At 72.0% G+C, this 56,293-nt stretch carries 53 protein-coding genes and 4 tRNA genes (2 of these 57 only partly in view); 42 read left to right on the forward strand and 15 right to left on the reverse strand.

The window, feature by feature from the left end:
- Together ASG49_RS19020 and ASG49_RS01375 are read right to left on the reverse strand one after the other, a co-directional pair.
- Positions 1-560, reverse strand: the 5' portion of a protein-coding gene (locus ASG49_RS19020) for a DEAD/DEAH box helicase family protein (RefSeq protein ID WP_082533697.1). It extends 2,290 nt beyond the left edge of the window; the window shows 560 of its 2,850 coding nt (coding positions 1-560); its start codon is at positions 558-560; its stop codon lies beyond the left edge, outside the window.
- 42 nt (positions 561-602) lie between these two features.
- Entirely contained in the window at positions 603-1,094 is a 492-nt protein-coding gene (locus tag ASG49_RS01375; protein WP_056536100.1) for a YajQ family cyclic di-GMP-binding protein, read from the reverse strand.
- A 93-nt stretch (positions 1,095-1,187) separates the two neighbouring features.
- Between ASG49_RS01375 and ASG49_RS01380 the strand changes: the two genes are divergently transcribed.
- Positions 1,188-1,273 (forward strand) — tRNA-Tyr (locus ASG49_RS01380).
- A gap of 239 nt (positions 1,274-1,512) precedes the next feature.
- Here ASG49_RS01380 and ASG49_RS01385 read toward each other — a convergent pair.
- A complete protein-coding gene (locus tag ASG49_RS01385; RefSeq protein WP_056536103.1) occupies positions 1,513-2,016 on the reverse strand; it encodes a DUF4188 domain-containing protein in 504 nt (167 codons plus the stop codon).
- Positions 2,017-2,096: 80 nt separating this feature from the next.
- Here ASG49_RS01385 and ASG49_RS01390 point away from each other — a divergent pair, with 80 nt between their 5' ends.
- A complete protein-coding gene (locus ASG49_RS01390) occupies positions 2,097-2,705 on the forward strand; it encodes a MerR family transcriptional regulator (RefSeq protein WP_056536107.1) in 609 nt (202 codons plus the stop codon).
- A 16-nt stretch (positions 2,706-2,721) separates the two neighbouring features.
- On the opposite strand, the gene ASG49_RS01395 is transcribed toward ASG49_RS01390, so the two are convergent.
- The gene (locus ASG49_RS01395) at positions 2,722-3,366 is read right to left on the reverse strand and encodes a dihydrofolate reductase family protein (protein ID WP_056536110.1); all 645 of its coding nucleotides are present in this window, start codon (positions 3,364-3,366) and stop codon (positions 2,722-2,724) included.
- Positions 3,367-3,427: 61 nt separating this feature from the next.
- Between ASG49_RS01395 and ASG49_RS01400 the strand changes: the two genes are divergently transcribed.
- Positions 3,428-3,979 (forward strand): dihydrofolate reductase family protein, encoded by a 552-nt coding sequence (locus ASG49_RS01400; RefSeq protein WP_056536114.1) that lies wholly within the window; start codon positions 3,428-3,430, stop codon positions 3,977-3,979.
- Positions 3,980-3,988: 9 nt separating this feature from the next.
- Here the strand turns inward: ASG49_RS01400 and ASG49_RS01405 are convergent, their stop codons facing one another.
- Together ASG49_RS01405 and ASG49_RS01410 are read right to left on the reverse strand one after the other, a co-directional pair.
- The gene (locus tag ASG49_RS01405) at positions 3,989-4,369 is read right to left on the reverse strand and encodes a VOC family protein (RefSeq protein WP_056536117.1); all 381 of its coding nucleotides are present in this window, start codon (positions 4,367-4,369) and stop codon (positions 3,989-3,991) included.
- A gap of 9 nt (positions 4,370-4,378) precedes the next feature.
- Complete coding sequence (locus tag ASG49_RS01410) at positions 4,379-4,999, reverse strand: class I SAM-dependent methyltransferase (protein ID WP_056539526.1); 621 nt, start codon at positions 4,997-4,999, stop codon at positions 4,379-4,381.
- Between the two features lie 115 nt (positions 5,000-5,114).
- Between ASG49_RS01410 and ASG49_RS01415 the strand changes: the two genes are divergently transcribed.
- Positions 5,115-5,477: a TfoX/Sxy family protein gene (locus tag ASG49_RS01415; protein ID WP_056536119.1), complete on the forward strand. Its 363-nt coding sequence runs from the start codon at positions 5,115-5,117 to the stop codon at positions 5,475-5,477.
- Between the two features lie 14 nt (positions 5,478-5,491).
- On the opposite strand, the gene ASG49_RS01420 is transcribed toward ASG49_RS01415, so the two are convergent.
- Both ASG49_RS01420 and ASG49_RS01425 read right to left on the reverse strand, forming a co-directional pair.
- Complete coding sequence (locus ASG49_RS01420; RefSeq protein WP_056536122.1) at positions 5,492-6,250, reverse strand: sulfite exporter TauE/SafE family protein; 759 nt, start codon at positions 6,248-6,250, stop codon at positions 5,492-5,494.
- Positions 6,247-6,960: a FadR/GntR family transcriptional regulator gene (locus tag ASG49_RS01425; protein WP_056536125.1), complete on the reverse strand. Its 714-nt coding sequence runs from the start codon at positions 6,958-6,960 to the stop codon at positions 6,247-6,249. The genes ASG49_RS01420 and ASG49_RS01425 overlap by 4 nt, the downstream gene beginning before the upstream one ends.
- 108 nt (positions 6,961-7,068) lie before the next feature.
- On the opposite strand from ASG49_RS01425, the gene ASG49_RS01430 reads away from it, so the two are divergent.
- The 5 genes from ASG49_RS01430 to ASG49_RS01450 all read left to right on the forward strand — a co-directional run bounded on the left by ASG49_RS01430 (position 7,069) and on the right by ASG49_RS01450 (position 13,334).
- The gene (locus tag ASG49_RS01430; protein WP_056536128.1) at positions 7,069-8,394 is read left to right on the forward strand and encodes an SLC13 family permease; all 1,326 of its coding nucleotides are present in this window, start codon (positions 7,069-7,071) and stop codon (positions 8,392-8,394) included.
- 4 nt (positions 8,395-8,398) lie between these two features.
- Positions 8,399-9,586 (forward strand): CaiB/BaiF CoA-transferase family protein, encoded by a 1,188-nt coding sequence (locus tag ASG49_RS01435; protein ID WP_056536131.1) that lies wholly within the window; start codon positions 8,399-8,401, stop codon positions 9,584-9,586.
- The gene (locus ASG49_RS01440) at positions 9,583-10,998 is read left to right on the forward strand and encodes a carboxyl transferase domain-containing protein (RefSeq protein ID WP_056536134.1); all 1,416 of its coding nucleotides are present in this window, start codon (positions 9,583-9,585) and stop codon (positions 10,996-10,998) included. Before ASG49_RS01435 ends, ASG49_RS01440 begins: the two co-directional genes overlap by 4 nt.
- 262 nt (positions 10,999-11,260) lie before the next feature.
- On the forward strand, positions 11,261-12,748 hold the full coding sequence (locus tag ASG49_RS01445) for a DEAD/DEAH box helicase (protein WP_056536137.1): 1,488 nt from the start codon (positions 11,261-11,263) through the stop codon (positions 12,746-12,748).
- Between the two features lie 130 nt (positions 12,749-12,878).
- Entirely contained in the window at positions 12,879-13,334 is a 456-nt protein-coding gene (locus ASG49_RS01450; protein ID WP_056536140.1) for a hypothetical protein, read from the forward strand.
- Here the strand turns inward: ASG49_RS01450 and ASG49_RS01455 are convergent.
- Positions 13,331-15,364, reverse strand: a complete 2,034-nt coding sequence (locus ASG49_RS01455; RefSeq protein WP_056536143.1) for a prolyl oligopeptidase family serine peptidase — start codon at positions 15,362-15,364, stop codon at positions 13,331-13,333. The two genes, ASG49_RS01450 and ASG49_RS01455, sit on opposite strands and share 4 nt — an antisense overlap.
- A gap of 92 nt (positions 15,365-15,456) precedes the next feature.
- On the opposite strand from ASG49_RS01455, the gene ASG49_RS01460 reads away from it, so the two are divergent.
- The 3 genes from ASG49_RS01460 to ASG49_RS01470 all read left to right on the forward strand — a co-directional run bounded on the left by ASG49_RS01460 (position 15,457) and on the right by ASG49_RS01470 (position 17,966).
- Positions 15,457-16,362, forward strand: coding sequence for a pirin family protein (locus tag ASG49_RS01460; protein ID WP_082533699.1), 906 nt, complete (start codon positions 15,457-15,459; stop codon positions 16,360-16,362).
- Between the two features lie 42 nt (positions 16,363-16,404).
- Positions 16,405-17,307, forward strand: coding sequence for a homocysteine S-methyltransferase family protein (locus ASG49_RS01465; RefSeq protein ID WP_200936174.1), 903 nt, complete (start codon positions 16,405-16,407; stop codon positions 17,305-17,307).
- Between the two features lie 89 nt (positions 17,308-17,396).
- Complete coding sequence (locus ASG49_RS01470; protein WP_056539535.1) at positions 17,397-17,966, forward strand: DNA-3-methyladenine glycosylase I; 570 nt, start codon at positions 17,397-17,399, stop codon at positions 17,964-17,966.
- 343 nt (positions 17,967-18,309) lie between these two features.
- Here the strand turns inward: ASG49_RS01470 and ASG49_RS01475 are convergent, their stop codons facing one another.
- Positions 18,310-20,085 carry an MDR family MFS transporter gene (locus ASG49_RS01475; RefSeq protein ID WP_235561856.1) on the reverse strand — a complete coding sequence of 592 codons (1,776 nt, stop codon included), beginning with the start codon at positions 20,083-20,085 and terminating at the stop codon, positions 18,310-18,312.
- A 154-nt stretch (positions 20,086-20,239) separates the two neighbouring features.
- Between ASG49_RS01475 and ASG49_RS01480 the strand changes: the two genes are divergently transcribed.
- Positions 20,240-21,676 (forward strand): amidase, encoded by a 1,437-nt coding sequence (locus tag ASG49_RS01480; protein ID WP_056536149.1) that lies wholly within the window; start codon positions 20,240-20,242, stop codon positions 21,674-21,676.
- A gap of 6 nt (positions 21,677-21,682) precedes the next feature.
- Here ASG49_RS01480 and ASG49_RS01485 read toward each other — a convergent pair whose 3' ends face one another.
- Entirely contained in the window at positions 21,683-22,408 is a 726-nt protein-coding gene (locus tag ASG49_RS01485; RefSeq protein WP_056536152.1) for a 2-phosphosulfolactate phosphatase, read from the reverse strand.
- 113 nt (positions 22,409-22,521) lie between these two features.
- On the opposite strand from ASG49_RS01485, the gene ASG49_RS01490 reads away from it, so the two are divergent.
- The 4 genes from ASG49_RS01490 to ASG49_RS01505 all read left to right on the forward strand — a co-directional run bounded on the left by ASG49_RS01490 (position 22,522) and on the right by ASG49_RS01505 (position 24,095).
- Positions 22,522-22,594 (forward strand) — tRNA-Thr (locus ASG49_RS01490).
- Between the two features lie 35 nt (positions 22,595-22,629).
- A tRNA-Met gene (locus ASG49_RS01495) sits at positions 22,630-22,703 on the forward strand.
- A 44-nt stretch (positions 22,704-22,747) separates the two neighbouring features.
- Positions 22,748-22,918 (forward strand): 50S ribosomal protein L33, encoded by a 171-nt coding sequence (gene rpmG / locus ASG49_RS01500; RefSeq protein WP_056536155.1) that lies wholly within the window; start codon positions 22,748-22,750, stop codon positions 22,916-22,918.
- 118 nt (positions 22,919-23,036) lie between these two features.
- A complete protein-coding gene (locus ASG49_RS01505; RefSeq protein ID WP_056536158.1) occupies positions 23,037-24,095 on the forward strand; it encodes a UDP-N-acetylmuramate dehydrogenase in 1,059 nt (352 codons plus the stop codon).
- Between the two features lie 15 nt (positions 24,096-24,110).
- On the opposite strand, the gene ASG49_RS19025 is transcribed toward ASG49_RS01505, so the two are convergent.
- The 3 genes from ASG49_RS19025 to ASG49_RS01520 all read right to left on the reverse strand — a co-directional run bounded on the left by ASG49_RS19025 (position 24,111) and on the right by ASG49_RS01520 (position 27,134).
- Positions 24,111-24,761, reverse strand: coding sequence for a DUF4190 domain-containing protein (locus tag ASG49_RS19025; RefSeq protein ID WP_200936175.1), 651 nt, complete (start codon positions 24,759-24,761; stop codon positions 24,111-24,113).
- A gap of 4 nt (positions 24,762-24,765) precedes the next feature.
- Positions 24,766-25,719 (reverse strand): adenosine deaminase, encoded by a 954-nt coding sequence (locus ASG49_RS01515; protein WP_235561857.1) that lies wholly within the window; start codon positions 25,717-25,719, stop codon positions 24,766-24,768.
- 113 nt (positions 25,720-25,832) lie between these two features.
- Complete coding sequence (locus tag ASG49_RS01520; RefSeq protein WP_056536162.1) at positions 25,833-27,134, reverse strand: aminotransferase class I/II-fold pyridoxal phosphate-dependent enzyme; 1,302 nt, start codon at positions 27,132-27,134, stop codon at positions 25,833-25,835.
- Positions 27,135-27,296: 162 nt separating this feature from the next.
- On the opposite strand from ASG49_RS01520, the gene ASG49_RS01525 reads away from it, so the two are divergent.
- The 24 genes from ASG49_RS01525 to ASG49_RS01640 all read left to right on the forward strand — a co-directional run bounded on the left by ASG49_RS01525 (position 27,297) and on the right by ASG49_RS01640 (position 54,761).
- A tRNA-Trp gene (locus ASG49_RS01525) sits at positions 27,297-27,369 on the forward strand.
- A gap of 68 nt (positions 27,370-27,437) precedes the next feature.
- Positions 27,438-27,665 carry a preprotein translocase subunit SecE gene (gene secE, locus ASG49_RS01530; RefSeq protein ID WP_162244487.1) on the forward strand — a complete coding sequence of 76 codons (228 nt, stop codon included), beginning with the start codon at positions 27,438-27,440 and terminating at the stop codon, positions 27,663-27,665.
- 94 nt (positions 27,666-27,759) lie between these two features.
- Positions 27,760-28,608 (forward strand): transcription termination/antitermination protein NusG, encoded by an 849-nt coding sequence (gene nusG, locus ASG49_RS01535; protein WP_082533881.1) that lies wholly within the window; start codon positions 27,760-27,762, stop codon positions 28,606-28,608.
- 108 nt (positions 28,609-28,716) lie between these two features.
- Entirely contained in the window at positions 28,717-29,145 is a 429-nt protein-coding gene (gene rplK / locus ASG49_RS01540; RefSeq protein ID WP_056536169.1) for a 50S ribosomal protein L11, read from the forward strand.
- A gap of 109 nt (positions 29,146-29,254) precedes the next feature.
- On the forward strand, positions 29,255-29,968 hold the full coding sequence (gene rplA / locus ASG49_RS01545; protein WP_056536172.1) for a 50S ribosomal protein L1: 714 nt from the start codon (positions 29,255-29,257) through the stop codon (positions 29,966-29,968).
- A gap of 113 nt (positions 29,969-30,081) precedes the next feature.
- Positions 30,082-30,918, forward strand: a complete 837-nt coding sequence (locus tag ASG49_RS01550; RefSeq protein WP_056536175.1) for a hypothetical protein — start codon at positions 30,082-30,084, stop codon at positions 30,916-30,918.
- 306 nt (positions 30,919-31,224) lie between these two features.
- A complete protein-coding gene (gene rplJ, locus ASG49_RS01555) occupies positions 31,225-31,890 on the forward strand; it encodes a 50S ribosomal protein L10 (RefSeq protein ID WP_056536179.1) in 666 nt (221 codons plus the stop codon).
- A gap of 48 nt (positions 31,891-31,938) precedes the next feature.
- Positions 31,939-32,328 carry a 50S ribosomal protein L7/L12 gene (gene rplL / locus ASG49_RS01560; RefSeq protein WP_056536182.1) on the forward strand — a complete coding sequence of 130 codons (390 nt, stop codon included), beginning with the start codon at positions 31,939-31,941 and terminating at the stop codon, positions 32,326-32,328.
- Between the two features lie 351 nt (positions 32,329-32,679).
- Positions 32,680-33,633 (forward strand): ABC transporter ATP-binding protein, encoded by a 954-nt coding sequence (locus tag ASG49_RS01565; RefSeq protein WP_056536185.1) that lies wholly within the window; start codon positions 32,680-32,682, stop codon positions 33,631-33,633.
- 7 nt (positions 33,634-33,640) lie between these two features.
- Complete coding sequence (locus ASG49_RS01570; protein ID WP_056536188.1) at positions 33,641-34,426, forward strand: ABC transporter permease; 786 nt, start codon at positions 33,641-33,643, stop codon at positions 34,424-34,426.
- A gap of 4 nt (positions 34,427-34,430) precedes the next feature.
- Positions 34,431-35,258: an ABC transporter permease gene (locus ASG49_RS01575; protein ID WP_056536191.1), complete on the forward strand. Its 828-nt coding sequence runs from the start codon at positions 34,431-34,433 to the stop codon at positions 35,256-35,258.
- A 4-nt stretch (positions 35,259-35,262) separates the two neighbouring features.
- The gene (locus ASG49_RS01580) at positions 35,263-36,588 is read left to right on the forward strand and encodes an MCE family protein (protein WP_056536196.1); all 1,326 of its coding nucleotides are present in this window, start codon (positions 35,263-35,265) and stop codon (positions 36,586-36,588) included.
- Entirely contained in the window at positions 36,585-37,622 is a 1,038-nt protein-coding gene (locus tag ASG49_RS01585) for an MCE family protein (RefSeq protein WP_056536199.1), read from the forward strand. The genes ASG49_RS01580 and ASG49_RS01585 overlap by 4 nt, the downstream gene beginning before the upstream one ends.
- Positions 37,619-38,599 carry an MCE family protein gene (locus ASG49_RS01590; RefSeq protein WP_056536202.1) on the forward strand — a complete coding sequence of 327 codons (981 nt, stop codon included), beginning with the start codon at positions 37,619-37,621 and terminating at the stop codon, positions 38,597-38,599. Before ASG49_RS01585 ends, ASG49_RS01590 begins: the two co-directional genes overlap by 4 nt.
- Complete coding sequence (locus ASG49_RS01595) at positions 38,596-39,801, forward strand: MCE family protein (protein ID WP_082533703.1); 1,206 nt, start codon at positions 38,596-38,598, stop codon at positions 39,799-39,801. Before ASG49_RS01590 ends, ASG49_RS01595 begins: the two co-directional genes overlap by 4 nt.
- Entirely contained in the window at positions 39,798-41,381 is a 1,584-nt protein-coding gene (locus tag ASG49_RS01600; protein WP_056536206.1) for an MCE family protein, read from the forward strand. The genes ASG49_RS01595 and ASG49_RS01600 overlap by 4 nt, the downstream gene beginning before the upstream one ends.
- Complete coding sequence (locus ASG49_RS01605; protein WP_056536209.1) at positions 41,378-42,652, forward strand: MCE family protein; 1,275 nt, start codon at positions 41,378-41,380, stop codon at positions 42,650-42,652. Before ASG49_RS01600 ends, ASG49_RS01605 begins: the two co-directional genes overlap by 4 nt.
- Positions 42,653-42,655: 3 nt before the next feature.
- Positions 42,656-43,231 carry a hypothetical protein gene (locus ASG49_RS01610; RefSeq protein WP_056536212.1) on the forward strand — a complete coding sequence of 192 codons (576 nt, stop codon included), beginning with the start codon at positions 42,656-42,658 and terminating at the stop codon, positions 43,229-43,231.
- Between the two features lie 8 nt (positions 43,232-43,239).
- Positions 43,240-44,148 (forward strand): J domain-containing protein, encoded by a 909-nt coding sequence (locus ASG49_RS01615; protein WP_056536215.1) that lies wholly within the window; start codon positions 43,240-43,242, stop codon positions 44,146-44,148.
- Positions 44,149-44,397: 249 nt separating this feature from the next.
- Positions 44,398-47,898: a DNA-directed RNA polymerase subunit beta gene (locus ASG49_RS01620; RefSeq protein WP_211332383.1), complete on the forward strand. Its 3,501-nt coding sequence runs from the start codon at positions 44,398-44,400 to the stop codon at positions 47,896-47,898.
- Positions 47,899-47,995: 97 nt separating this feature from the next.
- On the forward strand, positions 47,996-51,880 hold the full coding sequence (locus tag ASG49_RS01625) for a DNA-directed RNA polymerase subunit beta' (RefSeq protein WP_056536222.1): 3,885 nt from the start codon (positions 47,996-47,998) through the stop codon (positions 51,878-51,880).
- Positions 51,881-51,981: 101 nt separating this feature from the next.
- Positions 51,982-52,596 carry a GrpB family protein gene (locus ASG49_RS01630; RefSeq protein WP_056536225.1) on the forward strand — a complete coding sequence of 205 codons (615 nt, stop codon included), beginning with the start codon at positions 51,982-51,984 and terminating at the stop codon, positions 52,594-52,596.
- 67 nt (positions 52,597-52,663) lie between these two features.
- On the forward strand, positions 52,664-53,926 hold the full coding sequence (locus tag ASG49_RS01635) for a geranylgeranyl reductase family protein (RefSeq protein ID WP_056536228.1): 1,263 nt from the start codon (positions 52,664-52,666) through the stop codon (positions 53,924-53,926).
- 10 nt (positions 53,927-53,936) lie between these two features.
- Complete coding sequence (locus tag ASG49_RS01640; RefSeq protein WP_056536230.1) at positions 53,937-54,761, forward strand: 1-acyl-sn-glycerol-3-phosphate acyltransferase; 825 nt, start codon at positions 53,937-53,939, stop codon at positions 54,759-54,761.
- Here ASG49_RS01640 and ASG49_RS01645 read toward each other — a convergent pair.
- Positions 54,682-55,782 (reverse strand): acyltransferase family protein, encoded by a 1,101-nt coding sequence (locus ASG49_RS01645; protein ID WP_056536233.1) that lies wholly within the window; start codon positions 55,780-55,782, stop codon positions 54,682-54,684. The two genes, ASG49_RS01640 and ASG49_RS01645, sit on opposite strands and share 80 nt — an antisense overlap.
- A gap of 54 nt (positions 55,783-55,836) precedes the next feature.
- Here ASG49_RS01645 and ASG49_RS01650 point away from each other — a divergent pair, with 54 nt between their 5' ends.
- Positions 55,837-56,293, forward strand: partial view of an NUDIX domain-containing protein gene (locus tag ASG49_RS01650; protein ID WP_200936176.1) — the 5' portion only. It continues 443 nt past the right edge of the window; 457 of the gene's 900 nt are visible here — the first part of the coding sequence; it begins with the start codon at positions 55,837-55,839; the stop codon falls past the right edge of the window.

Below are 56,293 nucleotides of genomic sequence, written 5' to 3' on the forward strand. Positions count from 1 at the left end.
GTGAGGCCGAGCACGACGGCCTCGGGGAGCTGGTCGAGCACCTCGCGCAGCAGCTCGCCCCAGACCTCGAGCAGGTGGTGGCACTCGTCGAGCACGACCAGCAGCGGGCCGGCCTCGCGCATCGTCTCGACCAGCTCGCGGCCGTGGGGGTGCAGCCGGTCGAGGTGGCTCGGGGCGGCGGCGTCCTCGTCGTCGTCGGAGGTCGCCCCGGCCTCGCGGTCGGCGTCGTCGAAGACGGCCAGCGACTGGTAGGTCAGCGAGGTGAAGCTGCTGCGCAGGTCGCGCCGGTTGCCGGCGGGCGGTCCGTCGTAGGACTCCCAGGTGTGGGCCCACTGCGCCGTGATCGCGGTGTTGGGCGAGAGCACCAGGGTGCGCAGCCCCAGCAGCCGGGCGACCTCGGTGCCGACCAGCGTCTTGCCGGCGCCGGGGGGCATGGTGACCCACCAGCGTCGGCTGCCGGCCTCGGAGGCGCGGCGTACGGCCTCGAGGGCCTCGTGCTGGTGCGGGCGGAGCGGGACGGGCGAGCTGAGTCCGTCGTACGACGGGACGGGGGGTAGCAGTGGAGCTCCTTCGACGGGCCGGCGCGCGGCCGGGGGAGTCGGCTAGCGGTAGTTGGTGAACTGCACCGGGAAGTCGTAGTCCTGCGACTTCACCAGCTGCTGGACCGCCTGGAGGTCGTCGCGCTTCTTGCTGCTGACGCGCAGCTCGTCGCCCTGCACCTGCACCTTGACGCCCTTGGGTCCCTCGTCGCGGATCAGCTTGCCGACCTTCTTGGCGTCCTCGGAGGTGATCCCCTCCTTGAGGGCCACCGAGATCTTGGACTCGCGGCCGGACTGGCGGGGCTCCTCGGCGTCGAGGATCTTCAGCGACTGCTGACGCTTGACGAGCTTGTCGCGGAAGACGTCGAGGACCGCGGACGCGCGGTCGTCGGCGTTGGCCGAGATCTCCACGCCGTTGTCGCCGGCGCGCTTGATCGTGGCGCCGGTGCCCTTGAAGTCGAAACGCTGCGAGATCTCGCGCTCCGCCTGGTTGATCGCGTTGTCGATCTCCTGCTGGTCGAGCTTGCTGACGATGTCGAACGACGAGTCGGCCATGTCCGGGTGGTCCTCCTGGGCGATTTAAGTTCTGGGTCGAGGCTGCGCTATCGTCTCTTCCGCTGCGGGCCACCCTACGTGGTCCAGAAGCCTGGCAGGTTGTCCGAGCGGCCAATGGAAACGGACTGTAAATCCGTCGACTTATGTCTACGCAGGTTCGAATCCTGCACCTGCCACCAGCACCGAACGCGAAGCCCGCAGGTCTCTGACCTGCGGGCTCGTGCATGCCCCGGCATGGTGAGGCCCGTGTCGAGGTGTCTCACCCCGAGACAGCACCTGAGACCGCTGGTGCCCGACCGGTCTCGCGCAGCACGCGTCGGAGCCCGTGGGACCGGTGTCACCGACGCGCGCCGAGGAGCCACAGCGCCGGGCACAGCCTGGCAGGGGTTCCGGGGCCTCGCTCGCGAGCGGCGGGTCCTCACCCCACGGCCAGCCGCTCGCGGGCGCGCTCGCCTCGACGGGCCACCGGCACGGTGCCTGCCAGCGAGGCGAGGCCGAAGGTGGACGGGCCGGCGTAGATCGACTCGAGACCGCCGGCGGGGACCGCGTAGGTCTCGTGCCAGATGGTGACCGCCCGCGGCGCCGAGGCGGCGTACCCGTGGAAGGCCTTCCAGGCCGGGCGGTGCTCGAGCCCCGGGGCGGCGGCGTAGCGGTAGAGCTGCTCGGTGCTCCGCCAGTACTGCAGGACCGTGGGGTGGCCGCCGTCGAGCAGGGTCCGCGCCCCGAGGTACCCGAGGTCCTCGGCTTCGCCGCACGCGGCCTGCTCGCGGTTGCGCTCGAGCTCGGCGATCATCCGCGGCATCGCGGCCAGGACCCGACCGACGACGCCGAGCCGCCACGGCTGGTGGAGGCGTACACCGATCAGGAACAGGACGAGGTCGCCGTCGTAGGCGTGGGTGACGCGGGGTGCGGGTGCGGGCATCGTGGGGCTCCGGTTGGATAGTGTCGCTATCTGGAACTCCCACGATGGGTAGTCGCACTATCCGATGTCAAGGAGGACGCGTGCGCATCTCCGAGCTGGCCGAGGCGTCGGGCGTCAGCCTGCCGACGCTGAAGTACTACCTGCGCGAGGGCCTGCTGATGCCTGGGGCGGCCACGGCGCGCACCCGGGCGGAGTACGACGGGACCCACCTGGAGCGGCTGCGCCTGGTCCGGGCGCTGGTCGAGTCGGGCGGGCTGGGCATCGCCGCCGTGCGAGCCGTGATCGCAGCGCTCGACGACCCTCCGGCGTCGCCGCACGAGCTCCTGGGTGTCGCCCACCACGCGCTGCCGCTGCCGGTGGAGCCCATCGCTCGCAGCGAGGAGGTGGTCGGCTGGATGCACGACCTCGGCTGGGAGTCGTGCCTGCGCAGCCCGCTGCTCGGGGCGCTCACCCGCGCCGTCGCCGACGTCCGGGCCGCCGGTGTGCCGCTGCCCGACACCGCGGTCCGGGCGTACGCCGAGGCGGCGCTGCGGCTCGCGGCGGTCGACGTCGCCATCGCGGCCCGCGCCACCTCGCCCGCGGCCGCGCTGCACACCGTCGTGGTCGGCACGGTGATGATCGACCCGCTGATCGCGATCCTGCGACGGCTCGCCCAGGAGGTCGAGAGCACCCGGGTGCTGGGCGCATGAGGAGCGCGGCCCCGGCTCAGTCACGCCAGAACAGGTGGTGCACGACGCCGCCGCTGCCGGGGACGACGTCGCGGTGGTAGCGGTCGAGCAGCTCCTCCGGCGAGGTCCACAGCCGCGATCCCGCGCCGAGCTCGACCGGCGCGACCGCCACGTGCAGGGTGTCGACGAGGCCCGCGTCGAGGAACTGGCGGATGCTCTCGGCACCGCCGCCCAGGCGTACGTCGCGCCCGTCGGCCGCCTCGAGCGCGTGCTCGAGCACGTCCGCCGGCTCGCCACCGACGAAGTGGAACGTCGTGTCGCCCAGCGTGAAGGACGGCCGCGGGTGGTGGGTCATCACGAAGACCGGGGTGTGGAACGGCGGGTCGTCGCCCCACCAGCCCTGCCAGTCGTGGTCGGTCCAGGGGCCGCGCTGCGGGCCGAACTTGTTGCGACCCATGATCTCGGCGCCGACGTTGCGGTGGAAGTCGCGCACGAGGTAGTCCTCCAGGCCGCGGCTCCCGCCCGGGTCGGTGCGGTTGGGCCAGCTCGCCGTCGCCCCGGCCCAGGACATCAGCGCCATCGGGTCGGCGTGCCCGAACGGTCGCTCCAGGCTCTGGCCCTCGCCCGCGGCGTACCCGTCGCTCGACACCCCGACGTTGTGCACCCGCACCAGCTGCGTCATCGGAGCACCGTAGTCCTCCGACGGGGTTCCCGACCCGGCGTGGAGCGGCCATGCTGACCGGGTGCGCCCGCTCCGCTACTCGCTCAACGTCAGCCTCGACGGCTGCGTCGACCACGCGGCCTTCGGTGGGACCGAGGCGGTGCAGGCCGTGCTGCACCGGCACGCCACCGACAACCTGGCCCGCGTCGACGGACTGCTCTTCGGTCGGGTGACCTACCAGCTGATGGAGGCCGGATTCCGGGCCGAGGCCGAGTCGGGCACGTCGACCGACCCGTTCGTGGCGGGCATCCACGCGGCACGCAAGCACGTCGTCTCCCGCACCCTGGAGCACGTCGACTGGAACGCCGAGCTGGTGCGCGGCGACCTCGCCGAGGGAGTCGCCCGGCTCAAGCAGCAGCCGGGCCGCGGCCTGCTCGTGGGTGGCGTGGAGGTCCCGCTCGTCCTGGCCGGCGCGGGACTGGTCGACGAGTACGAGCTGGTCGTCCACCCGGTGGTGGTCGGCCGCGGCCCCACCCTGCTCGCCGGGCTGCCCGCCGCCCTCGACCTGCGACTGGTCGGGACCGAGGACCTCGGCGAGGGCGTCGTGGCGCACCGCTACGAGCCCCGCCGCTGAGCCACGGCCTCAGTCGAGGCAGAACTCGTTGCCCTCGACGTCCTGCATCACCAGGCACGACTCGTTCTCCTCGTCGGCGGGCATCAGCCGCACCTGCGTCGCGCCGATCGCCTCCAGCCGGGCGGCCTCGGCGCGGAGCGCGGCCAGGCGTTCGTCGCCGACCAGCCCGGGGCCGACGCGCACGTCGAGGTGCAGGCGGTTCTTGACCGTCTTGCCCTCGGGCACGCGCTGGAAGTAGAGCCGCGGGCCGACGCCGGCCGGGTCCGAGCAGGCCGCCCAGTGCGGCTCGGCGTCCGGCGCCTCGTCGTACGCCAGGACCTGGGCCCAGAAGTGCGCCACCCGCCCGGGATCCGCGCAGTCGAAGGTGACCTGGACCTGCTTGACCGTCATCGGGCCACCCTAGGAGCGCGCGGTCGCCGTGCCCAGGTAGCCGAACGTCCAGGGCGTCCGCGGACCCGGGAGGTACGCCGCCCGCACCGGACCGGGCTCCAGGCCGGACGCCGCGACCAGCGCCGGCACGTCACGGCTCAGGTGGCAGCCGCCGGCCACGCGTCGCTGCAGCGGGTCGAGCCGCCGCTGCCACCGGGCGACGCCCGGGGTGGGAGCGAGGCCGTGCTCGAGGAAGGCCAGGGTGCCGCCGGGCCGCAGCACGCGGCGTACCTCCCGGAGCGCGAGCGCCGGGTCCGGGATGGTGCACAGCGTGAACGTGCACAGCACGTGGTCGTAGGAGGCGTCGGCGGCGTCGAGCCGCTGCCCGTCGAGACCGACCCGCCGCACCGGCAGGTCGTGACGGGCCCGCCGTCGCTGCGAGAGCGCCCAGCCCCGGTCGGCCGGCTCGACCGCGTCCAGCCGGGTGACCGCCGCGGGCAGGTGGCGCAGGTTGAGCCCGCCGCCGAAGCCGAGCTCGAGCACCGTCCCGGCGAGCCCGGCGCACGCCTCGGCGCGCAGCTCGCCCAGCTCACGGCCCTTCAGCGCCCGGTCCACCAGCCCGGGGACGACGCGCTCCTCCCACCAGCCCATGCGGTCCATCATGCGCCCGCGGGCTCGCGTCGCGGCCGGACGGCCACGTCCACGAGCTGGGGTGGGACGAGCCGTGGGTCTTCCGGCGCCGGCCGTGCTGGGACACCCTGCTCCCATGGCGTACGACGTGGAGCTGGCCGACCGGATCCGGGACGTGCTCGAGACGACCGACGACCTCGACGTGCCGTCCGAGGTGGTCGAGAAGCAGATGTTCGGCGGGCTGGGGTTCCTCGTCGGCGGTCACATGGCGGTGGCGGCCGGGTCGCGCGGCGATCTGATGGTGCGCGTGGACCCCGACCGGGCGCCCGAGCTGCTGGCGCTGGCCCACGTCGAGCCCATGGTGATGAGCGGTCGTCCGGCCGAGGGGTGGCTGCGGGTGGCGGCCGAGGGTTGCCTCGAGGTCGACGACCTGCGCCGGTGGGTCGAGGTCGGCCTGGAGCGGGTCCGGCAGCTGCCTCCGAAGCCCGGGAAGGGGTAGGGCGGCCCCCGCCCTCACAGCAGCGCGACGAACGCCACCAGCCCGGCGAGGACGACGAGGGTGCGCAGCACCCGGTCGGGGAGGCGGCGGCCGACGAAGGAGCCGGCGTACCCGCCCACCACCGACCCGACCGCCAGCAGCGCGATCACGCGCCAGTCCAGCGGGGCGAGGACCAGGAAGACCAGGGTGGCGACCAGGTTGCCGGCCATCACGGCGAGGGTCTTGAGCGCGTTGACGACCCGCAGCTCGATGTCGAGCCCGAAGCCGAGGACGGCCATCATCATCACGCCGGAGCCAGCGCCGAAGTAGCCCCCGTAGACGCCCGTGAGCGTCGCGAACGTCGTGGTAAGCGGCGACATCGCGACCCGGTCGGCCGCCCCCTCGCCGCGGCGGGCGCGGACCCGGGCCGAGACCCACGGCTGCACCCCCACCAGGACCGCGGTCATCAGCACCAGCCACGGGACGACGGCCTCGAAGACGCCCGGCGGCAGCGAGAGGAGCAGGAACGCGCCCGCGACCGCGCCGACCGCGCAGGTGGCCAGGACGGCGACCGCGACGCGGGGGTGGACGCGCAGCTCGCGGCGGTAGCCGAAGGACCCGCTGAGCGCCCCGGGCAGCAGCCCCACGGTGTTGGAGGCGTTGGCGGTGACCGGCGGCACGCCGAGCGCGACGAGCACCGGGAAGCTGGCCAGGGAGGCGACCCCCACGGTCGAGGTCAGCACGCCCGCGGCCAGGCCGGCCCCGAGGACGGCGAGGACCTCCAGGGGGCTCACCCGGCGGCGGGTCCGCGCAGCAGCGCGACGTCGCTGACCATCGCGACGTGGTCGTGCATCGCGGCCGCGGCAGCGGCGGGGTCACCGGCGCGGATGGCCTCGGCGACCGCCCGGTGGCCGGCGAGGGAGGCCCGCGGACGGCCGGGCTGCGAGAGCGACTCCAGCCGGGTCTCGCGGATCAGCTCGGAGATCTCCTCCATCAGCCGGGCCAGCAGCAGCGAGTGCGCGGCCGCGGTGACGGCGCCGTGGAACTGCTCGTCGCCCTGGACGCCCCGGCCCCCGGCCTCGACGTCCTCGGCCATGCCCGCCAGGGCCGCGTCGATGCGCGCCAGGTCCTCGTCGGTACGCCGCTGCGCCGCCAGCGCCGCGAGCTTGGTCTCCAGGGCGTCCCGGGTGTCGATGATCTCGGGCAGCCGGTCGGCGTGGGCGCGGATCGCCTCGACGATGCGGGCCGCGCCGGCGCGGGTCACGACCGTGCCGTCGCCGTGCCGCACCGCCACCACGCCGATCACCTCGAGCGCCACCAGCGCCTGGCTCAGGGTGGCCCGGCTGACCCCCAGCCGGGTGGCGAGCTCGCGCTCCGGCGGGATCCGGTCGCCGGCCCGCAGACCGTTCTCGGCGATCCACGCGGTGATCTGCTCGGCGACCTGCTCGTAGAGCCGGCTGCGGTTCAACCGGCCGGGGAAGGCAGCGGGGGAGCGCTCGGTCATGGCCCCAGTCTATTGACAACTGGCTCATTGGGCTATTGGCTAGGCCACTGATCCAGTACGTGACCCCGCTCACAGGGGCACGACGGCACAAGCAAAGGTGGTCGGTCGATGGGACCGGAATGGGTGGCGATCCTCGCCCTGGTAGCACTGTTCGTGATCGGCACGCTGCTGCCGATCAACATGGGGGCCCTGGCGTACGTCGCGGCCTGGCTGGTCGGCATGTACGCCCTCGACCTCGACGAGAAGACGATCCTCGGCGGCGTCAGCGGTGACCTGATCCTGACGCTGATCGGCGTGACGTACCTCTTCGCGATCGCGAGGAACAACGGCACCGTGGACCTGATCGTGCGCAGCGCGGTCCGGGCGGTGGGCGGACGCGTCGCGCTGATCCCCTGGGTGATGTTCTTCGTGACCGCGCTGCTCACCGCGATCGGCGCCGCCAGCCCGGCCGCCTGCGCGATCATCGGCCCGATCGCCCTCGGCTTCGCCGGCCGCTACCGGATCAGCCCGCTGATGATGGGCATGATGGTCGTCCACGGCGCCCAGGCCGGCGGCTTCTCGCCGATCAGCATCTACGGCACCATCACCAACTCGGTGATGGAGGGAGCGGGGCTGCCCTCCAGCGAGATCGCGGTCTTCCTGGCCAGCCTGGTCGTCAACTTCATCCTCGCGCTGGTCCTCTTCCTGGCCCTCGGTGGCCGCTCGCTGGTGAGCCAGCGGCTCGACCCCGCGGACCCCGACACCCTGTCCGACGACCTGCACCGCGGCGGGGCGGCGATCCCGCAGCGCGGCTACGGCACCTCGACCGCGACCGGCACCAAGACCGCCAACCCCGGCGTGCGCCACGACCAGGTGCTCACCCTCGTCGCCTTCGTCGCGGTCGCCGTCATCGCGCTCGCCTTCGACAAGAACATCGGCTTCGTGGCCATCACCGCCGCGGTCCTGCTCAACATGCTCGCCCCCCACCAGCACAAGGACGCCGTCAAGCAGATCGCCTGGCCGACCGTGCTGCTGGTGGCCGGCGTCAGCACCTACGCCACCGTGCTCACCACCGCCGAGGCGCCGGAGTTCGTCGGCACCTGGGCCGCCGGCCTGGGCGCGGCCGCCATCGGCGCGCTGATCCTCTGCTACGTCGGCGGCGTGGTCTCGGCCTTCGCCTCCTCGACGGCGCTGCTGCCCGTGATCATCCCGATCGCGGTGCCGCTGATCGCCGACGGCGGCATCAACGCGGCCCTGTTCGTCGCCGCGTTGGCGGTGTCGTCCACCATCGTGGACGTGAGCCCCTTCTCGACCAACGGTGCGCTGATGCTGGCCAACCGGCCCGACACCGTCGAGGAGCCGGTCTACTACAAGCAGATCCTGACCTACGGCGTGCTCGTCACCCTGGTCGGACCCCTCCTCGTGTGGGCGGCCCTCGTGCTGCCGGGATGGTGAACGCATGACCGACAACCCTTCCGCCGGACCCCTCTCCGACGTCCTCGTCGTCGACCTGTCCCGCGCCCTGGCCGGCCCGCAGGCCTCGATGATGCTGGGCGACCTCGGTGCCCGCGTCATCAAGGTCGAGGCGCCGGGCCACGGCGACGACACCCGTGGCTGGGGGCCGCCCTTCGTCGGCCCCGAGGACGACCGGCAGTCGACGTACTTCCTCTCGGCCAACCGCAACAAGGAGTCGATCACCCTCGACCTCAAGGCCGAGGCCGACCGCGAGGTGCTGCTGCAGCTCGTCGACCGGGCCGACGTGCTGGTGGAGAACTTCCGCACCGGCGTGCTCGACCGGCTCGGCCTGGGCTTCGAGCTGCTCCAGCAGCGCAACCCGCGGCTGGTGGTGCTCTCGGTGACCGGCTTCGGCCACGACGGTCCCGAGGGCGGTCGCGCCGGCTACGACCAGATCGCGCAGGGCGAGGCCGGGCTGATGTCCTTCACCGGCTCCGGGCCGGACGACCCGCAGCGCGTGGGCGTCCCGATCTCCGACCTGCTGGCCGGCATGTACGGCGCGTACGGCGTCCTCGCCGCCCTCCACGAGCGGAGCCGCACCGGCGTCGGCACGGTCGTGCGCACCTCGCTGCTGGCCGCGACCGTCGGGGTCCACGCCTTCCAGGGCACCCGGTGGACCGTGGCCGGCGAGGTCGGCCGCGCGCAGGGCAACCACCACCCCTCGATCACGCCCTACGGCCTGTTCCACTGCCGCGACGGGGCGGTGCAGATCTCGGTCGGCAGCGAGGGGCTGTGGAAGCGGTTCTGCGCCGGCTTCGACGTCGACCCCGCCACCCCGGGCCTGGCCAGCAACCCCGAGCGGGTCGCGGCCAAGGACCGCGTGGTCGAGCTGGTCGAGGGCGTCTTCGCCGACTGGGACGCCGAGCCGCTGCTGGCCCGGCTGGCCGAGATCGGCGTGCCCGCCGGCAAGGTCCGCACCGTGGACGAGGTCTACGGCTGGGACCAGGCGCTGAGCCAGGGCCTGCTGGTCGACGTCGAGCACGCCGTGCTCGGCAGGGTCCAGCTGCCCGGACCGCCGCTGCGGTTCTTCGCCGGCGACGGCACCGAGGTCACCCGCACCCAGCACCAGGCCCCGCCCACGCTCGACGAGCACGGCGCCTCGGTCCGGCGGTGGCTGGAGGAGGACGCGTGACCAAGCGCTGGGGGGTGCGCGACCTGGTCGCGCTGGTGCTGGACCCCGACTCCTTCGAGTGCTGGGACTCCCCGGTCGACGTCTCGGGCCACCCCGAGGCCTACCGCGCCGAGCTCGAGGCGGCGGCGGAGAAGGCCGGCACCGACGAGTCGGTGGTCACCGGCCGTGGCCTGGTCCGCGGCCGGCCGGTCGCCGTGGTGGTCAACGAGTTCCGGTTCCTCGGCGGCTCCATCGGCCTGGCCTCGGCGCGCCGGATCGTGGCCGCCGTACGTCGCGCCACCGCCGAGGGCCTGCCGCTGCTGGCCACCACCGCCTCGGGCGGCACCCGGATGCAGGAGGGCACGCCCGCCTTCTGGCAGATGGCCGAGATCTCCCGCGCCGTGATGGCCCACCGGGCCGCCGGGCTGCCCTACCTCGTGCACCTGCGCCACCCCACGACCGGCGGCGTCTTCGCCTCGTGGGGCTCGCTCGGCCACGTCACCGTCGCCGAGCCCGGCGCGCTGGTGGGCTTCCTCGGGCCCAAGGTCTACGAGGCGCTCAACGGCAGCACCTTTCCCGACGGCGTGCAGCGCGCGGAGAACCTCGCCGCCCACGGGGTGATCGACGCGGTCGTGGCGACCGAGGACCTGCCCGAGCTGGTCGACCGCACCCTCGCGGTGCTCGTCGACCCGCCGGTCGCCCCGGCCCTGGAGCCGCGCCGGGACGTCGCCGACCCCGTCGCGGTGTGGGACTCGGTGCTGCTCACGCGGTCCGACGAGCGGCTCGGCGTACGCGAGCTGACGCGGCACGCCGCCACCGACACGATCGCCCTCGGCGGGACCCAGATGGGGGAGCGCGACGCCTCGGTGATCGTGGCGCTGACCCGGCTCGACGGGCGCCCGTGCGTGCTGGTCGGGCAGGACCGGCTGCGGCAGACCGCCACCACGCCGCTCGGCCCGGCCGCGCTGCGCGAGGCCCGTCGCGGCATGGCGCTCGCCGAGGAGCTGCGGCTGCCGCTCGTCACGGTCGTCGACACCCCGGGCGCGGAGCTGTCGCAGGCCGCCGAGGAGGGCGCCGTGGCCGGCGAGATCGCCCGGTGCATCGCCACCCTCACGACGCTGACCGTCCCGACCGTCTCGGTCATCCTCGGCCAGGGCTGTGGCGGCGGTGCGCTCGCGCTGCTGCCGGCCCGCACCGTGGTCGCGACCAGCAACGCCTGGCTCTCGCCGCTGCCGCCCGAGGGCGCGAGCGTGATCCGCCACGGCGACGTCGACCACGCGCCGGAGATGGCCGCGGCCCAGGGCGTGGACGCCGCGTCCCTGCTCGCCGCCGGCATCGTCCACCACGTCGTCCCCGAGCGCCCCGAGGACGGCCACGAGTCGCTGGCGAGAGCCGTGGCAGCCGTCGTCTCCCACGCCCTGGCCGAGGCCTGAGCCCCGCCGTGCGTCGTACGACGTGGTCGTCGTCGCAGCCACCTCGTATGACGCACGGCGCACCTGCTCGATGCGGGCGATCCGGACACGGTGCACTAGGCTGGTCCCACTAGGACCGTCCACCCGCTTCGGTCCTGACGCGTGTCGCAGCCTGACTCCCGCTCCTCGGAGCGCACGGGCTCCACGCCGACCGTTGTCCCGGACCGACCAGGTCCCAGCGGCTTGTGGCGGGGACCACCACCTCTTCTGAGAGCGATTCCTCTTGTCTTCCTTCCCAGGCCTCGGCCTGCCCACGACCCTGTCCGACGAGCTCGCCCGGCAGGGCATCACCGACCCCACCCCGATCCAGGCGGCCACGCTGCCCGACTCCCTCAAGGGCCGCGACGTCCTCGGCCGCGGCCGCACCGGCTCGGGCAAGACCCTGGCCTTCCTGCTCCCGATGGTCACCCGGCTGGCGGCCTCCGGCCGACGTCGTACGCCGCGCAAGCCGCGCGCCCTGATCCTCGCCCCGACCCGCGAGCTGGTCTCGCAGATCGACGAGGCGCTGGCGCCGCTGGCCGCGCTGCACGGCCTCACCACCCGCACCGTCTTCGGCGGCGTGGGCCAGAACCCGCAGGTCCGCGCCCTGCGCGACGGCGTCGACGTCCTCATCGCCTGCCCCGGCCGGCTCGAGGACCTCATCCAGCAGGGCTTCGCCGACCTCTCGCAGGTCGAGATCACGATCCTCGACGAGGCCGACCACATGGCCGACCTCGGCTTCCTGCCCGCGGTGCGCCGCCTGCTCGAGGCCACGCCCCGCGGCGGCCAGCGGATGCTGTTCTCCGCCACGCTGGACAACGCCGTCGGTGTGCTGGTCAAGCGCTTCCTCGTCGACCCGGCCGTGCACGAGGCCGACTCGGCGCAGTCGCCGGTCTCCCAGATGGACCACCACGTGCTGCACCTGCCGCGCGAGCAGCGGGTCCCGGTGCTGGTCGACCTGACCTCGGCGCCCGGCCGCACCGTGGTCTTCACCCGCACCAAGCACGGCGCCAAGGCGCTGGCCCGCCAGCTCAACTCCCGCGGCGTGCCCACGGTCGAGCTGCACGGCAACCTCGCCCAGAACGCCCGCACCCGCAACATGGAGGCGTTCCACTCCGGCCGCGCCACCACGCTGGTCGCGACCGACATCGCCGCCCGCGGCATCCACGTCGACGACGTCACCCTCGTCGTCCACGCCGACCCGCCGGCCGAGCACAAGGCCTACCTCCACCGCTCGGGCCGCACCGCCCGCGCCGGTGCCGCCGGCACCGTCGTCACCCTGATGACCGACCAGCAGGTGCGCGACGTCCGCGACCTCACCCGCGCCGCCGGCATCAAGCCCACCGTGACCAAGATCCCCGGCCCGGCCCACGCGCTGCTGCGCGACCTCGCCCCCGGCGAGCGGACCCTGGTCGAGGGTGGTCTCGTCGACGAGCGTCCCCAGGTCCGTCAGGGGGGCGGGTCCGGCGACGGGTCCCCGCGTCCCCAGGGCGCCGGCGGCGGTCGTCGTCGTCGGTCCGGTGGCGGTCGCTCCGGCGGCCAGGGCGGCAAGGGCGGCTCCGGCGGCTCCGGCGGCTCCACCGCCACGAGCGGCCCGCGTCGCTCCGGTGGCGGTCAGGGTGGCTCCTCGGGCACCCGGTCCGGCGGCGGCCGTGGCCGTCGTACGGGAGCTCCTGCGGCGTCGGGCGGCTCGCACAGCGCCGCCGACTTCAGCCGCGGTCGCGCCCGCTGACGCACCGCTCCACCTGGTCCACCCGACAGCCCCGGCCCCTCGGTCGGGGCTGTCGTGCGTCGGTGCTGGAATAGGCCGGTGCCGCGGCAGGTTGCCGCGGGCACCCCATCACCGGCTCCCCGGAGGACCCATGAACCTGCGCAACCTGCCCACCCGTCTCGCCGTCGGCGCGTTCGTGCTCCACTCCGGCATCGAGAAGTGGAGCGGCGACGAGGGCACCGCCCAGGCCCTGCACGGCATGGCCTCCGGCACCTACCCGGTGCTCAAGGACCTCAAGCCGACGACGTTCCTCTCGGCGCTGTCGGCCGGTGAGATGGCCGTGGGCGCCGCGCTGCTCGCGCCCGTCGTGTCGCCGACGGTGGCCGGTGCGGCGCTGACCGGGTTCTCCGGCGGCCTGATGGGCCTCTACTGGAACACTCCCGGCCTGCGGAAGCCCGGCACCCCGTGGCCGACCCAGGACGGCCTCGGCGTCAGCAAGGACGTCTGGATGCTGGGCATCGGCGTCGGCCTGCTGCTGGACGGCCTGGCCCGCGGCGCCAAGAAGTCGGCCAGGCACACGGCCAAGAAGGTCCTGCCCAGCAGCTAGTCCCGGTCGGGACGCGGCAGGTTCTCGACCTCGAGCACCGGCAGGTCCTCGGCCGGCCGGTAGCCCCACAGCTGCGCCAGGAACGACAGCTCGAGCTCCGCGGCCCGGACGATCGTGTCCGGGTCGCGGAAGCCGTGCCCCTCGCCGGCGAACTCCACCAGCGCGACGGGCAGGTGCTTCTCGCGCAGGCCGCGCGCCATGGCCTGCGCCTGCGACGGCGGCACGACCTTGTCCTCGAGGCCCTGCAGGAGCAGCAGCGGGGCGTCGATCCCGTCGACGTGGTGCAGCGGCGAGCGCTCCTCGTAGGTCGCCCGCGCGGCCGGCCACGGCCCGATCAGGCCGTCGAGGTAGCGCGACTCGAACTTGTGCGTCTCCTGCGCCAGCAGCGAGGGGTCGGAGACGCCGAACAGGCTGACCCCGGCGGAGAAGACGTCGTGGAAGGCGAGCGCGGCGAGGACGACGTACCCGCCCGCGGAGCCGCCCCGCACCCCGAGCCGACGGCCGTCGACGACCCCGGTCTCGGCGAGGTGCCGGGCACCGGCGACGACGTCCTCGACGTCGGCCACGCCCCACTGCCCGCGCAGCCGCTCGCGGTAGGCACGGCCGTAGCCGGTCGACCCGGCGTAGTCGACGTCGAGCACCGCGATGCCGCGGCTGGTGAAGAAGGTGTACGCCGCGCGCGGCACCGTCGTGGTGGCCGAGGTGGGGCCGCCGTGCGCCACCACCACCAGCGGCGGCAGCTCGTCCTCGGGGCCGCGGACCTCGGGGTGGGTCGGTCGGTGCAGGAAGCCGTGGGCGGTGTCCCCGCCCGAGCCGGTCCAGCTGACGGGTTCGGCCCGGGCGACGTACGCCGCGTCGGGCACGGTGCCGCGCACGGCCACCACCTCCAGCGAGGCCTCGTCACCCTCGACCGCGACCGTCGCCGCCGCCCAGCCCACGTCGGGCAGCCCGGCGTCGACGACGAGGCCACCGGCGCCGGTGGCGAGGCCGGACGCCGCGACCAGGGGCAGGTCGAGGTCGACCGGCGTCGGCTCGGCGGCGGCGGTGTCGACCACGCTCAGCCGCGCCGTCCCGGCGACGTGGCGCACACCGACCAGCCGGCCGTCGGGCAGCAGCGTGAGGGCGCGCGTCCGCAGCATCCACGCGGGCAGGCCCCACTCGGTGCCGCTCGGCGCCAGCGCACGAGGGGTGGAGCCTGGGTCGGTGACGTCGACGACGTGCGGGACGGCGAAGCCCTCGGACTCGGCCAGCAGGGCCAGCCGGTCGCCGTCGACCCAGACCGGCTCGACCGCGGTGCTGCCCTCGCCACCCGCGACGACGCGGGCCAGCCCCGGCGCCCCGGCGTCGTCGAGCTCGGCGACGAGCACGGACGCGGCGTCCCAGGGCATCGCGGGGTGGGACCACTGCACCCAGGCCAGTCGGCCGCCGTCGGGGGAGAGGACCGGGTCGGAGACGAAGTCGGGACGGGTCGGGTCGCCCGCGTCGTCGGCGTCGGGACGCGGGAGCGGCCGGCGTCGGCCGGCCACCACGACGTCGCCGAACCCGGGCTCGCCCTCGGGCTCGAGCGGCAGCCGCACCAGCTCGTTGAGCGGCTCGGCGTCGGCGTCGCGGTGGTCCTCGCGGACCACGACCACGGTGCCGCGGTCGAGGTCGACGAGCGGCGCACCCCAGCGCACGGCCGCCCCCGTCGTCTCCCCGCTGAGGGGGCGGGGGGTGCCGTCGAGGCGCCACAGCCGCTGGGTGGCGAAGTCGACGGCGACCACGACGCCGCGGGCCACGGCGTACGCCCCGCCGCCGTACTCGTGCACGCGCGAGCGCACCGACATCCAGTCCGGCGAGACCTCGGTGACCTCGCCGGCCGCGTCGCGGCGGTGGAGCACGACGCGCGAGCCGCCGTCGGTCGTGGTGGCCAGCCAGTAGACGTCGTCGCCGTCGGCGCGGGGCTCGGCCGGGACGCCACCGCCGGCGACCAGGTCGCGGGCGGCGACGGGGGAGGGCCAGGAGCCGTGGGGCAGCACGTCGGAGCTCATCCCCCCATGGTGCTCGCGCGCCGCCACGGGTCGGTCGCGGGGTCGGTCGCAGCGTGGGTCGTGGGGGTGGACGCGGGTGGCAGGCTGGGGCCATGGAGGTCCTGACACCCCGTGACGTGCCGCTCGGCGGGCTCCGGGCGATGACCGTGCGGCGTACCCTCCCGCAGCGGCAGCGCAGCCTGATCGGAGCCTGGTGCTTCGTCGACCACTACGGTCCCGACGCCGTCGACGACTCCGGCGGCATGGTCGTGCCGCCGCACCCGCACACCGGCCTGCAGACCGTGAGCTGGTTGTTCACCGGCGAGATCGAGCACCGCGACTCCGCGGGCCACCACGCCACCGTGCGTCCCGGCGAGGTCAACCTGATGACCGCCGGGCGGGGCATCAGCCACAGCGAGTACTCCACGCCCGGCACCACCACCCTGCACGGCGCGCAGCTCTGGCTGGCGCTGCCCGACGGACGGCGCGAGACCGACCCGGCCTTCGAGCACCACGCGCCCGAGCCGGTCGCCGGCGACGGCTGGGAGGCGCGGGTCTTCCTGGGCTCGCTGCTGGGCTCCACCTCGCCCGTGCGCACGCACACGCCGCTGCTGGGCGCCGAGCTGCTCCTGGACGCCGGCGCGTCCCTCGAGATCGCCGTCGACCCGGCCCACGAGCTGGGGCTGCTGGTGGACACCGGCGCGGTGCGCGTCGACGGGGAGCCGCTGGCCAAGGACGAGCTGGCGTACGTCGCCCCCGGCTCCGCCACGCTCGCGCTGGCCACCGACGAGCCCACCCGGCTGCTGCTCCTGGGCGGTGAGCCGTTCGGCGAGAAGATCGTGATGTGGTGGAACTTCATCGGCCGCGACCACGACGAGGTGGTCGCCCACCGCGACGCGTGGGAGGCCCGGCTGGAGGTCGGCGACACCTCGCGCTTCGAGCTCCCGGCCGACGACCCGATGGAGCCGCTGCACGCGCCGCCGCTGCCCGGCGTACGCCTCCGGACCCGTGGGCCGTGACGCCCCTCGCCGCGCGCCCGCGGGCGACCTAGGCTCGGGCAGGTGACCACTGCCGCGACCCCGTCCCCGTCCCGCTCGCTGTCCGACCTCGCCGCCTCGGGCGTCGTGCTCGTCGACGGGGGCATGGGCACCCTGCTCCAGGACATGGGGCTGGACGACGGTGGCTCGGGCGAGCTGTGGAACCTCGACCGCCCCGACGCCGTCCGCGACGCCCACCGGGCCTACGCCGAGGCCGGCGCCCGCGTGCTGACCACCAACACCTTCGGCGGCACCCGGCCGCGCCTGGAGATGCACGGCCTCGGCGACCGCGTCCACGAGGTCAACGAGGCCGGCGCCCGGCTGGCGCGCAAGGAGGCCGACCGCGTCGGCGCGCTCGTGGCCGGCGACGTCGGCCCCACCGGCGAGCTGATGGCCCCGCTCGGCACCCTCGAGCCCGCGGAGGTGCAGGAGCTGTTCGCCCAGCAGCTGCGCGGCCTGGTGGCCGGTGGCATCGACCTGGTGCTGGTCGAGACGATGAGCGACGCCGCCGAGGCCGAGGCCGCGCTGGCCGCGGCGCGCGAGGTCGCGCCCGAGCTGCCCGTCGTCGTGACGTTCAGCTTCGACACCAACCTGCACACGATGATGGGCCTGGACCCCGCCGAGGCCGTGCGCCGCCTGGCCGCCGCCGGCGCGGACGCCGTCGGCGCCAACTGCGGCCGCGGCCCCGAGGAGATGGCAGCGATCGCCGCGGCGATGGTCGCGGTGCGTCCCGACGGGCTGCTGCTCGTCGCGCAGTCCAACGCCGGGCTGCCGCAGGTCGTCGGCGACCACTTCGAGTACGACGCCACCCCCGACGACATGGCCGCCCACGCCGTCGCGCTGCGCGACGCCGGCATCGACCTCGTCGGGGCCTGCTGCGGCTCCACCCCGGCCCACCTGGCCGCCATGGCCGACGCCCTGCGGTGAGCTCCGGCCCGGACCCCTCGGACCCCTCGGACCCCTCGGACCCCTCGGGCCCCTCCGGCCCCTCGGACTCCTCCGGCCCCGACGGCTCGGTGCCGGGGGAGGACGGCGTACGCCGCTGCCCGTGGGCCGGCACGCCCGGCACCATGCGCGACTACCACGACACCGAGTGGGGGCTGCCGGTCACCGACGAGCGCGGCCTGTTCGAGCGGCTGTCGCTCGAGGGCTTCCAGGCGGGTCTCTCCTGGCGCACCATCCTGGACAAGCGCGAGCGCTTCCGCGAGGTCTTCCACGGCTTCGACCCCGACGCGGTCGCCGCGATGGGCCCCGACGACGTCGAGCGCCTGCTCACCGACACCGGCATCGTGCGCAACCGCGCCAAGGTCGAGGCCACGCTGCGCAACGCCCGGGCGACCCTGGCGCTGCGCGAGGCGGAGGGCCTGGTGGCGCTGGTCGCGGGCTTCGCCCCCGCCTCCGACCCCGAGCCGCGCGCGCCGGCCGAGGTGCCCACGACCTCCCCGGAGTCGGTCGCGCTCTCGAAGGAGCTGCGCCGCCGCGGCTTCGGCTTCGTCGGCCCCACCACCATGCACGCCCTCATGGAGGCGACCGGCCTCGTCGACACCCACCTCCTCGGCTGCCACCGGCGCGGCTGCGCCCGCTGAGCCCGGTGCCCGGCGGCGGCCGGGGCGGGCGGCGTACGACGGGGATGGTCGTGTCGATGTCAGGTCCCGGTCGTCAGGAGGGTGCTGTCACGACGCTGGTCTGACACCGAGGTGCTGATTCACCGGACGTCCGGTGAATCAGCACGACTGCCACACCAGCGTCGCGGAACGACCCGTCGTACGACCCTGGTGTGGCACTCGACCCCCACCTCGTCGTACGCCGGGCCACGTGACCCGCAACCGGACGAACCGGGCACCCGGTCGGCCTTTCCTGCCCTCCGACGCCCGGGATGTCCGATCCGACGGGCAGTTTCACCGGCTGGCCGGTGAAACTGCCCCCGGCCTACCCGGCCACGTGCCGCCCGCCACCCGGACCGGACGCACCGTCGACGGGGGTGTCGGCCCGGTGGGAACCACCCGCGGCGGGGGCGTTGTCCGCCCGGTTCTCCGCCCGGGCGGCGGCACTGGCCGAGGTGCTGCGCAGCTCGACGGCGGGGAGCAGGGTGAGGATCGCGAAGGCGAGCAGCATCACGACGCCGCCGCCGAGCAGGACGAGGCTCATCGAGTCGGCGAACCCGACCTGGAAGGGGTGGGCGACGAGGTCGCTCATCCGGCCGATGATCGAGGAGTCGTCCTGCACCTGCCCGAAGACGCCGCTGCCCTGCGAGGGGTCCTGCAGGGCGGAGAGCACCTGCTCGTCGACCCGGCCCTGCGGGATGCGGCCGTCGGAGGCGGCGCGCTCCAGCTCGGGACCGGCGGCGCGGAAGGCCTTCTGGATGTTCTCGCCGAGCGTGCTGAACAGCAGCGAGAGGAAGATCGCGACGCCGAGCGTGCCGCCGAGCTGACGGAAGAAGGTGGCCGAGCTCGTGGCGACGCCGATCTCGCGCGGCGGCACGGCGTTCTGGACGATGATCGTCAGCGGCTGCATGCACTGGCCCAGGCCCAGGCCGAGGAAGACCATCCCGCCCATCACCCACAGCAGGCTGGTGTCGGCGGAGACGAACGACAGCGCGATCATCGCCAGGCCCGCCATGCCGGAGCCGACGATCGGGAAGATCCGGATCGCGCCGGTGCGGGAGGTGATCTGCCCGGTCACGATGCCGGCGCTCATCATGCCCAGCACCATCGGCAGCATCATCAGGCCGGCCTCGGTGGGGGAGGCGCCGTGGACGATCTGCATGTACTGCGGCAGCACCGTGATCGCGCCGAACATCGCAGCGCCCACGATGACGCTCGCACCGATCACGACCGCGGCGGCGCGCAGCCTGAAGATCCGCAGCGGGATCAGGGCGTCGTCGCCCATCCGTCGCTCGGCGAGCAGGAAGGCGGCGATGCCGACCAGCCCCACGGCGTACGCCGCCAGCGAGCGCCCGGAGGTCCAGCCCCACTCGCGACCCTGCTCGGCGACGGTGAGCAGCGGCACCAGCGCGACGACCAGCGAGGTGGCGCCCCTCCAGTCGATGCGGGCCTCGCGGCGCACGTGGTGCAGGTGCAGGTTGCGGGTGACGACGAACAGCGCCGCTATCCCGATCGGCACGTTGATGAGGAACACCCAGCGCCAGCCGGTGACGCCGAAGATGGTGTCCTGCCCGGCGAACAGGCCGCCCGCGACCGGCCCGAGCACGCTCGAGGTGGCGAACACGGCCATGAAGTAGCCGGTGTACTTCGCCCGCTCCCGGGGGCTGACGATGTCGCCGATGATGGCGAGCACGAGCGTGAACAGCCCGCCGGCGCCGAGCCCCTGGACCGCCCGCAGCGCGGCGAGGTTCCACATCGAGGTGGCGAACGAGCAGGCCGCCGAGCCGATGATGAACAGCGTGATCGCGAACAGGAACAGCTTCTTGCGGCCGTAGAGGTCGCCGAGCTTGCCGTAGATCGGCGTCGTGATCGTCGAGGTGATGAGGTACGCCGTGGTGACCCATGCCTGGGCGGACAGTCCCTGCAGGTCGTCGGCGATGGTGCGGATGGACGTGCTGACGATCGACTGGTCCAGCGCGGCCAGGAACATGCCCAGCAGCAGCCCCGACAGGATGGTGAGGATCTGGGCGTGGGTGTAGTCGCCGTGCTCCTCGGGGGCGTCGGGCGCGGTGTCGGCGGCGCGGGGCGAGGTGGCGGTCACGGGCGGGCTCCTGCGCGGGACGAGGACGGGAGGACGACGGGGACGGGTGCGGGCGGCGCCGGTCGTGACCGCCCGGGGAGAACGGCCCCACCCAGGCTAGTTGCGTCGCGCAAGGACCGGCGTGCGAACCGGGCGACGGCCTAGGCTCCGGGGCATGTCGTCGTCGCCCGCCGGTGCTGCGCCCGGTCCGACCCGCGTCCACGCGTTCGGCGACGACGCCCTGGGCGAGCACGACGCCGTCGGGCTGGTCGAGGAGCTCCGGGCGCGGCGGGTCTCGCGCGCCGAGCTGGTGCGGGCGGCGGTCGCGCGCACGCGGCGGCTCGACGAGGCGGTGGCCGGCCTGGCCGCCGAGCGGTTCGACGCCGCGGAGGCCGAGGCGGTCGAGGAGCACCCCGGGTTCTTCGCCGGCGTCCCGTCGTACGTCAAGGACAACAGCGACGTGCAGGGCCTGCCCACCCAGCACGGCACCCGGGCCTTCGAGGCGCGGCCGGCCGCGGCCGACGGCGACGTGGCGCGGGTCTTCGGGCTGCTCGGGCTGGGCGTGCTCGGCAAGACCCGGCTCTCGGAGTACGGCCTGTCGGCCAGCGCCGAGCCGGTCGGGGAGCCCCCGGTGCGCTCGCCGTGGCACACCGGCCACACCGCGGGGGCGTCGTCGTCGGGGTCCGCGGCCTTCGTCGCGGGCGGCGCGGTGCCGCTCGCGCACGCCAACGACGGTGGCGGGTCGATCAGGATCCCGGCCGCCGTCAACGGCCTGGTGGGCCTCAAGCCCACCCGGGGACGGGTGCCCTCGGACCGGATGAACCGCGACATGCCGGTGAGGATCGTCGCCGACGGCGTCCTCAGCCGCAGCGTGCGCGACACCGCGGCCTTCCTGCGCGAGGCCGAGCGGGCCTACCACGACCCGGGCCTGCCGCCCGTGGGCGACGTCACGCGGCCGGGTCGCAAGCGGTTGCGCGTCGCGCTGGTGACCGAGTCCGTCGGCGGCGGACCGGTCGCGCCGGAGGTGGTCGCCGCCACCGAGGACGTCGGGCGGCTGCTGGAGTCGCTGGGCCACCACGTCGAGCGGGCCTCGGTGCCGGCCCCGGCGTCGCTGGCCGAGGACTTCCTCGACTACTGGGCCTTCCTGGCCCTGGCCATCAGCACGGGCGGTCGACGCACCTGGGGCCGCGGCTACGACCGGTCCCGCAACGACGTCCTCACCCGGGGGCTGGCCGCCCGGGGACGGTCCCGGCTGTGGCGGGTGCCCCCGGCCGTCGTACGCCTGCAGCGCTCGCACCGTCACACCGCGCGCCTGTTCGCCCGCCACGACCTGCTGCTGTGCCCGACCGTGGCCGGCACCACGCCCGAGCTGGGCTGGCTGAGCCCGTCGCAGCCCTACGACACGGTGCTGGAGCGGCTGCTCGAGTGGGTGGCCTTCACCCCGGTGCAGAACGTCACCGGCGACCCGGCCGTGTCGCTGCCGCTCGCGACCTCGGCCGCCGGGCTGCCGATCGGGGTGCAGCTCTCCGCGCCGCGGGGCCGCGACCGGCGGCTGCTGGAGGTGGCCTACGAGCTCGAGGCCGCCCGTCCGTTCGGCCGCATCCAGGACTGACCGGCGTTAGGCCGGGAGGAACCCCTCGGCCTCGAGCACCGGCACGTGCGGCGACGCGTCCAGCTCGAGCGCCACCTCGACGTCGGCGCCGAACCCCGAGCCGCTCAGCTCCAGCCCGCTGGCGCAGCCCCGCACCCGCGCGGCCAGGTCGTCCCGCGCCTCGTCGTACGCCGCCACCGCCGCGCGGGCGTCCGCGTCGAGGACCGCCCCCGCCGCCGCGGCGGCGACCAGCACCGCCCCGGCCCCGAGCAGGTCCTCCAGCGCCGGTCGCAGGCTGCCGTCGGCCCAGCGCTCGCCCGCGGCCACGACGACCGCGGGGCCCCCGGACGCGGCCAGCCAGCGTCCTGCCGCGGCGGCGTTGCGCAGGCACCCGACGGCCACCTCGACCTCCTCCTCGGCCAGGGCCGCACAGATGGTCGACCCGTTGGGGGAGGGCAGCACCAGCCGGTGCAGGCCGGCGGCCAGGCGCAGGCTCACCGGCGACAGGCTGACCTCGCCGGGGCCGGCCTGGTGACGTCCGCGGGCCAGCGTCGCACCGTGCGCCAGGGCGTACGCCGCTGCGGACGACGTCCACGCGTGGGGGAGCACCTCCACGCCGAGGTCGGCGGCCACGGTGACGGTGGTGCTGAAGCTCAGCACGTCGACGACGACGGCCGTCCCGACACCCGCGGCGGCCGCGTGCGCGGCCCCGCCCACCCCCCACGCCAGGGTCGTCCGACCGCTCCTCGTCACGCTCGGCTCCCGCCCTCGGTGCTGCTCCCACCAGGCCTGTCGGGGCCCGGTCCGGCCCGATTTCATCTATCGCCCCGGGCCTGTGTATTCTGCTCGTCGGCCCGAGAGGTCGCGCCCCTTTAGCTCAGTCGGCAGAGCGTCTCCATGGTAAGGAGAAGGTCTACGGTTCGATTCCGTAAAGGGGCTCTGGGAATGACCGCGTCGACGCGGTGGTTGCCCGGGGCGGGGTAGCTCAGCTGGTTAGAGCGCACGACTCATAATCGTGAGGTCGCGGGATCGAGTCCCGCCCCCGCTACTCACTCGTCATCCGAAGCATCAAGCAGGGAAGAAGGCACGCGCGTGGCCAGCAAGAGCTCCGACGTCCGCCCCAAGATCACCTTGGCGTGCGTGGACTGCAAGGAACGCAACTACATCACCAAGAAGAACCGCCGCAACGATCCCGACCGCATGGAGCTGAAGAAGTTCTGCCCCCGTTGCCGCACCCACACCGCTCACCGCGAGACCCGCTGAGCCCCAGGCTCGACGGGCTCCTCCGAGCCTCACGTCGCAAGCGGCCCCGGCCTCGCCGGGGCCGCTTGCTGCGTTCCCGGCACCACGCCGCCCCCGGACCGCACTAGCCTTGCGAGCGATGACCGTGACCGAACCCACCCGAGAGCCCGGCGGCGCCCCCGCGGCGCCCCGGCTGGCCGACCTGACGACGGTGCGTCTAGGCGGCCCGGCGGCCGAGCTCGTCGTGGCCACGACCGAGGTCGAGCTGGTCGACGCGGTCCGTGAGGCCGACGAGCAGGGCACGCCCGTGCTCGTCGTCGGCGGCGGCAGCAACCTCGTCGTGGCCGACGAGGGGTACGCCGGTCGCGTGGTGCTCGTCCGCACCCGCGGCGTGGCGGCCGAGGCCGACCTGTGCGGTGGCGCCTTCGTCGAGGTCGCCGCGGGCGAGCCGTGGGACGACCTCGTCGCCACCGCGGTGGAGCGTCGCTGGATCGGGCTCGAGGCCCTCTCCGGCATCCCCGGCACCACCGGCGCCACCCCGATCCAGAACGTCGGCGCCTACGGCCAGGAGGTCAGCCAGACCGTCGCGCGGGTCCGCACCTGGGACCGGCAGCGGGGCGCGGTGCGCACCTTCGCCGCCGCCGACTGCGGGTTCGGCTACCGCACCTCGCGGTTCAAGGCCGACCCGGGCCGGTTCGTGGTGCTGGCGGTGACCTTCCAGCTCGGGCTGGGCGACCACGGCTCGCCCGTGCAGTACGCCGAGCTGGCCCGCGCCCTCGACGTCGAGCCCGGCCGCCGCGCGCCCTCGGCGCAGGTCCGCGAGGCCGTGCTGGCGCTGCGGCGCGGCAAGGCGATGGTGCTCGACGCCGCCGACCACGACACCTGGAGCACGGGGTCGTTCTTCACCAACCCGATGGTCGACCCCGGCCTCCTGCCCGAGGGCGCCCCGTCGTGGCCCGCGGACGGCTCCCGGGTCAAGACCAGCGCGGCCTGGCTGATCGAGCACGCGGGCTTCCACAAGGGTCACGGCAACGAGCTGGCGCGGCTCTCCAGCCGGCACACGCTCGCGCTGACCAACCGTGGCGGCGCCACCACGGCCGACCTCCTGGCGCTGGCGCGCGAGGTGCGCGACGGCGTGCGCGACCGGTTCGGCATCACGCTGGTCAACGAGCCGGTGCTGGTCGGCTGCGAGCTCTGACCAGGACGACCGGGGTCAGACGTCGCCGTACTCGTAGGTCGAGCTGGTCTCGCCCGCGTTGACCGCGAGCACGACGAACGCCACGAGCGCCACGAGGCCGAGCACGAGCAGCACCGTGCCGATCACGCCCATGATGTATCCCGCCTTGGCCTGTCCCTCGCCGCCGTAGCGACCTCCCGAGGCGCGGATGGCGCGCAGGCTGCTGCGGCCGATCACCCACGCGAACGGCGAGACGACGAGGCCCACGCCGCACAGGATCGGGATGCTGGCGAGACCGACGATGCCCAGCACCATGGCGGTGGTGGCCTGCCCGTGGTTGGGCGCGGTCGTGCCGTACGGCGACCCGGGGCCGTGGCCGCCGTAGCCCGGCGCCGGGGTGCCGTACGCCGGCTGCCCGTACGCCGGCTGCCCGTAGCCGCCCTGCTGGTCCTGGCCGTAGGGCTGCTGCCCGTACGACGCCTGCTGCCCGTACTGCTGGCCGTACTGCTGGCCGGACGACGGCTGGTCGTAGGACTGCTGCGGGGCCGCCCCCCACTGGTCGACGGGCCGCTGCCCGGACTCCTCGGTGGGCCGGTAGCCGTAGGGCTGGGTGTGCTCGACGTCCTGGGCCGCGTCGTCGGGCCGCTCCTCGCGGCGCGGCTCCTCCCCGGGATAGCTGCTGCTCATGGGGTCATCCTCCCAGCCAGGCGTCGATCTGGCCCAGCCAACCCGACTTCTGCGCCTCCGACGCGGCGCTGGCCCGCACCGAGCCGCGGGCCAGCTCGGCGAGCTGGGCGTCGGTGAGCTCGTGGGCGGCGCGCATCGAGGCGTACTGCCCGGCCAGCCGGGAGCCGAACAGCAGCGGGTCGTCGGCCCCGAGGGCGACCGTGGCCCCGGCCGCCAACAGCTCGGGCAGCGGCACCGAGGTGGGGTCGCTGTAGACGCCCAGGGCGACGTTGGAGACCGGGCAGACCTCCAGGGCCACGCCCCGCTCCACGATCCGCTCCAGCAGCCGGGGGTCCTCCACCGAGCGGACGCCGTGGCCGAGCCGGTCGGCGTGCAGGGCGTCCAGGCAGGTCCGTGCCGACGGGGCGCCCAGCAGCTCGCCCCCGTGGGGGACCAGCAGCAGGCCGGCCCGCTCGGCGATGGTGAACGCCGGCGCGAAGTCCTCGGTGCGTCCCCGGCGCTCGTCGTTGGACAGCCCGAAGCCCACCACCCCCTGCCCGGCGTACTGCGCCGCCAGCCGGGCCAGGGTGCGCGCGTCGAGCGGGTGCCGGGTGCGGTTGGCCGCGATCACCACCGCCATGCCGATGCCGACGTCGCGGGAGGCGGTCGCCACGGCGTCGAGGACGAGGTCGGTGAAGGCGGTGATCCCGCCGAAGCGGGCGGCGTACCCGCTGGGGTCCACCTGGATCTCCAGCCACACCCCGCCGTCGCGCGCGTCGTCCTCGGCGGCCTCGCGGACCAGGCGGCGCACGTCGTCCTCGGTGCGCAGCACCGACCGCGCCACGTCGTAGAGCCGCTGGAAGCGGAACCAGCCCTTCTCGTCGGCCGCGGAGAGCCGCGGGGGCCAGTCCTCGACCAGGGCGTCGGGCAGGTGCAGCCCGTCGCGCTCGGCCAGCTCGAGCAGCGTCGCGTGCCGCATCGAGCCGGTGAAGTGCAGATGGAGATGGGCCTTCGGAAGCTGTTCCAGCTTCCTCAGGGCGGGCTCTCGGGCTCCGCCCTCGTCGTGGTCACCGCGGTGCGCCACCCGACGCCCTAGGCTCGGTCGGCGACGAGCTTCTCGGCGGCGGCGAGCCGGACGCAGGTCGCGACCGCCTCCATCGCCGCGGTGACGTCGGCCGGCTGCGGGAAGGTCGGCGCCAGGCGGATGTTGCGGTCGCGCGGGTCGTGGCTGCCGGGGAAGGCCGACCCCGCCGGGGTGAGCGCGACACCGGCCTCCTTGGCCAGCGCGATCACCCGGCTGGCGGTGCCGTCCATCACGTCGAGGCTGACGAAGTAGCCGCCGCTGGGGCGGGTCCAGGACGCGACCTCGAGCCCGCCGAGCTGCTCCTCGAGCACGCGGTCGACCTCGGCGAACTTGGGCGCGATGATCTCGCGGTGGCGGGCCATGTGGTCCCGCACGCCCTGGGCGGAGCCGAAGAACTGCACGTGGCGCAGGTGGTTGACCTTGTCGGGGCCGATCGAGCCCTTGCCGAGGTGGGCGAGGTACCAGCGGACCGTCTCCACCGAGCCGCCGAGGAAGGCCACGCCGGCGCCGGCGAAGGTGATCTTGGAGGTCGAGGCGAACACGACCGGTCGGTGCGGGTGCCCCGCGGCCGAGGCGAGGGAGACGATGTCGGCGCTCTTGGCCTCGGCGGTGGTGAGGTGGTGCAGGGCGTAGGCGTTGTCCCAGAAGATCTTGAAGTCGGGCGCCGCGGTCGGCATCGAGGCCAGCCGCTCGGCGACCTCCTGCGTCACCACCGACCCGGTCGGGTTGGCGTACGTCGGGACCAGCCACATCCCCTTGATGCTCGGGTCGGCGGCCGCCAGCCGGGCCACCTCCTCGACGTCGGGGCCGTCCTCGTGCATCTCCACGGTGACGGTCCCGATGCCCAGCCACTCCAGCAGCGTGAAGTGACGGTCGTAGCCGGGCACGGGGCAGATGAAGGTGATCTTCTCCTCCTGGGCCCACGGGCGCTCGGAGTCGACACCGCCGTGCAGCAGCAGGTCGACGAGCACCTCGCGCATCATCACCAGGCTGGCGTTGCCGCCCGCGACGAGCTGCCCGGGCTCCAGGCCCAGCAGCTCGGCGAACATCTCGCGCAGCTCGGGCAGGCCCTCCAGGCCGCCGTAGTTGCGGGTGTCGACGCCGTCGCGGGAGGTGTGGCCGTCGGGCAGGTCCAGCAGCCGGGCGGACAGGTCGAGCTGCGCCGGGGCCGGCTTGCCCCGGGTGAGGTCGAGGGTGAGGCCGGCGGAGCGGAGGGCGTCGTACGACTCCTGCGCGGTGGCGAGGAAGGCGTCGACCTCCTCGGCGGGACGCTGGGCGAGGGGGCGGGGCTGCTCGGTCTGCGCGGTCACGCCACCATGCTCCCAGAGCCGGTGCGCGACGCCACCTCCTGCTCGCGCGCCGGCGCCCGGACCACCCCCGGCGGCCACCGGTTCGACTTGTCCGGGCCGCCCCCGTAGACTCCGTGACTGGTGATTCCGGCCCATGGTTTAACCATGCCCGGAGATCGCCGTAGGGCACTAGCTCAACTGGCAGAGCATCGGTCTCCAAAACCGAAGGTTGGGGGTTCAAGTCCCTCGTGCCCTGCGAGACCCCTCGGAAGCCTCGGGGGATCCCCAACGCAGACCAGGTCGGCGACCGGAATGAGGAAGCACGTGACGGAGAAGGCAGTCCGCTCGGAGAAGGACTCTCGCGAGCGCACCGGCCCGCTCACGTTCTACCGCCAGGTGGTCGCCGAGCTCCGCAAGGTGGTGTGGCCCACCCAGCAGCAGCTGGTGACCTACTTCCTGGTGGTCCTGGTCTTCGTGCTCGTGATGATCGCGTACGTCTCCCTGCTCGACGTCGCGTTCGGCAAGGCGGTCTTCGCCCTGTTCGGCGGCTAGCCCCGCCGAGGGCGCCCGACCAGCAGCCCGCCCGGGAGGCCGGGCAGCCGAGGACCACAGTGAGCAGGACCCTGACCCAGATGACGGAGTGATCGTGTCGCAGCGTGAAGACGAGCAGCCCACCGAGGCCGGCTCGACCGGTGCCGAGCCGGTCGAGGCGACCGAGGAGGCCGTCCTGACCGACCCCGAGACCGGGCAGACCACCGAGGTCGTCTCCCCGGCCGAGGAGGAGGTCGTCGACCCCGACTCGCCCGTGGACGAGGCCGGCGAGGTCGACGAGGCCACCGAGCTGCCCGACGTCGACGCCGCCCCGGCCGACCCGCTCGAGGAGTTCCGTCAGGCGCTGCGGGAGAAGGAGGGCGACTGGTTCGTCGTCCACACCTACTCCGGCATGGAGAACCGGGTGAAGGCCAACCTGGAGAACCGCATCACCTCGCTCAACATGGAGTTCTACATCCACGAGGTCGTCGTGCCGACCGAGGAGGTGGCCGAGATCAAGAACGGCCAGCGCAAGATGGTCAAGCGCACCGTCCTCCCCGGCTACGTCCTGGTCCGGATGGACCTCACCGACGAGTCGTGGGCCGCCGTACGCCACACGCCCTCGGTGACCGGCTTCGTCGGGCACAGCCACCAGCCGGTGCCGCTGAGCCTGCAGGAGGTCGAGAACATGCTCGCCCCGGCCATCGCCGCGCAGGCGGCGGCCGCCGCGCCGGCCGAGTCCAGCAGCGGCGGCGGCTCGAGCACCAGCGCCCCGCGCCAGCAGGTGGCCGTGGCCGACTTCGACGTCTCCGACTCCGTCATGGTCGTCGACGGCCCGTTCGCCACGCTGCACGCGACCATCACCGAGATCAACGCCGAGGCGCAGCGCGTCAAGGCGCTGGTCGAGATCTTCGGCCGGGAGACCCCGGTCGAGCTGAGCTTCACCCAGATCCAGCGCGTCTGAGCGACCGGACCGCCTGAAGCCGGTCCGGCGCCAGCCGGGACGGCACGAAACACACCTGTGGCAGGGGCCGTCGGCCCCGTCATGACCACGTAGAGAGAGAAGAGAGCAATGCCCCCCAAGAAGAAGATCGCTGCCCTGGTCAAGGTGCAGCTCAACGCCGGCGCCGCGACCCCGGCCCCGCCCGTCGGTACCGCCCTCGGTCCCCACGGCGTGAACATCATGGAGTTCTGCAAGGCCTACAACGCCCAGACCGAGGCCATGCGCGGCAACGTGATCCCCGTCGAGATCACCATCTACGAGGACCGCTCGTTCACCTTCATCACCAAGACCCCGCCGGCCGCGGAGCTCATCAAGAAGGCCGCCGGCGTCGCCAAGGGCTCGGGCGTCCCGCAGAAGGACAAGGTCGGCAAGCTGTCGAAGGACCAGGTCCGCGAGATCGCGACGACCAAGCTCCCCGACCTCAACGCCAACGACCTCGACGCCGCCGTCAAGATCGTCGAGGGCACCGCCCGCTCGATGGGCATCGTCACCGAGTGACCGACCCGCCGGCGCACCCCGGGGCACGACCCCGACGACGCCGGCACCACCGTGGCAGAGCCGCGCTGGCTCATCGCGACCACACCTTCCGAGAAACAGAGGAACAACCATGCAGCGCAGCAAGACCTACCGCGCGGTGGCGGAGACGTTCGACCAGGACGAGCTCCACGCCCCGCTGACCGCCATCAAGATCGCCAAGGGCGGCGCCAAGAAGAAGTTCGACGAGACCCTCGACGTGGCCATGCGCCTCGGCGTCGACCCCCGCAAGGCCGATCAGATGGTCCGCGGCACCGTCAACCTGCCGCACGGCACCGGCAAGACCGCCAAGGTCCTCGTGTTCGCCAACGGTGACAAGGCCGAGGCCGCCCGTGAGGCCGGCGCCGACGTCGTCGGCGGCGACGAGCTGATCGAGAAGGTCAACGGCGGCTGGCTCGACTTCGACGCCGTCGTCGCGACCCCCGACATGATGGGCAAGGTCGGCCGCCTCGGCCGCGTGCTCGGCCCCCGCGGCCTCATGCCCAACCCCAAGACCGGCACCGTGACGCCCGACGTCGCGAAGGCCGTGACGGACATCAAGGGCGGCAAGATCGAGTTCCGCGTCGACCGCCACGCCAACCTGCACTTCATCATCGGCAAGGCGTCGTTCTCCGAGGCCCAGCTGGCCGAGAACTACGCCGCGGCGCTCGAGGAGGTGCTGCGGCTCAAGCCCGCCAGCTCCAAGGGCCGCTACATCCGCAAGGTCACGGTCTCCACGACCATGGGCCCGGGCGTGCAGGTCGACCCCAACCGGACGCGCAACGTCGCCTCCGAGGACGAGGCCTGACGAGGACCCGTCACCTCACCCGTAGCACCCCGCCGAGGCGGCCGTCCTGACAGGATGGCCGCCTCGGTCGTTTCTCCACCCTCGTCGACCGCCCCGTCCTCGGAAGGTGCCCCATGCGTCGTACGTCCCTCGTCCGTCTCGCCGTCGTGCCCGTCGTCAGCCTCGTCGTCCTCACCGGGTGCGGCTCGGAGGAAGGGTCCTCCTCCGGTGGGTCGTCCTCCGGGTCGAGCAGCTCGAGCAGCTCCGGCTCCGAGGACAGCGGGAGCAGCGAGGGCGCCGAGGCCGCCGCGCCGCTGACCAAGGGCGACTTCGGTGACCGCATCTACGCGGCCTTCAAGGACGCGGGCACCCTGTCGTTCGAGATCACCCAGACCGGTACCGCCTCCAGCAAGGGCTCGGGCGAGGCCGACATCAGTGGCGACCAGGTCGCCTCCAGGGTCACCCAGGAGGTGCAGGGTGCCGGCACGGTGGAGGCGATCGTCCTCGACGGCCTCTTCTACATCAAGTCGGCCCAGATCAGCGGCGAGAAGTGGCTCAAGGTCGACCCCCAGGCCAAGGACGGTCTGGGTGCGCTGGTGGGGTCGCTCGGCGGCAACAGCGACCCGGCCAAGCTGCTCCAGGTCATGAACAAGGCCTCCGCGGTGACCGACGAGGGCACCGAGGAGGTCGGGGGGGTCGAGACGACGAAGTACCACGTCGTGCTCCCGCGCGAGGCCTTCGCCGAGACGCTCGGCGACAACCCGCAGATCACCCAGCTGCTCCCGGAGAACGTCGAGTTCGACATGTGGGTCGACGCCGACGACCTGGTGCGCAAGCAGGTCTCCGAGCTGACCGTGGGTGGGCAGAAGACCGCCAGCACGATCACCTACAGCGGCTTCGGCGACCCGGTCGACATCGAGGCGCCGCCCGCGTCGGAGACCACGACCAAGGCCCCCGGGCTCGGCGGCTGACCCGCACCCGGCTCGTCCGGCTCCCGGCCCGCGACCGATTTGGTCGCGGGCCGTGGTGCGTCTATCGTTCTGCGTCGTAGCCGAAGACCGTCGGTCGGCCACTCCTCGGAGTGGTCCGAAGGGCCCGCACCGCGGGCGACCTGCGCAGGTGACACCGAGTGGCTCGCGGAATCCCGCGACGTACGCCCTGTGCACCTGCACGGGGCGTCTTGCATGTAGCCCTCCTCGTCGGTCCCGGTTGCGGGACGCCGGTCAATCCGTCCGGCTCCCTGCACACACCAGTGCACCGACGTTGGAAGGAGACCCATGGCGCGGCCAGACAAGGCAGCAGCCGTCGCGGAGATCGTCGACGCGTTCAACGACTCCACGGGCGCTGTACTGACCGAGTACCGCGGGCTCACCGTGAAGCAGCTGCAGGACCTGCGGCGAGTTCTCGGCGAGAACGCCCACTACGCCGTGGTCAAGAACACGCTGACCAAGATCGCTGCCACGGAGGCGGGCGTCGACGGTGTCGACTCCCTGCTCACCGGCCCGACCGCCATCGCCTTCATCAGCGGTGACGTGGTCGAGGCAGCCAAGGGTCTGCGTGACTTTGCCAAGGCCAACCCCGCCCTCGTCATCAAGGGTGGTTACGTCGACGGTGCCTCGATGGAGGCCTCCGAGATCGCCAAGCTGGCCGATCTGGAGTCCCGCGAGGTCCTGCTGGGCAAGATGGCGGGCGCCATGCTCGCCAGCCTGAGCCAGGCCGTCTACCTCCTCAACGCCCCCGTCGCGCAGGTGGCCCGGCTCGCCGGTGCCCTGCAGGCGAAGGCCGAGGAGGACCCCACGATCCTCAAGGGTGGGGCCGGTACGCCGGCCGCCCCGGCCGAGGACACCGCAGCGGAGGAGGCCCCCGCGGCCGAGCCTGCTGCAGCCGACGAGGCGCCCGCCTCCGAGGACAGCACCGAGGCCACCGAGAGCACCGAGGCCTGACATCCCCGCCCGCGGCAACCCGCGGGCACCACTGAAAGGAACGCCACCATGGCGAAGCTCAGCACCGACGAGCTGCTCGACGCTTTCAAGGAGATGACCCTCCTGGAGCTCAGCGAGTTCGTGAAGCAGTTCGAGGACACCTTCGGCGTCACCGCCGCCGCCCCCGTCGTCGCGGCCGCCCCCGGCGCCGGCGCCGGTGCCGGCGCTGCCGAGGCCGTCGAGGAGCAGGACGAGTTCGACGTCATCCTCGAGGGTGCCGGCGAGAAGAAGATCAACGTCATCAAGGAGGTGCGTGCGCTCACGAGCCTGGGCCTGAAGGAGGCCAAGGACCTCGTCGAGTCCGCCCCCAAGGCCGTCCTCGAGAAGGTCAACAAGGAGACCGCCGAGAAGGCGAAGGAGTCCCTCGAGGGCGCCGGCGCCTCGGTCTCCCTCAAGTGAGACCGTCCCGGTCGGCCCCAGGGCCGACCGGGACCCCGCACCACGACGATCGCCTCGCGATCGATGCACCCCGGACCGTCATGGTCCGGGGTGTTCGTCGTCTCCCGGGGGACCGGGCGATCGACGGGGTGCGCAGCCGGCCCCGTCGGTGTACACATGGTCACCGGATCGTCCGTTTTGTTTTGAGACGAGTGGTCCATCCGCAAGACGTCCCCGCAATGCTGCCGTAACTTAGCCCCGGGCTACTCGTTGGTACGCGAAGCAGGGGGGCTGCACGTCGCGTACGCGTGTCGCGGCGACGGATCACCGTCGCAGGGGCCGCACCAGACGAGAAAGGGAGAGGGAGACCGCATGGGTGTCGAGATCGAGATCAAGGATCTGACGAAGAGCTTCGGCAACCAGCTGATCTGGGGCGACGTCACCCTGACCGTGCCCGCGGGCGAGATCTGCGTGATGCTCGGTCCCTCCGGCACCGGCAAGTCCGTGCTCCTGAAGACCATCATCGGCCTGCTCAAGCCCGACCGGGGCAGCGTGGTGATCGAGGGCGTCGACATCGCCTCGTGCCCCGAGAAGGACCTCTACGAGATCCGCAAGCTCTTCGGCGTGCTGTTCCAGGACGGCGCGATGTTCGGGTCGATGAACCTCTACGACAACATCGCCTTCCCGCTGCGCGAGCACACCAAGAAGTCCGAGTCCGAGATCCGCGACATCGTCATGGAGAAGCTCGACCTCACCGGACTGCTCGGCACCGAGGACAAGCTGCCCGGCGAGATCTCCGGCGGCATGCGCAAGCGCGCCGGCCTGGCCCGCGCCCTCGTGCTCGACCCCGAGATCGTGCTCTTCGACGAGCCGGACTCCGGCCTGGACCCCGTGCGCACCTCGTTCCTCAACCAGCTCATCGTCGACCTCAACGCCCAGATCGACGCGACGTTCCTCATCGTCACGCACGACATCAACACCGCCCGCACCGTCCCGGACAACATCGGCCTGCTCTACCACAAGCACCTGGCCATGTTCGGTCCCCGCGAGATGCTGCTGTCCTCGGAGGAGCCGGTGGTCCGGCAGTTCCTCAACGCGCAGGTGGTCGGCCCCATCGGCATGTCGGAGGAGAAGGACGCCGACGAGCTCGAGGCCGAGAAGGACATGGACCTCCCGCCGCTGCCGCCCATCCCGATGCAGCTCGAGCCCAGCAACGGCCAGCCGCGGCGCAGCCAGCGCGACCCCGGTGCGTGGTGCAAGGAGAACGGCGTCGAGCCCCCGCCCGGGTCGTTCGAGGAGAACATGACGATGACGACGGGCAGCTGAGGCACGGATGGCCTCACTCACCGCGAGCAAGGTCCTGAAGCCGATCGGGGCCTCGGGCAAGCTGTTCGCCTTCGCCCTCGACACCTTCCGGCAGCTGTTCCGGCGTCCGTTCCAGACGCGCGAGTTCATCCAGCAGGCCTGGTTCCTGGCCTCGGTCACGATCGTGCCGACCGCGCTGGTCGCCATCCCCTTCGGCGCGGTCATCGCGCTCCAGGTCGGCGGGCTGATCAAGCAGTTCGGTGCGCAGTCGTTCACGGGATCGGCCTCCGTCCTCGCCGTGGTCCAGCAGGCAGCGCCGATCGGCACCGCCCTGCTGATCGCCGGTGCCGGCGGCAGCGCGATCGCCGCCGACCTGGGCGCCCGCAAGATCCGCGAGGAGCTCGACGCCATGATGGTGCTGGGCATCGACCCGATCCAACGGCTCGTCGTCCCACGCGTCCTAGCCTGCATGATGGTCGCGGTCTTCCTCAACGGCATGGTGAGCGTCGTCGGCGTGGCCGGCGGCTACGTCTTCAACGTCGGTCTCCAGGGAGGCACCCCCGGTGCCTACCTCGCCAGCTTCACCGCGCTCGCGCAGCTCCCCGACCTGTGGGTCGGTCTGGTGAAGGCGCTGATCTTCGGGCTGCTCGCGGCCGTGGTGGCCGCCTACAAGGGCGTCAACGCAGGCGGTGGGCCCAAGGGCGTGGGCGACGCGGTGAACGAGTCGGTGGTCATCACCTTCGTGCTGCTGTTCATCGTGAACTTCGTCGTCAGCGCGATCTACCTCCAGATCGTCCCACCGAAGACGGGCTGAGCAGATGGTCAACGTCAAGGACGTCGCCGGCAGGCCGCTGGGGGCCGTCGACAGGATGGGCGAGGAGCTCGCCTTCTACCTGCGCGCCCTCGCGGTCACGCCGCGCTCGGTCAAGCGCTACCCCAAGGAGATCCTGCGGCTGCTGGCCGAGGTCACCCTGGGCTCCGGTGCGCTCGCCGTCATCGGCGGCACCGTCGGGGTCATCCTGGCGATGACCTTCTTCACCGGTGCGCAGGTCGGCCTCTCGGGCTACGCCGCCCTCGACCAGATCGGCACCGCACCGTTCGCCGGCTTCGTGTCGGCCTACTTCAACACCCGTGAGATCGCGCCGCTGGTGGCAGGCATCGCCCTGGCGGCGACCGTCGGCTGCGGCTTCACCGCGCAGCTCGGCGCCATGCGGATCTCCGAGGAGGTCGACGCCCTCGAGGTGATGGCGATCCCCTCGATGCCGTTCCTCGTCACCACCCGCATCGTCGCCGGCCTCGTCGCGATCATCCCGCTCTACGTCGTGGGCCTGATGTCGTCCTACCTCGCGACCCGGCTGACGGTGACCCTGTTCTACGGGCAGAGCGCGGGCACCTACGACCACTACTTCAACCTGTTCCTGCCGCCGGGCGACGTGCTGTGGTCCTTCGGCAAGGTGCTGGTGTTCTCGGTCGTGGTGATCCTCATCCACTGCTACCACGGCTACACCGCCGGCGGCGGCCCCGCCGGCGTGGGCGTCGCGGTGGGACGTGCGGTCCGCACCTCGATCGTCGCGGTCAACGTGATCGACCTGTTCCTGTCCATGGCGATCTGGGGATCCGCCACCACCGTGAGACTGGCCGGGTGAGGGCATGAGCAAGTTCTTGATGAACCACCGGTTCCTCGGCATCGTCTTCATCGGTTCGCTGGTGCTGGCCGTGTGGCTCGTGAGCGCGATCTTCGGGCAGAAGTTCACCGACTTCGACCGGGTCGCGCTGACGACCAGCAACGCCGGGCTCAACCTGCCCGAGAAGGCCGACGTCAAGATCCGCGGCGTCATCGTGGGGCAGGTGATGAGCGCGGAGTCCGAGGGCGACGGCGCCGAGCTCGAGCTCGGCATCAAGCCCGACTCGATCGGACAGATCCCGCGCAACGTCAGCGCGGCGATCCTGCCCAAGACCCTGTTCGGCGAGAAGTACGTCGACCTCACCGTGCCGGATCAGCCGTCCTCCCAGCCCCTGCAGGCCGGCGACGCGATCAAGCAGACCGAGCTCCCGGTCGAGGTGGAGAAGGTCCTCAACGACCTCTACCCGCTGTTGCGCGCGGTGCAGCCGGCCGAGCTCAACTACACCCTCAACGCACTGGCCGAGGCCCTCGAGGGTCGCGGCGAGAAGCTCGGTGAGGGCCTGGTGACCCTCGACGGCTACCTGAAGCGGATGAACCCCGAGCTCCCGGCGCTGCTCGACGACCTGCGGCTGCTGGCCAGCGTGACCGACACCTACGCCGACGTCTTCCCGCAGCTGGCCGACACCCTGCGCAACACCACCAAGACCGGCAACACCCTGGTGACGAAGGAGGAGAAGCTGAACGCGTTCCTGGTCGACCTGACGTCGTTCTCCGACACCACGACCGGGTTCCTCAACGACAACGGCAACAACCTGATCCGGCTCAGCCAGCTCAGCGAGCCGATCGTGGCCCTGCTGGCGCGCTACTCCTCGACCTTCCCGTGCATGCTCGAGGGCCTGGTCAAGCAGGTTCCCCGCCTCGCCTCGACGTTCCGCGGCTTCATCTTCCACATCGACCTCAAGCTGCTGCCCAAGCAGCCGCGGGGCTACACCCAGGGCGACACCCCGGTCTACGGCGCCTCCAACGCGCCCAACTGCGCCGGCCTGCCCAACCCGCCCATCCCCTATCCCAAGTTCCCCAACCTCGACGACGGGGTGAACGGCATCAACAAGGGTGGACAGCGCACCACCCCCGGGTTCGCCGCCGGCGCGGACGCGTCCGGCGCCGCAGGCACGATCGGGCAGCCCGCCCGGTCGCGGATGAGCGTCGGGCCGTCGGGCACGCCGTCGCAGAAGGCGCTGGTCAACTCGCTCCTGGCTCCCTCGCTGGGCGTCCCGGTCGACGAGATGTCCGACGTCTCGACGCTGCTGTTCGCCCCGGCGTTCTCGGGCACGGAGGTGAGCGTGCGATGAGCATCCTCGACAAGAAGACCAGCGGCGACCTCGTCAAGCTGATGGCCTTCATCCTGGTCACCTCGCTCGCGACCGGGGTGCTGGTCGTGCTGATCGGCAACTTCACCTTCGAGTCCAGCCGCAACTACAAGGCGATCTTCTCCGACGCCACGGGCGTGGTGAAGGGCGACGACATCCGCATCGCCGGGGTCAAGGTCGGGAGCGTCAAGGAGGTCAAGGTCGTCGACCGCGAGCGGGCGCAGGTGACCTTCAGCGTCGCCAAGAGCTCCACCGTGACGCAGTCCTCGACCGCCCGCATCCGCTACCGCAACCTCGTCGGCCAGCGCTACATCGCGCTGACCCAGGGGGTCGGCGAGCTCGACCCGCTGCGCGAGGACGCCACCATCCCGATGGACCGCACCGAGCCGGCCCTGGACCTGACCGTGCTGTTCAACGGCTTCAAGCCGCTCTTCGCCGCGCTCTCGCCCTCCGACATCAACAAGCTCTCCGCCGAGGTCATCTCGGTCTTCCAGGGCGAGGGCGGCAACCTGACTGCGCTGCTGCAGAGCACGGCCTCGCTGACCAACACCCTGGCCGACCGCGACCAGGTCATCGGTGAGGTGATCGACAACCTCAACTCGGTGCTGGCCACGCTCGCCGGCCGCGACCGCGAGCTCAACCGGTTGATCACCGACTTCCAGACCCTCATGGCCGGCCTGGTGCAGGACCGCGAGGCCATCCTCGGCTCGCTCGACTCGGTCTCGGTGCTCGCCAACGAGACCTCCGACCTGGCCGTCGGCATCCGGCCGTCGCTGGTCCGCGACGTCAAGGGCCTGCGCAAGACGGCCGGCAACCTCAACAAGGACCGCGCGGAGATCGACCGGGCACTGCAGGTGCTGCCGATCAAGCTCCGCAAGATCGGCCGCACGGCGGTCAACGGGTCGTTCTTCAACTTCTACCTGTGCACGTTCAACGCCAACGTCACCGGCCTGGGGCTCAACATCAAGTACGACACCAGCGTCGTCGGCAAGGACGAGAGGTGCGACCTCGGATGAGTGTTCCGTTCCGGGAGAGAAACCCCGTCATCATCGGTGCCATCAGCATCGCGGTCCTGGCTGCGCTGATGCTGGCCGCGTTCCGTGCGGGCGACCTGCCGCTCATCGGTGGCGGCAACTCCTACAAGGCCGCCTTCTCCGAGGCCAGCGGGCTCAAGGCCAACGACGAGGTCCGCATCGCCGGGGTCCGCGTCGGCAAGGTCGACTCGGTCGAGCTGGCCGGGGACGAGGTCCAGGTCAGCTTCAAGGTCGACACGCCGTCGAAGTTCGGCACCCAGACCAAGGCCCAGATCAAGGTCAAGACGCTGCTGGGCGACATGTACCTCGCGCTGCTGCCCGAGGGCGAGGGCCAGCTCCAGGAGGACGCGACCATCCCGCGCAGCCGGACCCAGTCGGCCTTCGACGTGGTCTCGGCCTTCGAGGGCCTGGCCGACAAGGCCGCGAAGATCGACGTCGACCAGCTCGGCCAGTCCTTCGACGTGCTGGCCGACCTCACCCAGGACACTCCCGAGGGGTTCCAGGGCACGCTGCGCGGGCTGTCCCGCCTCTCCGAGACGGTCGCGAGCCGCAACCAGCAGATCGGCGAGCTGCTCCAGAACCTCGACACGGTCTCCGGCACGCTCGCGAAGCGTGACGAGGACATCGTCGAGCTGATGAAGAACAGCGACATCCTGCTGCGGGCCCTCGTGGCGCGACGCGAGGCGGTGCACACCCTGCTCGTCTCGACCGACCGGCTGGCACGCGAGCTCACCACGCTGGTCCGCCAGACCCGCGCCGACCTCAAGCCGGCCCTGGACAACCTGCAGGGCGTGGTCAACGTGCTGATCAAGAACCAGAACAACCTCGACGAGTCGCTGCGGCTGCTGGCGCCCTTCTACCGCGTCTTCGCCAACGTGCTGGGCAACGGTCCCTGGTTCGACACGTTCATCGCCAACCTGCCGCCGGCGCCGGCGCTGCCGACGGGAGGCAACGGATGAAGACCCTGGGCAAGCTCAACCCGATCATCGCGGTGATCCTGGTCGTGGCCCTGGTGGCCGCAGCGCTGGCGCTGTTCTGGCCCGGCTCGGACAAGCGCACCGTCACCGCCGACTTCCCGCGCACGGTGTCCCTCTACGAGGGCTCCGACGTCCGCATCCTCGGCGTGCCCGTGGGCAAGGTCGAGAAGGTCACGCCGGTCGGCGAGGCCGTGCGGGTGAAGCTGCAGTACGACGCGAAGTACAAGCTGCCCGCCGACGCGAAGGCCGTCGTGGTCGCGCCGTCGATCGTCGGCGACCGCTACGTGCAGCTCACCCCGGCCTACACCGGCGGCGACCAGCTGCCCGACGACGCCAAGCTGGGGCTGGACCGGACCGCCACCCCGCTGGAGCTCGACGAGATCTTCTCGAGCATCAACGACCTGACCGTGGCCCTGGGCCCCGAGCAGTCCAACCGGCCGCGCGACAACGGCGTGGGCCCGCTCACGCGGCTGCTCGACTCGACCGCCCGCAACCTCGGCGGCCAGGGCGTGGAGTTCAACAAGACCCTGAAGAACGTCGGCGAGCTCACCCAGACGCTCTCGGACAACAAGGACGAGCTGTTCGGCTCGCTCGCGCAGGTGCAGGACTTCACCAGCACGCTCGCGGCCAACGACCAGACCGTGCGTCAGTTCAACGACTCGCTCGCGGGCGGGGCCAACCTGCTGGCCGACGAGCGGCAGGAGCTGGCCGCGGTGCTGAAGAGCCTGGGCATCGCGATGGCCGAGGTGCGGACCTTCATCCGCGAGAACAAGGGCGCGCTCTCGCGCAACATCGCCGGTCTCAACCGCATCACCAAGACGTTGGTCAAGCGTCGGGCAGCGCTCGACGAGACGTTGCAGTACGCCCCGGGTGCGCTCAACAACCTCTTCCTGGCCGGCAACACCGACACCGGGACCCTCGACGTGCGCGACAACGTGGGCGAGATCTTCGACCTGCTCTCCACCCAGCCGGCCACGGCGATCTGTGCCCTCATCGGTGGGGGAGACGCGCAGAAGCAGGCGTGCGACGCGCTCAAGGGCGTGCTCGAGCCGGCGACCGGCGCGGCCGCCACCAGTGCCGCGGCTCCCCGTGCGACGCCCTTCGAGGGCGATCCCTCGACGGCGCCGCGGATCATCGAACCGGTCGACCGCAGCCTCGGCGGACTCGTGGAGGTGCAGCGATGAGGACCCCACGCACGCTCACGCAGCTGGTGACCGGCCTGGTGGCCGGCGGACTGCTCCTCTCCGGGTGCTCGGTCTACGACGCCCCGCTGCCGGGCGGACCCGACACCGGCGACAAGCCGATCGAGGTCACCGCCCGGTTCCGCGACGTGCTCGACCTGGTGCCGCAGTCGACGGTGAAGATCGACGACGTCTCGGTCGGCAAGGTCACCGCGGTCAAGCTCAAGGGCTACGTCGCCGAGGTGACGCTCCGCCTGCCCGAGGACGTCGCGCTGCCCGACAACGCCCGGGCCCAGATCCGGCAGACCAGCCTGCTCGGCGAGAAGTTCGTCTCCCTCGCGCCGCCGGAGGAGCCCAGCGACGCCCGGCTCTCCGACGGCGACGTCATCGGCCTGGACCGCACCGGTCGCAACCCGGAGATCGAGGAGGTCTTCAGCGCCCTCGCGCTGCTGCTCAACGGCGGCGGCGTGGGTCAGCTGAAGACGATCGTCTCGGAGCTGAACAACACCTTCGAGGGGCGCGAGGACGAGGTCCGCTCGGTGCTGACCCAGCTGCGCTCCTTCACCGGCCAGCTCGACGAGCGCCGCGCCGACATCGTCGCGGCGATCGAGAACACCAACCGGCTCGCCGCTGCGGCGCGCGAGCAGAGCGGCACCATCGAGAACGCCCTCGACGACATCCCCGGCGCGCTTCGCTCGCTGAACCGCCAGCGCGACGACCTGGTCAAGCTGCTCAAGGCCCTCAACCGCCTCTCCGACGTCGGCGTCCGGGTCATCCGCGCGTCCAAGGAGTCCACGATCAACACCCTGCGCGACCTCGGACCGGTGCTGGACAACCTGGCCGCGGCGGGGGAGAACCTGCCGAAGTCGTTCCAGGTCTTCCTCACCTACCCCTTCATCGACGAGGCCGTCGGTCGCAGCCCCGTCGTGGCCAACCGGCTGCGCATGGGCGACTACACCAACCTCGAGGTCAACCTCGACCTCGACCTCGACCTGCTTCCGGACCTCGACCTCGGTGCGGTCTGCGACACGGCGGCCGAGGTCGCCGCCGCAGCCAAGGAGAACGCCAAGCGCATCGACGAAGCGCTGAGCAGCGCGGGAACTACCGGGCAGATCCGCAAGCTGCTGTCGGGCATCCCCGTAGCCAGGCTGCCGCAGGACGAGGTCGGCGACGCTGTGGACGCGGTGCGCGACGAGCTCCGCAAGCGCCTGCAGGCGCTGCTGGACGGCGTGGAGGGCACCTGCGACTTGCTGACGGCCGGGCAGATCAACGACGCGATCGCCGAGGTCATCAAGGACGCGCAGATCTTGGACGCTGCGGGAATCCTCAGCAGCGGCGAGCTGCGCCGGCTCCTTGACGGCACCCTCGGTGAGATCACCAAGCAGCTCCCCGGGGCGTCGTCCGGGTCCGGCTCCGGCGGCGGGATCCTGGGTGGGCTGACCGGCCCCGCCGGACGCGCGGCTCCCAACGCGGCGTTCCGGATCGACGACGACAAGCAGATCGACCCCTTCGGGCTGGCCCGTCACGGGTTCGACCCCGGGGTCGGGACGCTCCTGCTGCAAGGGGTGGCGACGCAGCGATGATCACCGCACGCACGAAACGACAGCTGCTCATCTTCCTGGTCATCACCGTGGTCGGGGTGACCTACGTCGGCGCGCGCTACGCCCGCCTCGACCGGTTGTTCTACGACTCCTCCTACAGCGTCACCGCGCACTTCAAGGAGTCCGGCGGCATCTTCACCGACGCCGAGGTGACCTACCGCGGTGTCCAGGTCGGACGGGTCCAGGAGCTCAAGCTCACCGACGCCGGGGTCGACGTCGTCCTGTCGATCGAGAAGGACCACGACGACATCCCCGCCGACAGCCTGGCCCTGGTCGGCAACAAGTCGGCCGTGGGTGAGCAGTACGTCGAGCTGCAGCCCCAGAGCGACCAGAAGCCCTACCTGAAGGAGAAGTCGGAGATCGCGGCCGACAAGACCTCAGTGCCGGTCTCCACGACCGAGATCCTCACCAACCTCGACAACTTCGTGCAGTCGGTCCCGCAGTCCGACCTGCGCACGGTCGTCGCGGAGTCGGGCGCGGCCTTCAAGGGCGCCGGTCCCGACCTCGCCCGCATCATCGACACCTCCACGTCGTTCATCGACACGGCCAACGCCAACTTCGAGACCACCCAGAAGCTGATCCGCGACTCGCGGGTGCTGCTGCAGACCCAGGTCGACAAGGAGTCGGCCATCCGCGGCTTCTCCCGCGACCTCTCCCTGTTCACCGGGACCCTCGCCGACTCCGACCGCGACCTGCGCCGGCTGATCGACGAGGGGTCCGCGACCGCCAACGAGCTGCGCACCTTCCTCGAGCGCAACCAGGTCAACCTCGGTGAGCTGATCAGCCAGCTGGTGACCACCAACGAGGTCGTGGTCAAGCACCTCGACGGCATCCGTCAGGTGCTGATCATCTACCCCTACGTCGTCGCGGGCGGCTACACCGTGGCCGAGAAGAAGGGCAAGTTCTACAACGCGCGCTTCGGTCTCGTGCTGCAGCAGCAGAGCCCGACCTGCAGCGCCGGCTACCTGCCCAAGCGTTCGCCGCAGGACCGCGACGACCGGCCGCTGCCCGAGGACGTCGGTTGCCGCGAGAGCGGCACCAACCTGCGCGGCGCCGAGAAGACCCCGAGCAACCGCACCGGCACCGCCTACCGCTCACCGGTGGCGACGTACGATGCCGGGACCGGCGACGTGAGCTGGTCCGACCCGGCCCAGGGCCAGGTCGCGTACGACGGGGGAGCGGCCAAGCTCTTCGGCGACGACTCGTGGAAGTGGACGCTGCTCCAGCCGGCACTGCCCGACGACCAGGAGTAGACGTTGTCCGATCCTGACACCGGCGCGACCACGGGTCCCGCCACGGAGACCGTCGCGCGCCCGCCCGCGCGCTGGCGCGTCGTGCTCACCGCCGTGCTGGGCACGGTCCTGGTGCTCGGGCTCGTCGCCGTCGGCTACCTCACCTACCGGCTGCAGCACCCGACCACCGAGCCGTTCCGGCCCACCGCCGGCTCCTCGGTCCCGGTGGACTCCGAGCGACGCGACGCCCTCGACGTCGCCGAGCAGTTCGCGTTGCGCATGGACACCGTCGACGGCACCGACCTCGACGGCTACGTCAAGGGCATCAACGCCATGCTGACCACCAAGGCGAGGACCGAGAACGTCAAGACGTTCGACGCGATGAAGCAGTCCTACGCCGCCGCCAAGGTCAAGGGCAAGGGCGAGGTGCTGCAGCGGGGCATCGCCGACATCGACGCCGACTCGGCCACCGTGCTCGTGGCCCACGACGCCGACGTGACGACCACCCAGGGCGACATCGAGCACCACTACCGCTGGTCGGTCGACCTGGTGAAGGTCGACGGCGAGTGGCGCGTCGACGACTTCACCCCGGTCAACTAGGAGCCGTGGTGACCTCCTCGCTCTCCGGACCCAGCGCCGGTCCCGGCACCAGCCCCACGTGGTACGACGTCCTCGGCGTCCCGCGCGACGCCTCCGCGGTGGCCATCAAGCAGGCGTGGCGTGAGGCGACCGACAAGTTCGAGCCCGGCAGCGGCGCGGGCCAGTTCCGCATGTTCAACGACGCGGCCGACGTGCTGCTCGACCCCGAGCGGCGGGCGGCGTACGACGCCACGCTCGACGGCGGCCCCGACGCCGCGGTGGGGACGGGGACGACGCCCGCACCCGTGACCGACCGGACCTCGGAGCCGGCCCCGGCGCCGCGCGGCCCGCGCAGGCCGGCCCGGCGACGCGGGACCGCAGCCACGACGGCCGCCGAGCCGCGCAGGTCCCGCGTCCCGGGGTTCCTCGCCGCCCCGGCCCGCAGCACGGCTGTCCTCGTCGTCCTGGCGCTGCTCGCGGTCGCGGCCGTCACGGCCGCGGTGCTGGTGGGGCTGCGGGTCCAGGACGCCGCGGTCGCCCAGGACGCGCGGGCGGAGGCGCCGGCGTCCGCCGAGCGCGCGGCCGCGGCGATGCTCTCCTACGACTACCGCACGCTCCCGGAGGACCGGCAGCGCGCCTCGCGCTACCTCACGGGCGGCTTCAAGAAGCAGTACCTCGACAACTTCACGCTGCTGGAGAAGCAGCCCGACGGCACCGCCGGGCCGGCCGTGCAGAGCAAGGCCGTGGTCAAGGCCAGCGTCGAGAGCTCGGGCGTGGTCGACATCAGCTCCTCGGGCCGCACCGCGCGGGTCCTGGTCTTCGTCAACCAGGTCTCGGAGAAGGAGGGGGCGGACCCCCAGATCTTCCAGAACCGGGTGCAGATGACGATGCAGGACGTCGACGGCCGCTGGCTGGTCAGCAACCTCCGCAGCTACTGACTCTCCACCGATCGGACGGGGAGTGCTCCCCATCCGGGCGGGGACGGGGTAGCGTGTCGCCACCGCGTCGCGCGAGCGTCGTGGTGGACGGGTCCCGAGCCGAGCGCGAGGGCACCCGAGGTTGAGGGTGCCTGGGTCCGTGTTGTAGCCTGACTCTTTGCGCCCTCCCTCAGATGCGTCCTGCCTGTCCGGTGGCCGGCTCGTGGGGGGACTGGGCGCCACTCATTCGTGAGCCCGGAAGGACCCCTCTTGGCCGCCAAGCGCCCCAAGTCCACCATCAAGACCCCCCGCCGCATCTCCTTCGCCAAGATCTCCGAGCCCCTGGAGGTCCCGCAGCTCCTCGCGCTGCAGACCGACAGCTTCGACTGGCTCGTCGGCAACGAGAAGTGGGAGCAGCAGGTCGCCGAGCGTCGCGCCGCCGGCGAGCAGGTGTCCGAGAAGTCGGGCCTGCACGAGATCTTCGAGGAGATCTCCCCGATCGAGGACTTCTCCGAGACGATGTCGCTCTCGTTCGAGAACCCGGTCTTCCTCGACCCGAAGTACACCGAGGAGGAGTGCAAGGAGAAGGACTTCACCTACTCCCGCCCCCTCTACGTCTCCGCCGAGTTCACCAACGGCGAGACCGGTGAGATCAAGGGCCAGACGGTCTTCATGGGCGACTTCCCGATGATGACCCGCAAGGGCACCTTCATCATCAACGGCACCGAGCGCGTCGTGGTCTCGCAGCTCGTCCGCTCGCCCGGCGTCTACTTCGAGCGCTCGGCCGACAAGACGTCCGACAAGGACATCTTCACCGCGAAGGTGATCCCCTCGCGCGGTGCCTGGCTGGAGTTCGAGGTCGACAAGCGCGACCTCGTCGGCGTCCGCCTGGACCGCAAGCGCAAGCAGAACGTCACCGTGCTGCTCAAGGCACTCGGCTGGACCAACGAGCAGATCCGCGAGGAGTTCGGCGAGTACGAGTCGATGATGCTCACCCTCGAGAAGGACAACACCGAGGGCCAGGACGACGCGCTGCTCGACATCTACCGCAAGCTGCGCCCGGGTGAGCCGCCCACGCGCGAGGCGGCCCAGACGCTGCTGCAGAACTACTACTTCAACCCCAAGCGCTACGACCTGGCCAAGGTCGGTCGCTACAAGATCAACAAGAAGCTCGGCACGCACGAGGCCTTCGACAGCCAGCAGCTGACCATCGACGACATCGTGGCCACGATCCGCTTCATCGTCGAGCTCCACGCCGGCAAGGAGAACCTGGTCGACGCATCCGGCGCGGAGATCAAGGACCTGCACGACGAGTCGATCGAGGTCCGCGCGGACGACATCGACCACTTCGGCAACCGCCGGATGCGCACCGTCGGCGAGCTCATCCAGAACCAGCTCCGCACCGGCCTGGCCCGGATGGAGCGGGTGGTCCGCGAGCGGATGACGACCCAGGACGTCGAGGCCATCACGCCGCAGTCCCTGATCAACATCCGCCCCGTGGTCGCGGCGCTGAAGGAGTTCTTCGGCACCTCGCAGCTCTCGCAGTTCATGGACCAGACCAATCCGATCGCCGGTCTGACCCACAAGCGTCGACTCTCGGCGCTGGGCCCGGGCGGCATCTCGCGTGACCGCGCCCAGATGGACGTGCGCGACGTGCACCCCTCCCACTACGGCCGCATGTGCCCGATCGAGACCCCGGAGGGCCCGAACATCGGCCTGATCGGGTCGCTGGCCTCCTACGGCCGGATCAACCCGTTCGGGTTCGTGGAGACCCCCTACCGGGTGGTCAAGAACGGCTCGGTGACCAACGAGATCCACCACCTCACCGCCGACGAGGAGGACTCCAAGGTCATCGCGCAGGCCAACGCGCGCCTCGACGACGACGACAACCTCATCGACGAGCGCGTCCTGGTCCGCACCCGTGGTGGTGAGGCCGTCGACATCCCGCGCGACGAGGTCGAGTACATGGACGTCTCGCCGCGCCAGATGGTGTCGGTCGCGACCGCGCTGATCCCGTTCCTCGAGCACGACGACGCCAACCGCGCGCTCATGGGCGCCAACATGCAGCGCCAGGCCGTGCCGCTCATCAAGAGCGACGCGCCCCTGGTCGGCACCGGCATGGAGTTCCGTGCGGCCGTCGACGCCGGTGACGTCGTCACCAGCGACGTGGCCGGCGTGGTCAAGGAGGTCTCGGCCGAGGAGGTCGTGATCATGACCGACGAGGGCGGCGACAAGTCCTACCGCCTGCTGAAGTTCACCCGCTCCAACCAGGGCACCTGCATCAACCAGCGTCCCCTGGTCGCCGAGGGCGAGCGCGTCGAGGTCGGGTCCCCGATCGCCGACGGTCCGTGCACCGACGAGGGCGAGATGGCGCTGGGCACCAACCTGCTCGTCGCCTTCATGCCCTGGCAGGGCCACAACTACGAGGACGCGATCATCCTCTCCCAGCGCCTGGTGCAGGAGGACGTCCTCACCTCGATCCACATCGAGGAGCACGAGGTCGACGCCCGCGACACCAAGCTCGGCCCGGAGGAGATCACGCGGGACATCCCCAACGTCTCCGACGACGTGCTGGCCGACCTCGACGAGCGGGGCATCATCCGCGTCGGCGCGGAGGTCACCACCGGTGACATCCTCGTCGGCAAGGTGACCCCCAAGGGCGAGACCGAGCTGACCCCCGAGGAGCGCCTGCTGCGCGCGATCTTCGGCGAGAAGGCGCGCGAGGTGCGCGACACCTCGATGAAGGTCCCGCACGGCGAGTCCGGCACCGTCATCGGCGTCCGCGAGTTCAACCGCGAGGACGGCGACGAGCTGCCCCCGGGCGTCAACCAGCTGGTGCGCGTCTACGTCGCCCAGAAGCGGAAGATCTCGGTGGGCGACAAGCTCGCCGGTCGCCACGGCAACAAGGGCGTCATCGCCAAGATCCTGCCGATCGAGGACATGCCGTTCATGGAGGACGGCACCCCGGTCGACGTGATCCTGAACCCGCTGGGCGTCCCGCGACGGATGAACATCGGTCAGATCCTCGAGCTCCACCTGGGGTGGCTGGCCAAGCAGGGCTGGGACCTCGACCTCTCCGGCGAGGACCAGTCGGCCGACTGGAAGCAGCGGCTGATCAAGATCCACGCGGAGAAGGCGGAGGCCGACACCAACGTCGCGACCCCGGTCTTCGACGGTGCGCGCGAGGACGAGATCGTCGGGCTGCTCGGCTCGAGCATCCCCAACCGCGACGGTGTGCGGATGGTCGGCGAGAGCGGCAAGGCGAGCCTGTTCGACGGCCGCTCCGGGGAGCCCTTCCCCGACCCGGTCTCGGTGGGCTACATGTACATCCTCAAGCTCCACCACCTCGTCGACGACAAGATCCACGCACGCTCGACGGGTCCCTACTCGATGATCACCCAGCAGCCGCTCGGCGGTAAGGCCCAGTTCGGTGGCCAGCGCTTCGGTGAGATGGAGGTCTGGGCGATGGAGGCCTACGGCGCGGCCTACGCGCTGCAGGAGCTGCTCACCATCAAGTCCGACGACGTGCCTGGTCGCGTCAAGGTCTACGAGGCGATCGTGAAGGGCGAGAACATCCCCGACTCGGGCATCCCCGAGTCGTTCAAGGTGCTCGTCAAGGAGATGCAGTCGCTCTGCCTCAACGTCGAGGTGCTGTCCCAGGACGGCTCCGCGATCGAGATGCGCGACGCGGAGGAGGACGTCTTCCGCGCCGCCGAGGAGCTCGGCATCGACCTGTCCCGGCGCGAGCCCAGCTCGGTCGAAGAGGTCTGAGGGTCGGGGGTCGGCGCGCCCGCGAGGTCGCGCCGCCCCCGCCTCCGACCCCCGTCACGATCCAAATAGTTCTTCCTAACGAGGGAAAGCAGCCACTGTGCTCGACGTAAATTTCTTCGACCAGCTCAAGATCGGCCTGGCCACCGCGGACGAGATCCGCGGGTGGAGCCACGGCGAGGTCAAGAAGCCCGAAACCATCAACTACCGCACGCTCAAGCCCGAGCGTGACGGCCTCTTCTGCGAGAAGATCTTCGGTCCCACCCGGGACTGGGAGTGCTACTGCGGCAAGTACAAGCGCGTGCGCTTCAAGGGCATCATCTGCGAGCGCTGCGGCGTCGAGGTGACCCGGTCCAAGGTGCGCCGCGAGCGCATGGGCCACATCGAGCTGGCCGCCCCGGTCACCCACATCTGGTACTTCAAGGGTGTCCCGAGCCGGCTCGGCTACCTGCTCGACCTGGCGCCGAAGGACCTCGAGAAGGTCATCTACTTCGCCGCCTACATGATCACCAGCGTGGACGAGGAGGCGCGTCACCGCGACCTCTCCGACCTCGAGGGCAAGATCGGGCTGCAGCGCAAGAGCCTGGAGAACCGCCGCGACGTGCAGATCGAGGAGCGGAGCCAGAAGCTGGAGTCCGACCTCGCCGCGCTCGAGGAGGAGGGCGCCAAGGCCGACGCCAAGCGCAAGGTCAAGGACGGCGCCGAGCGCGAGATGGCCGCGGTCCGCAAGCGCTCCGACGCCGAGCTCGCGCGCCTGGAGGAGGTCTGGAACACCTTCAAGAACCTCAAGGTCCAGGACCTCATGGGCGACGAGATGCTCTACCGCGAGATGAACAACTGGTTCGGCAAGTACTTCGAGGGCTACATGGGAGCCACGGCGATCCAGAAGCGCCTGGAGAGCTTCGACATCCCGCAGGAGGTCGAGAACCTCCGCGAGACGATCGCGACCGGCAAGGGCCAGAAGAAGGTCCGCGCGCTCAAGCGCCTCAAGGTGGTCGACGCCTTCCGCAAGACCGGCAACTCGCCCATGGGCATGGTGCTCGACGCCGTCCCCGTGATCCCGCCGGACCTGCGCCCGATGGTGCAGCTCGACGGTGGCCGCTTCGCGACCTCCGACCTCAACGACCTGTACCGCCGCGTGATCAACCGCAACAACCGGCTCAAGCGGCTGCTCGACCTCGGCGCGCCCGAGATCATCGTCAACAACGAGAAGCGGATGCTCCAGGAGGCCGTCGACTCGCTGTTCGACAACGGCCGTCGTGGTCGTCCGGTCACCGGCCCGGGCAACCGGCCGCTGAAGTCGCTGTCGGACATGCTCAAGGGCAAGCAGGGTCGCTTCCGCCAGAACCTGCTCGGCAAGCGCGTCGACTACTCGGGCCGTTCGGTCATCGTGTCGGGCCCGCAGCTGAAGCTGCACCAGTGCGGTCTGCCGAAGTACATGGCGATCGAGCTGTTCAAGCCCTTCGTGATGAAGCGGCTCGTCGACCTCTCCCACGCGCAGAACATCAAGTCCGCCAAGCGGATGGTCGAGCGCGCCGTGCGCCCCGAGGTCTGGGACGTGCTGGAGGAGGTCATCGCCGAGCACCCGGTGCTCTTGAACCGTGCACCCACGCTGCACCGCCTCGGCATCCAGGCCTTCGAGCCGCAGCTGATCGAGGGCAAGGCCATCCAGATCCACCCGCTCGTGTGCTCGGCGTTCAACGCCGACTTCGACGGTGACCAGATGGCGGTGCACCTGCCGCTGTCGGCCGAGGCGCAGGCCGAGGCCCGGATCCTGATGCTGTCGACCAACAACATCCTCAAGCCGTCCGACGGCCGCCCGGTCACGATGCCGACCCAGGACATGATCATCGGCATCTTCTTCCTGACCCGGGCCGACGAGGGCGCGGTCGGCGATGGCCGGTCGTTCTCCTCCATCGGCGAGGCCGTGATGGCGCTGGACAAGGGCGAGATCAAGATCCAGTCCAAGGTCAAGATCCGGCTCGAGGGCGTCGTGCCCCCGGCCGGCGCCGAGCTGCCCGAGGGCTGGACCGAGGGCGACTCCGTCGTGCTCGACACCACCCTGGGCCGCGCGCTGTTCAACGAGACCCTGCCGAGCAACTACGAGTACGTCGAGTTCGGCGTCGGCAAGCGCGAGCTGGGCCGGATCGTGAACAACCTGGCCGAGCGCTACACCAAGGTCGAGGTGGCCAACAGCCTCGACGCCCTCAAGGACGCCGGCTTCGCGTGGGCGACCCGCTCGGGCGTGACCGTGTCGATCGAGGACGTGGTGACCCCGGCCAACAAGCCGGAGATCCTCGCCAAGTACGACGCCAAGGCCGCCAAGGTGCAGCAGCAGGCCGAGCTGGGCCTGATCACCGACGACGAGCGTCGCCAGGAGCTCATCGAGATCTGGACGCAGGCCTCCAACGAGGTCGCGAAGGCCATGGAGGCCAACTTCGACAAGAAGAACCCGATCTACATGATGGTCGACTCGGGTGCGTCCGGAAACATGATGCAGATGCGTCAGGTCGCGGCCATGCGTGGTCTGGTGGCCAACCCCAAGGGCGACATCATCCCGCGTCCGATCAAGGCCAACTTCCGTGAGGGCCTCTCGGTCCTGGAGTACTTCATCTCCACCCACGGTGCCCGCAAGGGCCTGGCCGACACCGCGCTGCGCACCGCCGACTCGGGCTACCTGACCCGTCGTCTGGTGGACGTCTCGCAGGACGTGATCATCCGTGAGGACGACTGCGGCACCGAGCGCGGCATGCCCAAGGTCATCGGTGTCCGGGGCGAGGACGGCGTGGTCCGCAAGGACGACAACGCCGAGACCTCGGCGTACGCCCGGGCCGCGGCGGTCGAGATCACCCACCCCGAGACCGGGGCGGTGCTCGCCGGAGCCGGCGAGGACCTGGGTGACATCAAGATCGAGGAGCTGGTCGCGGCCGGCATCGAGACGGTCAAGGTCCGCTCCGTGCTGACCTGCGACGCCCGCACCGGCACCTGTGCCAAGTGCTACGGCCGCTCGCTGGCCACCGGCAAGCTGGTCGACATCGGCGAGGCCGTCGGCATCATCGCGGCGCAGTCCATCGGTGAGCCCGGCACGCAGCTGACGATGCGCACCTTCCACACCGGTGGTGTGGCCTCCGCGGACGACATCACGCAGGGCCTGCCCCGCGTGGTCGAGCTCTTCGAGGCCCGTCAGCCCAAGGGCAAGGCGCCCATCGCCGAGTCCGCGGGTCGCATCGAGATCGAGGACACCGACAAGTCCCGCAAGGTGCTGCTCACCCCCGACGACGGCTCGGAGGTGCAGGAGTACCCCGTCAGCAAGCGCTCGCGCCTGCTGGTCGGCGACGGCGACCACATCGAGGTCGGCGAGCAGATCACGCAGGGCACGCCCGACCCGCAGGAGGTGCTGCGCATCCTGGGTGTCCGCAAGGCCCAGGAGCACCTGGTGGCCGAGGTGCAGCGCGTGTACCGCAGCCAGGGCGTGTCGATCCACGACAAGCACATCGAGATCATCGTCCGGCAGATGCTGCGCCGGGTCACGGTGATCGAGTCCGGTGACACCAAGCTGCTCCCGTCCGACCTCGTCGACCGGGTGCGCTACGAGGAGGAGAACCGCCGCGCGGTCTCCGAGGGCATCAAGCCCGCCTCGGGTCGTCCGGTCCTGATGGGCATCACCAAGGCCTCGCTCGCGACCGAGTCGTGGCTCTCGGCGGCCTCCTTCCAGGAGACCACCCGGGTGCTCACCGACGCCGCGATCAACGGCAAGTCGGACTCGCTGCTGGGTCTGAAGGAGAACGTGATCATCGGCAAGCTGATCCCGGCGGGCACCGGCCTCGAGCGGTACCGCAACATCCGGGTGGAGCCGACCGAGGAGGCGCGCGCCGCGGCGTACGCCGTCACGGGCTACGACAACTACGGCGACGACTACTTCGGTGGTGGCGCCAGCCAGACCGTCGCGCTCGACGACTTCGACTTCGGTTCCTACCAGAACTGAGGCGAGACCGGACCTGCTCCACCCGAACGGCCCCCGGCACACCGCCGGGGGCCGTTCGGCGTACCCGGGGGCGGGCGGCGCGGCGGTCCTAGGCTGGGCCTGTGCCGAGCGCCGAGGAGATCACCGCCCACCACGACGTCGTGGCGCCGCCGGGACGCGACCCCTACCTCGCGGGGACGGGACCGGCGCCCGACGTCGAGGTGGTGGCCGCCGACCCCTCCTGGCCCGAGGTGTTCCAGGGGCTGCGCACGCGCCTGGTGGGCGCCCTGGGTGACCGGGCGCTGCGCGTGGAGCACGTGGGCTCCACGGCGGTGCCCGGCCTCGCGGCCAAGCCGGTCATCGACGTCGACCTGGTCGTGGCCGACCCGGCCGACGAGGCGGCCTGGCTGCCCGACCTCGAGCGCACCGGTCTCGTGCTGGTCGTGCGCGAGCCCTGGTGGCAGGAGCACCGGTGCCTGCGCGGGGCGGAGCCCGCCTGCCACGTCCACGTCTTCGGGCCCGACGCGGTGGAGCCGGTGCGGCACCGGATCTTCCGGGACCGGCTGCGCGAGGTCCCCGAGGAGCGGGCGCTCTACGAAGCGGCCAAGCAGCAGGCGTCCCGCGACACCGCGGCGGTCGGCGGACACTCGATGGACTACAACGCCCGCAAGCAGGCCGTGGTCCGCGACATCTACGACCGCGCCTTCGTCGCGCTCGGCCTGCTCCCGGCCCCCTGAGCCCCCGCAGCGGCGTACGCCGCATCCCCGTGGCGCCTCCTCACCAGCAGGTTGCGAGAATGGAGGGGTGAGCCTCGCCCCCGTCCCCGCCGAGACCGACGTCCTCGTGGTGGGGGCCGGACCCGCGGGATCGGCGGCCGCGGCCTGGGCCGCCCGGGCCGGGCTCGACGTCGTCCTGGTCGACGCGGCCGTCTTCCCCCGCGACAAGACCTGCGGCGACGGACTGACGCCGCGCGCGATCGGCGAGCTGGAGCGGCTCGGGCTCGGTGAGTGGGTGCGCTCGCACACCGTCAACCACGGCCTGCGCGCCCACGGCTTCGGTCAGACGCTGCTGCTGCCGTGGCCGGGCGGCACGCTGCCGGCCTACGGCTCGGCCGTGGCCCGCACCGAGCTCGACGACCACCTCCGGACCACCGCGATCAAGGCCGGTGCGCACGGCCTCGACGGTCTCCGGGCCGTGGACGTGCGGCGCGAGGGCGGCCGCGTCACGGGGGTGGTGCTCGAGCGCGCCCGCGGCACCGAGGGGGCGGGGGAGCGGGTCGAGATCGGCTGCCGCCGGCTCGTGGTCGCCGACGGCGTGCGCTCCCCGCTGGGCAAGCTGCTGGGGCGCGAGTGGCACCGCGACACCGTCTACGGCGTCGCCGCGAGGGCGTACGTCGACTCGACGGCCTCCGAGGACCCGTGGATCTCCAGCCACCTCGAGCTGCGGGGCGTCGACGGCGAGATCCTCTCCGGCTACGGCTGGATCTTCCCGCTGGGCGACGGCCAGATCAACGTCGGCGTCGGCACCCTGGCGACCTCCAAGCGGCCGGCCGACGTGGCGCTGCGGCCGCTGATGCAGTTCTACGCCGACGAGCGGCGCGAGGAGTTCGGCATCACCGGCGAGCTGCGCGCCCCCACCTCGGCGCTGCTGCCGATGGGGGGCGCGGTCTCGCGCGTCGCCGGGCCCAACTGGGCGCTGGTCGGCGACGCCGCCGGCTGCGTGAACCCGCTCAACGGCGAGGGCATCGACTACGGCCTCGAGGGTGGCCGACTGGTGGTCGACCTGCTTGTCGAGGGCGCCGACCTCGAGCAGGCGTGGCCCGACCTGCTGCGCGAGCACTACGGCGAGGCGTTCTCCATCGCCCGCCGGCTGGCCGGGCTGGTGACCGTGCCGCGGGTCCTGCCCACCTTCGGTCCGGCCGGGATGCGCTCGGACTGGCTGATGACGCTGGCGCTGCGGTGGATGGGCAACCTGGTCACCGACGAGGACCGCGACCGCGCCGCCCGGGTGTGGCGCTGGGCGGGGCGCCGCTCGGTGGCGCTCGACCACCGGCCGCCCTTCAGCTGAGGTCGCGGACGTGGCCGACGCGGCGTACCGCTTCGTCAACGCGGTGGGTCGCACCGCCCTGCGGGGGCTGCGTGTCGACGTGCGGTGGACCGGCGCCGAGCACGTGCCGCGCACCGGCCCGGTGCTGCTGGCGGCCACCCACGTCGCCTTCCCCGACTTCCTGTTCGTGGAGCGGGCGGCGGTGACGCGCGGTCGGCTGGTGCGGTTCCTGACCCGGCACGACGTCTGGGAGGTGCCCGGCGCCGGCTGGTGGATGGACCGGATGGGGCACGTGCCGGTGGACCGGCGGGTGCCGGCGCACGCCTACGTGCGGGCCCGCGCGCTGCTGTGCCGCGGCGAGGCGGTGTGCGGCTTCCCCGAGGCGGGGATCTCCTACTCCTACACCGTGCGCCCGCTGATGCGCGGCCTGGTGGCGCTGGCGCGCGAGACCGGCGTGCCGCTCGTGCCGGTGGGGGTGTGGGGGACCCAGCGGTTCCTCTCCGTCGGCGACCCCGCGCCGCCCCCGGACTGGTCGCGCGGCCGCCGGGTCGACCTGGCCTTCGGCAGGCCGCTCGCGGTGGCGCCCGACGACGACCTCACCGCCCGCACCCACGACCTCGGCCACGCCCTGACCGGTCTGCTCGAGGGGCTCCAGCTGCTGCCGCACCACCGTCCGGAGCCCGGGGTGCCGGCGGTGTGGCACCCGCACCACCTGGGGGGCGACGCCCCCACCCGGCAGCGCGCGGTGCACCTGGACGAGGTGCCCTTCGCGGCGGTCAGGCCGAGCTGGGGTCCCGATCTCGACGCCTACGACGTGCCCGCTGCCACGACCCCACCGGGTCCACCAGCAGGTTGAGCCGGCTCGAGACCGGCCCCCAGGCGAGCAGCACCGCGAGGCCGACGGCGACGACGGTGGTGAGCAGCAGCGACAGCGGCCAGTGGCCGGCGGCCCAGCCCTTGTAGCCGAGGAACTCCGCGCCGAGCACGACGAAGCCGTGGTAGAGGTACACCACCAGCGTGGCTCCGCCCAGGGCCGAGAACCACGTGCGGGTCCGCGGCACCACGGCGAAGAACGCGAAGGCGCCGACGAGGCCGCTGAGCAGCATCGACATCCGGATCACGAAGGCGCGGACGTTGTCGGGGTCGAGGGCGTCGTAGCGGGTGCGGTAGTAGAACCACTCGGTCTCCAGCAGCCCACCGGCCCAGCGGGCGGCCACCGCCATCAGCAGCAGCACCGCGACGCCGTACCAGCGGGCCCGGCGGGTGCGCAGCAGGTTCCAGTGGCCCTCGTGCATCTTCAGGCCCAGCACGAAGAAGGGCAGCAGGCCCAGGATGCGGGCGTTGTCGAGCACGTCGGTGGCGAACAGGCCGGCGGCGAGGCTGATCGCCGTGGCGACGACCACCTTGGCGGGCAGGCGCTGGAAGAGCGGCACCGAGAGCCGCCAGAAGAACAGCGCCGAGAGGTACCACATCGGCCAGTGCGGGTTGGCCCAGATGCGCTCGAACTCCACGCCCCCGAACTCGTGCCGGAACCACACCAGCAGCCCCTCGAAGACCACGTAGGGCAGGGCGACGGTGGTGACCAGCGACCACATCCGGGCCCGCGTCCAGGCGAACGACCGCGACAGGTAGCCGGTGACGATCACGAACGCCGGGATGTGCCAGGCGTAGAGGAAGTGGTAGGTCCAGCTGTCGTAGAACTTCGCCGTGTCGCTGCCCGCGTCGCCGTCGAAGAGGGGCAGCAGCGTCCACGCGTGGCCCACCACGACCAGCACGACCAGCAGCATCTTGGCGTTGTCGAACCAGGGGTCGCGCTGCTTCGTGGCCGCCGGGGGCGGGGTGGGGCGCGTCTGGGTCTGGGGTCCGGCGTCGTGCACGCGCCGACGGTACCGGTTTCATGAGGGTCCCATCGCCTTGTCTACACTCCGAACGTGTCCGACCCCACGGCCCGCGGCCCTGCCCCGGTGCAGCGACAGCGCGTCGCGGCGTACGCCGTGGTGGTGCGCGACGGCGACGTGCTGCTCTCCCGGCTGGCCCCCTACCTGGCCCCGACCGAGCGGTGGACCCTGCCCGGTGGCGGCATCGACTTCGGCGAGCACCCGCGCGACGCGGTGGTGCGCGAGGTCCACGAGGAGACCGGCCTCGACGTCACCGTCTCGGCCGAGGCCCTCGTCGACTCCGCGCTGCGGGGGCTGAAGGACCCCGGTGAGCCGGCGGCCGAGCTGCACTCGGTCCGCATCGTCTACGAGGGCTGGGTGGCGCCCGACGCGCCCGAGCCCCGGGTCGTCGAGGTCGACGGCTCGACCGTCGACGCCCGGTGGCACCCGCTCGCCGACGTCGAGTCGGGTGCGGTGGCGACGGTGCCGATGGTGCGCTGGGCACTGGCCC

The organism is Marmoricola sp. Leaf446 (assembly GCF_001424755.1).
Lineage (GTDB): Bacteria > Actinomycetota > Actinomycetes > Propionibacteriales > Nocardioidaceae > Marmoricola.

Bases quoted from the DNA above. Each gene is read 5' to 3' on its own strand.
- ASG49_RS01455 (WP_056536143.1), bottom strand. From the start codon at position 15,364: ATGAGCTCCGACGTGCTGCCCCACGGCTCCTGGCCCTCCCCCGTCGCC.
- ASG49_RS01385 (WP_056536103.1), bottom strand. From the start codon at position 2,016: ATGCCCGCACCCGCACCCCGCGTCACCCACGCCTACGACGGCGACCTC.
- ASG49_RS01565 (WP_056536185.1), top strand. From the start codon at position 32,680: ATGGGTGTCGAGATCGAGATCAAGGATCTGACGAAGAGCTTCGGCAAC.
- rplJ (WP_056536179.1), top strand. From the start codon at position 31,225: ATGGCGCGGCCAGACAAGGCAGCAGCCGTCGCGGAGATCGTCGACGCG.
- ASG49_RS01575 (WP_056536191.1), top strand. From the start codon at position 34,431: ATGGTCAACGTCAAGGACGTCGCCGGCAGGCCGCTGGGGGCCGTCGAC.
- ASG49_RS01405 (WP_056536117.1), bottom strand. From the start codon at position 4,369: ATGACGGTCAAGCAGGTCCAGGTCACCTTCGACTGCGCGGATCCCGGG.
- ASG49_RS01450 (WP_056536140.1), top strand. From the start codon at position 12,879: ATGAACCTGCGCAACCTGCCCACCCGTCTCGCCGTCGGCGCGTTCGTG.
- ASG49_RS01480 (WP_056536149.1), top strand. From the start codon at position 20,240: ATGTCGTCGTCGCCCGCCGGTGCTGCGCCCGGTCCGACCCGCGTCCAC.
- ASG49_RS01595 (WP_082533703.1), top strand. From the start codon at position 38,596: ATGAAGACCCTGGGCAAGCTCAACCCGATCATCGCGGTGATCCTGGTC.
- ASG49_RS01600 (WP_056536206.1), top strand. From the start codon at position 39,798: ATGAGGACCCCACGCACGCTCACGCAGCTGGTGACCGGCCTGGTGGCC.
- ASG49_RS01515 (WP_235561857.1), bottom strand. From the start codon at position 25,719: ATGCGGCACGCGACGCTGCTCGAGCTGGCCGAGCGCGACGGGCTGCAC.
- ASG49_RS01605 (WP_056536209.1), top strand. From the start codon at position 41,378: ATGATCACCGCACGCACGAAACGACAGCTGCTCATCTTCCTGGTCATC.
- ASG49_RS01570 (WP_056536188.1), top strand. From the start codon at position 33,641: ATGGCCTCACTCACCGCGAGCAAGGTCCTGAAGCCGATCGGGGCCTCG.
- ASG49_RS01585 (WP_056536199.1), top strand. From the start codon at position 36,585: ATGAGCATCCTCGACAAGAAGACCAGCGGCGACCTCGTCAAGCTGATG.
- ASG49_RS01460 (WP_082533699.1), top strand. From the start codon at position 15,457: ATGGAGGTCCTGACACCCCGTGACGTGCCGCTCGGCGGGCTCCGGGCG.
- ASG49_RS01505 (WP_056536158.1), top strand. From the start codon at position 23,037: ATGACCGTGACCGAACCCACCCGAGAGCCCGGCGGCGCCCCCGCGGCG.
- ASG49_RS01410 (WP_056539526.1), bottom strand. From the start codon at position 4,999: ATGGGCTGGTGGGAGGAGCGCGTCGTCCCCGGGCTGGTGGACCGGGCG.
- ASG49_RS01590 (WP_056536202.1), top strand. From the start codon at position 37,619: ATGAGTGTTCCGTTCCGGGAGAGAAACCCCGTCATCATCGGTGCCATC.
- ASG49_RS01430 (WP_056536128.1), top strand. From the start codon at position 7,069: ATGGGACCGGAATGGGTGGCGATCCTCGCCCTGGTAGCACTGTTCGTG.
- ASG49_RS01550 (WP_056536175.1), top strand. From the start codon at position 30,082: ATGCGTCGTACGTCCCTCGTCCGTCTCGCCGTCGTGCCCGTCGTCAGC.
- ASG49_RS19025 (WP_200936175.1), bottom strand. From the start codon at position 24,761: ATGAGCAGCAGCTATCCCGGGGAGGAGCCGCGCCGCGAGGAGCGGCCC.
- rplK (WP_056536169.1), top strand. From the start codon at position 28,717: ATGCCCCCCAAGAAGAAGATCGCTGCCCTGGTCAAGGTGCAGCTCAAC.
- ASG49_RS01435 (WP_056536131.1), top strand. From the start codon at position 8,399: ATGACCGACAACCCTTCCGCCGGACCCCTCTCCGACGTCCTCGTCGTC.
- rplL (WP_056536182.1), top strand. From the start codon at position 31,939: ATGGCGAAGCTCAGCACCGACGAGCTGCTCGACGCTTTCAAGGAGATG.
- ASG49_RS01395 (WP_056536110.1), bottom strand. From the start codon at position 3,366: ATGACGCAGCTGGTGCGGGTGCACAACGTCGGGGTGTCGAGCGACGGG.
- ASG49_RS01425 (WP_056536125.1), bottom strand. From the start codon at position 6,960: ATGACCGAGCGCTCCCCCGCTGCCTTCCCCGGCCGGTTGAACCGCAGC.
- rplA (WP_056536172.1), top strand. From the start codon at position 29,255: ATGCAGCGCAGCAAGACCTACCGCGCGGTGGCGGAGACGTTCGACCAG.
- ASG49_RS01580 (WP_056536196.1), top strand. From the start codon at position 35,263: ATGAGCAAGTTCTTGATGAACCACCGGTTCCTCGGCATCGTCTTCATC.
- ASG49_RS01415 (WP_056536119.1), top strand. From the start codon at position 5,115: ATGGCGTACGACGTGGAGCTGGCCGACCGGATCCGGGACGTGCTCGAG.
- ASG49_RS01375 (WP_056536100.1), bottom strand. From the start codon at position 1,094: ATGGCCGACTCGTCGTTCGACATCGTCAGCAAGCTCGACCAGCAGGAG.